Below are 57671 nucleotides of genomic sequence, written 5' to 3' on the forward strand. Positions count from 1 at the left end.
TCTCATCCTAATCGGCGGGGATAATCATAAAACAGGACAAGGAAAGGATACGTTGGCTCATTATAAAGCACTCAAAGTTTTTGGTGAAGAAGTGCTTGGAATTGAAGAAATTCGTTATAGATGGTCAGCACAAGATCTTATCACGTTAGACAAAGTACCTTATATCGGTAAATTAACGGAAAAGCATCCTTCCATTTTCGTAGGCACAGGCTTTAAAAAATGGGGAATGACGTCAGGTACTCTGGCGGGGCAAATTCTATCTGAACAAATTTTAGGAAATCATCATATTTATGCTGACATATATACTCCTTCCCGTTTTGTCGCAGATCCAAGCATTAAACATTTCTTCAAAGAGAACTTAAATGTAGCAGGGCAACTCATTAAAGGAAAACTGCAAATACCAACTAAAAAACCGCAGGAACTCCAAAAAGGGGAAGCCGATGTCGTGAACCTGAATGGACGACGCTGTGGAGGGTACCGGGATGATTCAGGAAAGCTGCACGTCGTAGACACCACCTGTACCCATCTCGGCTGTGAAACCGAATGGAACCACGGAGATCACACATGGGACTGCCCTTGTCACGGATCCCGCTTCTCCATTGAAGGAGAAGTGATTGAAGGTCCTGCAAAGAAACCTCTTACAAGGTTTGAAGTGACCGATTGAGTTGACGGATCTTTGGAAAGCAACTCCCGATTATTGTCGAATATAGCCTGGGAAATAAACCGAATCAATAAAGTATTTGACATATTTTGTCGCATCTCACAGAAGAATATTTCCTCGATTATGTCTCAAACTATAAATGCTTGAGTTACTATTTTGGGAGGGATATTGAATGGGACGCACTAAAAAAGGTAACCGTAATGCTCAAAGTAATAATAATGCTAAACAAAATCGAACAAGTTCTGAATTAGTGGAGTTTACAACCGGGCAAGCGAATACAAAGAAAAACCGACCACAAGACTAGTAAAGACTAGCTGCTTGAATGAAGAATAACCGGCAGTAACGCTGCGTCAGGTTATTCTTTTCTTATTTCTCCTGATCCGTTCATCTTTCCGTAGAGGAATCTCACTGCCAACCTCGAATACGTTATAGAGAAATTGATTAGGAGGAATATATGATGCAAGAACAAATGCTATTTCAACAAATGGAATTCATCCGACTTCGCACACTGGCTGCTCTCGATGCGACAACGGAACAACAGGCGGATGAAGTACCTCCTGGATTCAGAAATTCAATCCGATGGAATTTAGGACATATTCTACAGTCTCAGGAAAACCTGTTATTCTCCTTTGTAGGGGAAAACAACCGTAAAGCACTTCCGCCTGAATACGGGAAGCTATTTGGCTTCAATACGAGCCCTGACACCTGGAATACGCTCACACCTCCTACACTGAAAGAACTTCGTGAGAAATTGGAGGCACAACCACAAAGGATGAAAGAAGCATTTTCCGGTCGTTTGGATGAAACAGGAGAGAAGCCGTTTGTCCTTGGTGAACATACTACGTTTACCACTTTAGGTGAAGTTCTTTCCTTCGCTAACTGGCATGAGGGCTTGCACCAGGGAACCATTACATCCATTAAGCGAGTGCAGGGAATCGAGAATCTTTGGGAAAAGGTTGAAGATAAGATAGTAAGATAAAAAGACATGGTGGCTCTTGTGCTGCCATGTCTTTTAACTGCCTTTAAACAAAATTAAAAAATCCCCATACCCTTCTTCTTCTAATTTCCCTTTAGGAATAAATCGTAAAGAAGCAGAATTGATACAATAACGGAGTCCTTTTGGACCAGGTCCATCAGTGAATACATGCCCGAGATGGGAGTCGGCTTCCCTGCTTCTTATTTCTACCCGGGTCGAACGATGCGATAAGTCATATTGTTCTTTGACGCTTGCATCCATGACGGGCTTTGTAAAGCTGGGCCAGCCGCACCCACTATCATACTGATCTTTAGAAGTGAATAAAGGTTCACCCGAAACGATATCAACGTATAAACCTTCTTCAGTGTTATCCCAATACTCATTTTCGTAAGGTGGCTCTGTTCCATTTTCCTGGGTAACGAAGTATTGCATTTCTGTGAGCTGTTCCTTTAAATGGGATCGATCTTTTGCCCAATACTTTTTCAAAAAATCTTCTCGCCCGGATCCACGCTTATATAAAGCATATCGGAAGGAATGTTCCTTATAGAAATCCTGATGATAATCTTCAGCAGGATAAAACTCGCTTGCAGGGAGAATCTTCGTCACCACAGGTTTTGCAAAAATATTACTCTGCTCCAATATTAGTTTTGAATCTTCAGCAAGCTTTTTTTGATTATCGTTATGATAAAAAATAGCTGTACGATAGGAGTCACCCCGGTCTTTAAACTGTCCCCCTGAATCAGTCGGATCAATTTGCTTCCAGTATAAATCCAGCAGTTTCTCATAAGGGTACTGAATAGGATCAAACGTGATCTGGACCGCTTCAAAGTGTCCTGTTTCCCCAGAGGTCACTTCTTTATATGTTGGATTTGCGGATGTACCTCCTGTATAGCCGGATACAATTCGTTTAATTCCTTCCTGCTCATCAAAGGGCTCGACCATACACCAAAAACAACCACCAGCAAACGTTGCTAGTTCCATTTCTTCACCTCTTTCGTTTCACATGAAACACTCATCAGTTATAGATTTCTCAATTTCTCACCCAAAATTCATCCTTCAAAATAAAGGTGATAATGATTCTGACACCCGGGGTTGAAGGATGCTCGACAATGAGGACAGACCGATTGGCAATTCATATATTGTAAAATGGTTAACTCATTCTTACATTCTCCACAAAGAACCGCTTTCGTATTCCACTCGTTCTTTGACCAAATAATAGGGTCATGATCTGCGAGATCGTCATGACATTTATAACAAGGATAATAGGTGTTACAACACTTAAATTTAATTGCTATGATATCTTTTTGGGTTTGGTAATGTTTGCATTTCGTTTTAGAGTCTACTTCTACGCCATATACCTCAATCAACTTTTCAGTCATGTTCATCCCCCTTCATGCAGTAAAATTCGATAAATATAGTCGATTTCCCTACAAAAATCTTAAACTAGTTATCTATTACCTATATATTCTAGTCTATTGTCCTATCTGTACTATACAATGAATAGTAAGAGAAAGGGAGGGGAAGATTCTTGAAATCGATCGTGTTTGGAGCTGCAAGCCGAACAAGAAAAGAAGTAGTGAAGCATATTCTAATGGAGGATCATGAAGTCATTGCATTTGGACTGATACAGCCAAATATAAAGGGACTGATTTCTCCTACGATACGCTATTCGTAAGAAAAACAGTCCCTTTTCATTAATTCATATGCTCTAGAATCCCATTTAAATCCTTATATTCAAAATGAGGTCTTACCCCTAATTCATCCATCACTTTATCCTGACGATTGATCCAAGCCGTATAGAATCCAAAGTTCGTCGCCCCTGCAATGTCCCATGGGTTAGAAGACATAAACAGTACTTCTTCTCTTCTGACCCCAAGCTTTTCAAGAACAAGCTGGTAAGACATCGGGGTCGGTTTAAACTGCTTCACTTCATCAACTGTCAAAACCTCATCCAGTAAATGCCCAAAGGAAGATTGCTCAACCAGAGGAGAAAGCATATCCAGTGAACCATTGGAAAAGATGGCTTTTTGATAAGGTTTCAGTTCTTGTAATACACTCCCTACTTCTTCGTAGTGGTCTAACTCCAGGTAAGCCTCCAGCAATTCCTTCTCTTTTCCTTCGGTAAGATCAACTCCTGCTTGCTTAGCCGCATAATGGAGAGCATCCTTCGTTATTGTAAAAAAAGTCGTATACGTACCCATTAATTGACGTAAAAAACTATACTCCAGCTGCTTCTGGCGCCACACCTGGCTAATTTCCTCCCCTTTATCAGGAAAAAGTTCATTACACTTTTCAATGACGGAATGAACATCGAAAAGTGTTCCATACGCATCGAACACAAATGCCTTTATATTGAGATTTGACATACGTATCCTCCTCTTTCATTCTTCTTATATAATAGACCATTTTAGATTAATTAAACTTTTTCAATTCTAAGCGAATTCATTTCACAACTAGTCTATTTATGGTATATTACTTCGAGTATCTAAATATGTAACGGAGGTGGTCATAGATGACTGCAGATCAACACGCTCAAGCATCTCCTTCCTATACAAAGACGATTCTGTTCTTGAGCTTAACCGTCTGGCTCGTAGTCATGAATACCACCATGTTTAATGTAGCACTCCCCAATGTCTTAAAGGATTTCTCTTTAGCCCCTTCTGAAGGAGCCTGGATCGTATCGGGATATTCCATCGTACTCGCCATTTGTACCATCACGTATACACGTCTCGCAGACTATATACCGATCAGGAGGCTGCTTATCCTGGGCATCTCCATTTTCGGGCTGGCATCGTTCATAGGCTTCTTTGCCCATACCTTTACCTGGCTATTGCTCTCCCGTATATTCCAAGCGGCAGGTGCTGCAGCCATCCCCGGTCTATCCATGGTATTCGCCGGACGTTTTGTCCCGATGGTAAGACGTGGTCGGGCATTAGCTATGATTGCCTCAGCTTCTTCCCTGGGCTTTGGATTAGGGCCCGTCGTAGGTGGTGTGATTACCGATTATTTAAGTTGGAACTATTTATTTCTAATCACGTTATGTGTCCTTGGAATGATACCTGTACTATACCGCTTCCTGCCGGATGAGACGACCAGGAAAGGGTACTTTGATGTATGGGGAGGCCTTTTAACCGGAATCGGAATTACGTTCTTTCTGCTGTTTATTTCAACTTTCCACTGGTATTATTTCGCAGGTGCCGTTGTATTCTTTGGAGGATTGTGGATTCGGATCCATAAGATCGAACGACCTTTTATTCAACCCAGTTTGATACGGGACAAAGGATACCGTCAGATTTTATATATGAGTTTCCTGGGTTTCGCCACTCACTTTGCGATTCTAATCGTCATGCCTTTGATGCTTCAGCATGTATTTGGTAAAAACCCGACAGCAGTCGGATTCATTATCTTTCCGGGTGCGATACTGTCGGCAGTGGCAGCTATTTATGTCGGAAGATTGATTGATCGATATGGGAATATGAAAGTGATGTTCCTTGCACATATTCTCCTGATCATTTCAACCGGCATCTTTTATATCTTATCACCCCAAAGTGAATACATGATAATGCTGGCTTATATGTTTACAAGCTTTGGCTTCTCAAGTCTTTCGTCAAGCTCGACCAACGAAGTATCCCGTGTCATGAGTAGGGAGCTTATTGCTTCAGGAATCGGCATGAAACAACTTACCCACTTCGTAGGCAGTGCGTCTGGTTCTGTTCTCGGAGGAATCATTGTCGAGATGGGAGGGGCAGATTTCCCGGTCCGTTCCTTTCAGAATACATTCCTTGTTCTGATCGGATTAATGACACTATCCCTTATTCTATTATTCTTGTACCGCAAGAGAATCAACCATCAATAAGATCTGAGGCTGGGACAAAAGTTTTTTAGCCTAAGTCAAACCCGAACAAACCTGCTTCTTAGTGTGCAGATTTGTTCGGGTTTATTATTTATTTTCGAAATTTGATTTTAGCTGTTTCCAGCGGTTGATTGGAGTGCAAGACGAAGACTCCTGCGGGAAGAGTAGCTTATGTGAGACCCCGCAGGCTTGCCGAGGAGGCTCACGGGCTACCCGCGGAAAGCGTAGTCTTGCACGGAAATCATTAGCGGTATGAAGAACCTACACTTCTATTGTTCGTCTTTTTATCGTGGTTTTTTAGTTTTGTCCCAGCCTCTTTTCCTACGATTAGTCAAGTACTAAATCATAAGTTGTAGGATTATTCACTATTATTTGTGCATAGGAAATAAACCTCAGCTATTCATAATTTTAAACTGAGGATATTCATGGTATACTAAACTACATATTATTGGTCCATAGAGACCGCGTGCGAGTAATCGTACTTTGTATTGTTCCTGACCATGGAATATATACATTTTAGTAGCTTATTCATGCAAGCTACAGTGGCAACCTTATCCTTTTTGGAGATAGGTTGCTTTTTTAATTTGTAATAATAATCAACGATATGATTTGATCCTGCTTTTTGTTGGCGGATCATGTTCCGAACAATGAGATATAAAATTTTTCGTCCTTTAGGATTTCCTCGTTTATTAATATGATCTTGTCCTGCGTATTTTCCAGACTGATATCTTCGAATATCAATACCCACAAATGCGTTGACTTTTTTATGATTAGAAAAGCGAGAGAGGTCACCAAACTCACCGATAAAAAGTCCTGCGCTAATGTCACCCACCCCAGGGAGACTGATAAGTACTTCAAACTCAGGAAGCTTTTTTGCCTCGTTAATCAACTGGTTAGAAACGTGTTCTTTTTCCTCTAATAAACGGAGGAGTTGTTTTGCATAGTATTGAACTTTTGATGTTTGAATACTCGCTGAAGAAATAGCTGGATAGGATTCCTTGGCGTATTCTATTATTTGACTTGCCTTCTGTTTAGCACGATTTTCTGAAATTCTTTTCGTGGTACTTTTTTTCAAAAGGTTCTTGATTTTTGTTTGGCTCTTTTCTAAGACAAAGTCTGGATGAGGAAATAGGTCCATCAATGTTAAGGAGTAGGGTGTCATTTTACTCGAGAAAAAGTGTTCAAGCTCTGGAAAACTTAATTGTAGTGCATTATGCAAGTACATTCGCATACGTTTTTTTTCTTCCTCTATTTCCTGATAAAAGCGAGAAAGATCCCGGAGTCGACTATATATTTCTGGTTGTTGGATTTTTTCTACTCGGCAATTTTGTTGATGAACTTGTGCTAATTTGTGAGCATCATGCTTGTCCGTTTTCCAGCTTCTTAGAGTCCCTTGTTCTAGTTGTTTTTTTGCCTCAAGAGGGTTTAATAAAGAGTAGTGCAATTGGTTCTTTTGACAAAAGGTTTCAACTGGTTTTGAATAAATACCTGTTGATTCAAAAACAAGAATAGGTTCTTCAGAAAGGTTTCCGATCTCATCAAGCAGCGTTTGAAAACCAAACTTATTATGAAGAAATTCCCCTTCCGAAAGACAGGTTTGACCATCGTAAATCACTTTGTAGCTTTTCCCCATAGAAATATCTAAAGCAATTACTAATTCCAAATATTTTCCCTCTCTTCGTTGTCCTTTTGAAAGACCTTCACTTATTCATTTTGATTCTAATTTCCTATACACGAGCTCATGGCCCCAACATACTTAAACCTGATTCAAAAATGAAAGTGAAGAGGCTCGGTTTTTGATACGGATTCGAAATCCTTGAGGCTTTGGTCGAGCTTTCTTTCACTTCTCACTATAACTCTAAAAAGAAAAATAGTGGGTAAAGACATCCGTCGATGACTTTACCCACTAATCTTAGTATGTTTTTTGTAAAAAAAGTGCCCATCCTATCCTGCATGGATTCCTCCGCTACCATTAAGGGTATAGTAAGAAAAAATGGCAGAACAGGGGAATTCAATTGAAAGCAAAGAAAAAGTGGTATAAGAAGAAAAGCTGGTGGTTCGGGGGTGTCATCATATTGATCCTTTCAGTCGTCATGATTTACCACCGGGTAAAGCCGTTACCTCCGGGGATATCCTACGCTGGCAACACCTATACCATACCGGAGAAGGATGTTGAGTTCATATACGACCTTACATACCAGAAAGACGGGAACGAGCACTATGACCATTCGATCTTTAATGAAGTCTATCAAACGATAGAAGAAGCAGAGGATTTTCTTATTCTGGACTTATTTTTAGTGAATGGTTACACAAAGGGTGATCGTGATTATCCCAGGATCAGTGAAACATTATCAAAAACGATTCAAAAACAGATGAAAAAGAAACCTGATTTGAAAGTGGTCTTCATCAGTGATGTTGTCAACACCACGTATGGGGCCCATACCGCTAAACAATTGGAACCTTTAGAAGACTTGGGGGCTGAAGTCATATTTACAGATTTAAACCGCCTCAGGGACCCTAACATCTTATACTCAGGTGTATGGAGAGCCGCCTTAGGCTGGTTTGGTCAGGATGGATACGGATGGCTCCCTAACCCCATGGCTTCAACTGCACCTAAGGTAACCATGAGATCGTATTTGAAACTATTAAATGTAAAGGCAAATCACCGAAAAGTCGTCATTACAGAGAAAGAGGGACTAATTCTTTCCGCCAACCCCCATGACGCCAGCGGTTTCCACTCTAATATAGGATTCAAAGTCAAAGGGGACATTCTTAAGGACATGGTGAAAGCCGAAAAGGCAGTGGCTGCATTTTCAGGGGGGAACATCGAGGCATTTCCTACCAAGGAAGACTTAGATCAGTCTATTAAAAAGCTTTCTTCTACAGAAACTTCCGTCAAAGCACAAATCCTTACAGAAAAGAAGGTTCAAACAAGTGTCGTAAAAGCTATGGATATAGCAAATAAAGGGGATGAAGTCTGGATCGGGATGTTCTATCTTGCAGATCGGGACATTATCGACGCCATAGAGGATGCTGCTGACCGTGGAGTAGAAGTAAGATTAGTGCTGGACCCCAATCAGAATGCCTTCGGTCAAGAAAAGATAGGGTTACCCAACCTGCCAATCGCATCAGAGCTGCACAACTTAGACAATGACCATATTACGATTCGCTGGTACAACACCAATAAGGAACAATACCATACTAAGTTCATTTATATAAAAGGGGCAAAAGAGAGTACGGTCATCGGAGGATCCAGTAATTACACATCGAGAAATTTAGATGATTATAACTTAGAAGAAAACATAAAGATTGTGGCACCTACTGATAGCAAAACCATGTCAAATATTGATCAGTATTTTAACCGTATATGGAACAACGAAGATGGCACCTACACCGTTAATTATGAGAAATATCAGGATAAACTACCTGCCTTTAAATATGTCATGTATATCTTGCAAAAAATTTTCCAAGTGACGACCTATTAGGTTTTAATTCCACAATAAAAGGGAATTAAATCAGTAACAACACATCACAAAAAACATTACATGGAGGTTAGAAAAATGGGTATTATTTTGTACTTAATCGTAGGTGGAATAATCGGTTGGTTAGCTGGTCTTATATTAGGCAAAAACGTTCCTGGTGGAATCATCGGAAACATCGTCGCAGGTATTATCGGTGCATGGATCGGCGGAGAACTCTTAGGAAGCTTCGGACCATCACTTGCAGGAATCGCCATCATACCAGCACTACTCGGAGCGATCATCTTTGTATTCCTGTTAAGCTTACTTTTAAGAGGAATGAGAAAGTCTACTCATTAAAAACAATGAAGAGGCTGTGACAAAAGTATTTTATCCTAAGTCAAACCCGAACAAACCTGCTTCTTAGTGTGCAGATTTGTTCGGGTTTATTATTTATTTTCGAATCATTTGATTTTAGCTTTTTCCAGCGGTTGATTGAAGTGCAAGACGAAGACTCCTGCGGGAAGAGTAGCTTATGTGAGACCCCGCAGGCTTGCCGAGGAGGCTCACGGGCTACCCGCGGAAAGCGTAGTCTTGCACGGAAATCATTAGCGGTATGAAGAACCTACACTTCTATTGTTGTCTTTTTATCGTGGTTTTTTAGTTTGTCCCAGCCTCTTTTCATTTGTCCTTAAAGATATAAAAAAACAGCCAATGCTGGCTGCCCTCTTAATACGTCATAGATTTCTTATGTCTTCTTTTATTCCGATACTTCTTATAAAACGGGTAAATAATAGGTCCCCATTTGATCAGTCTTCCAATTAAACGTTTCATGCAGGTAACCTCCTTTGTATAGTAATCTATACCCGAATATGCAGAAAGAAAACATATGCTAGAATAAAGTCAAGACGAATGACGAGGTGTTTCACATGCATATAACAGAAGAATTAGCTTATCCAATCATCTCAAAATTAAAAACCATCGTTAGTACTAATATTAATATCATGAACGAGTCCGGCGTCATTGTTGCCAGCACTGATTCTTCACGTATGAACCAGGTACATGAAGGAGCTCTGTATGTCCTCAAACAAAAAAGACCATTAATCATTTCTGAGCACGATTTAGGTAAATATCATGGTTCCAAGGAAGGCATCAATCTCCCTATTGAGTTCCTGGGAGAAATGATCGGCGTCGTTGGGGTTACAGGTTCTCCACAAGAATTAGATCAGTTTGTGAAAATCGTGAAAATTACCGTTGAAGTTATGCTTCAACAGGTTCATTTCCACAATCAATTGCAGCATCAAAAAACATTAATGGATAATTGGTTATTAGATTTGGTGCATCCTCATTATTTTAATGAAAGAAAAAATGAAGCATTTGCTCATCACTACTTACATCTTGAAACCAGCCAAAACGTTCAAATTTTGTTGGTTCAGTTTGACGACTTATTGGCTCACTCTACAACCAACCTTCCTTTACCAATGGTCAAAGAAGAGCTATTAAGGAGAATGAAGCTTCAATTACCAAAGGTGCACTTTCAATCCTTCATTACCGACTCCCACTGCGTCATAGGAATCCCTTCAAGTATTTGCCCCACTGAGGAAGAGGCGATAATTCTGGCAAAGCGTTTGCAACACCATTTACAGGAAAAGCATGTCAAGGTGAAAACGGCTGTAGGCAATGTATATTCAGGAGTTAGCGGGTACAGAAAATCTTATTTGGAAGCACACAACTCCCTAGAATTACAGGAACGCTTCCCACAGTTCACCGACTATATTCATATCCAGGAATGGGGGATCATGGATTTCATCAAGCAAATCCCCATTGATGTACGTAAGGAATTTATGAACCGTTATTATGAACGAATCCTTCAATTGAGTTTTACCTTGCGACTTACACTACAACGATTGTTCGATTGCCAATTAAACATGAAAGAAACGGCGAACTCATTACATATTCACCGAAACACCCTCCTGTACAGGCTTGAAAGTGTCGAGGAACTGACAGGTTTAAACCCACGGAAATTTGATGACGCCATATTACTTCGGTTTATCCTAATTATCCAGGAGATGAATAAAGAGTTGTAAAATATGATTGTGCACATGCACAATCTTTTTTCATTTTTTGGAGAATTGTTTAGATGAATCCACATTGTAACCGCTTACCTATATTGGTTAAATGAAAGAATAGATTATATTTTCTGAAAAAAAGGAGCCGCTATGAATATTCTTATTGCCCCCGATTCATTTAAAGGAAGTTTAAGCTCACTCGAGGTTGGAACCATTATGGAAAAAGCCTTTCTTGATGAATCTTCGAGCTTTAAAACGAACGTCATCCCCATGGCCGATGGTGGCGAAGGAACGCTTGAGACCTTAATTTACGCAACGGGAGGAAAAAAAGTAAAAACGATCGCAACCGGTCCCTTAGGAGAAAAAGTTCCCACAGAGTACGGTGTGTTAGGGGATCAAAAAACTGCCGTTATTGAAATAGCTTCCATTGCGGGGTTACCAATGGTGCCGATTGAAAAACGCAATCCCTACCACACAACGTCGTATGGCATTGGGGAAGTCATTTCATCAGCCATAGAGAAAGGCCATCGAAGCTTCATTATTGCTCTTGGCGGGAGCTCAACGAATGATGGAGGATTCGGTATGCTTCAATCTCTCGGGGTTACCTTCTATGACGAAGAAGGTAATTCAGTCGGGTCCTTCGGAAAGGATCTGGAGATTATTTCTAAAGTGGATTGGAGTACCCTTCATCCCCTTGTAAAAGACTGTACCTTTCACATTGCTTCAGATGTTGAGAACCCTTTATGCGGAGAAACAGGAGCCTCTTCTGTATTTGGTCCCCAAAAAGGAGCCACTAAGAAACAGGTGAAGGCGCTTGATCACCAGCTATTTCACTTCAGTCAATTACTCCAAGAAGAAAAAGGAATAAATTTCCGGGACGCAAAAGGTGCCGGAGCAGCAGGAGGACTTGGCTTTGCCTTTCTACATTTAAACGGAACAATCGAATCCGGAGCAAAGCTGGTTGCTGAAGCGTCCAATCTTTCAACTGCCATTCGGGAGGCTGATTGGATTCTCACCGGTGAAGGACAAAGTGATCATCAAACATTGTTTGGTAAACTCCCCTCCTATATTGCAACCATTGCAAAACAGCACCATACTCCAGTATCACTAATCGCAGGGAGCTTAGGAGAAGGGTATCAAAATTTATATGGAGTGTTTGCCAGCTGTCATTCCATTTCCATTGGCCCAATGGCTCTACAAGAGAGCATCAATCGGGCTGAAGAACTGCTTTACCATGAAACAAGGAACATCGCACGAATTTTACACGTAACAAAGGGAGAAAGATAAAGGGGGAAATCTTATGTCAGGAATCTGGTTATTTACGGTCATTGTATTAGGGGTAGGATTTATCATTTTCACAACGGCAAAATTGAAGCTTCAGCCTTTTCTATCGTTATTGTTTGCCGCGTTCTTGGTTGGTATATTTGCAGGCTTACCACTGAATACCGTCGTAGAAGCAGTCAACGGTGGGTTTGGAGGGTTAATGGGGTATATTGGTATCGTCATCGTTGCCGGTACCATTATCGGGACGATTCTAGAGAAATCAGGTGCCGCTCTCAGAATGGCAGAAGTGGTTCTGCGTTTAGTGGGAGAAAAGAGACCTCAACTGGCCATGTCCCTAATCGGTGCCATTGTGAGTATCCCTGTCTTCTGCGACTCCGGATACGTCATTCTCTCAAGCTTAAAAAAAGCCTTGGCAAAGCGTGCAAAAGTAGCCTTAGCTTCCATGTCTGTTGCACTGGCAACAGGGTTATATGCCACCCATACTCTGGTACCGCCCACTCCAGGTCCTATTGCCGCAGCTGGAAACATCGGTGCCAGCGACTACTTAGGAACCATTATTTTAATCGGGTTGATTGTAGCCATTCCTACGATTCTAGCAGGTTATCTTTGGGCCATTAAGGTCGCAAGTAAAATTGAAATCGAAGGTGAAGAAGAACTGGATCTGGATTATGATGAGATTGTCAAATCCTTTGGGGAACTTCCTTCAACGTTCAAATCCTTTGCTCCGATTGTACTTCCCATCCTATTGATTGGTGCAGGATCAGTCGTCAGCTTCTTTCAATGGAAAGGCGGAGCAGCGGATGTTCTCTTATTCATCGGTTCCCCTGTTGTTGCTTTGCTTATAGGTGTCCTGTCTGCGTTTGCCCTCATGCCGAAATGGAATGAAGAAACCCTGAATGGCTGGGTAACTCAAGGTATGAAAGACGCAACCAATATTCTATTGATCACAGGCGCAGGAGGAGCATTCGGTTCCGTTATCAAGGCGACTCCCGTTGCTGAATTGATTCAAGGAATCGCCGACGGGGGATTACTTTCCGGTGCACTGGTCTTGCTCATTCCATTTATTGTTGCAGCTCTATTAAAATCGGCTCAGGGATCTTCTACCGCTGCACTTGTCATTACTTCATCCCTGATAGCTCCATTACTTCCACAAATGGGGATTGATGGAGCCGTGCCTCTTGCTTTAGTCGTTATGGCCATTGGTGCAGGGGCTATGACAGTCAGTCATGTCAATGACAGTTATTTCTGGGTTGTAACCCAATTCAGCGGAATGAAAGTCACAGATGCTTATAAGGCGCAAACTGCAGCTACGCTGGTTCAGGGTTTAACGGCTCTTGTATTCACTTTATTGCTATGGGTCATCCTTGTGTAACTAGGTCAATCACATCTACTCCATTCCAATTTATTGGAATGGAGTTTTTTGTCGAAAAAAGTCAGTTCCTCCCCGGGAAATAATTATTTCTATCATTACAAATCGAAAAAAGCAACTGAACTAGAGCTCAGTTGCTTTTTAGACTTATATTAATTACTACTCTTCGATTCTGCAATCTTCCCCAAGAAAAAACCGTCAACCTCGCTTATTTTCCCACGCCACATGATTTTCCCTTTGGAAGGGGTTGGCTTACTGTCGCCACAGTACACCTTGGTGTTCTTCAAATGAATGAAATGGGCTTCAGCGCTCTGGTTTTCATCTACTGACTCGCCGGCCTTGGCCAGCTCCTCACTCAGCTGTTGGGCCACTTCACTGCCATCCTCAAAGGTTTCACTTAATGAGTCGAAGTATTCCTTTGCAGAAACGAGAGTACCTGTTATGACGGCTCCTTTGACGTTTAACGTGATGTCTAATGAAAAGTCATGCTTGTTTGATGCTTGTACAAAAAATTCTAAGATGCTATCCTTCCCTGTACCTGAATCTAAACTCATTTTCACATCTCCTTTTTACGTTAAGCTACTGTATCGTCTTCGGTAGAGAGTGTTGTATCTTCTTCTTTATCATCATCTTTTTTAGCAGATTTTTTACTTTTAGCGCTTGTCTTGCGGGTAGAACGTTTCTTACCCTTTGAACCTGACTTACCGTTTGATTTCTTCTTGCTTGAAGCTTCTTCCTCATCGTCGCTATCATCATCTTCTTCTTCGTTTTCATCTTCATTAGTGTCTTCGTCTTCTTCATCGTCATCTTCTTCATCTGTCGCTTCTTCTTTAGACTTTTTAGAAGCTTTCTTTCCAGAAGTGGTTTCTTCTTCATCCTCGTCATCATTTCCATCTTCACGAGTCGCGGCAATTTGATTCATTTTCTCTTCTAATTGCTGCAAGCGGTTCTGAAGTTCCTCATTTTCTTGTTTAAGGGCGTCATAGTCCTGGTTCGACTCTTCTTCAGAACTGTTCGTTTCAGCTGAATTTACGGCCGTCTCCGTGTCTTCAGATGCTTCCTCATCTTTATCACGCTTAAACAGATTGGCTGTTGATGATTTTAGTGACACAGCAGCTTTTCTGGATCTTTCTTTTGCTGCTTTCCCGAAGTCCAGGCTTTTGCTTTTGATTTTCTCTTGATCGATCCGATCTAAAAGTTTTTTTCCATTTTCAGGTGTTGCCAGATATCCTACAGTTGCTCCCAACAGACTTCCAGCTACGGTTCTCTTAATAGGGCCGCTTCTTCTTGTTTTGTACTCGTTTGTTGAATTCTTTTCTTGTCCTTCATTCTCAACTGTCGTGTTTTGTGTATTTTTTTCTGCCATCGGTAAAACCTCCAATTAATTTGTTTCCGCCTGGTTCAGACGGTTCGTATCCAGTTTCTTCTCAAGCGATTCCAATCGTTCCTGTAATTTCTTATTTTCCTCTTCAAGTGCTTTCGTGTTGTTATCTGCGGCTTTGGAGCTTAAGTAAGGGTCATTTTCCCACCAGTCCATGCCTATTTCTTTTGCTTTATCTACGGAAGCAACGATTAAGCGGATTTTAATCGTAAGCAGTTCGACATCGGCAATTCCCACCGTAATATCTCCTGCTACGACCACACCTTTATCTAATATCTTTTCTAATACATCCACTATTGTGTTGGATTGTACCGGATGCTCCATTCCCATCATGTAACCTCCTAATCGGCCTTACATTAAGCTCCCTAAAGGACCAAGGTCTATATTCAAGTCTTCTGCATCAAGACCAAATACCTCTTTTAACTCTTCCATTTTTTCTTCGAGATTCATAAGGGCAATGCCCAGATTCTCCACTTGTTCATCCGTTAAAGTACCGCCTTCAACACGCCGCATTGCATGTCTTTCGACAATTTGCCTTAATAGTTCTACAACGGTCAATACAAGTTGCGCTAAGCCTTGTTCTGCTTTTTCCGGGTCGAAATTAATTCGCCCATTTGTCCCGCTGGCCTGTGGCATGAATCAATCCCTCCCTTTCTTTATCGAATTGATCGGACGTTACCGTTTTACGCGTTCCTTGCTTGTGTTGAACCAATGTCTCAACTGAGGAAATCAGCACTCTCAAATCCAGATACACGAGATCGACACCTGCAATGGATATAATCAAATCTCCCTTTATCGCCACACCTTTATCGAGAATGACATCTAATATATCTATAAGTGCAATATCTTTGTTCTCTATCGATTCTCTTACTGTCATATTTCTCATTCCTTATTTTGTAATTAAGAAAAACTAGAAAAATGATAAGGTGGCCAAGGGCCGGATGCTTCAATTTTCCAACCTGCGTGTCCCAGTTCATCTTCGTATTGCTTAATTTCCTCTACAAATTCATCAACATTGGATACTGGAAGGAGAAACACACTATTCCAAGCCATATGTTCTTGTCTGCCTGTTACATCCTTACTCCAATTTTTTTTGATATTTCCATGGAGGGAATGTTCCTTCAGTTTTTCATAAACCTCTTCACAGAGTCGATTCTTTTCGTTTTCAAGTTCCCGATCAATCAGCTGATCGATTTTTTTCTTTTCAAAGAACTGCCTGCCCTTTGGTAATTCACTGATTTCTTTTCTTTTGGCTTCGATAGACGGGTTACTTTCGCTTACCTGCTTCTTCAGCAGCTTATCGTCACAGTAGATTTTGACGTTCCACTCTTCATTGCCATCCAGCTGTGTAAAGGTCGTTTTCAGCTTGTTTCGACTGCCTTCAATCGTGGACTTAAGGCTATCCTCGTTCTGGTACAATGTACAGAACTTCAGGGGAATGATGGTATACATCTTTGAAACCATCAGTACGGTTTCGTGATGATGAAACGCCTTTTCCTGAAGCCAGTCCATGTCGTTATCGACTTTGTCCTTAATGGTTTCTTCTGAGTATTCATCCGGTGGCAGATCACAGACAATTGCTGTCACTTCGCCGATTTCAATCGTATATAGTTCACCTTCTCCATCGAATCCTTTTATGGAGGGAAGTGCTTTTTCGTTTGCTTCTTTTGTTGGGATTAAGCCGTATAAATAAAGTAAATCGCTCATCTGATCACCCTTATTTCTTTTTCGTTAGTTCTTCCCATTGCTCCATTTCCATCTGTTTCGCAATTTCATATCGTGCTAGTAACTCATCTTCTTTTTCCTGGAATGCTTCCTCAGGAATTTCACCTAATTCATACATCATTTGAAGCTGAATCAACTTTTGTTGAATGGTAGGAAGGTCGTATAATTCTTTGTCTGCTTCTTCTTTAATCTTTTCGCCGACTTTAATGACTAAATTAATTGGTGCACTCACCAATTTATGAATCATTAGCCTTCCTCAACCTTCAAGCGTATATTGACAAAATTGTAAGCCGGCCATGGGCCAGTGTAGTTAAATTCGACCTTATCCTTCCACTTTTCATGGGCTTCGTTCACCTTTTGATCGAAGACTTCTTCCTGGTCCCGATCAATTAAGAATGAAGCGTTGAGAAGCATTTTCTCACTTGAAGGGTCATTTGCCTTTGCTGATACGGCTGTTTCCTCAAGGGGGACATAGACTTCCTGCTTCACCTCATTTCGAAGGGAAGTAAATAGCTTCTGAGCCATTCCTCCAAGCTGAATGCGGTCATAATACGCGGCAGATTCAGATTTCCCTTTAACGGCTGATGCCATTTTTTCTACTTGCGGGTTTTCTTTAACCATCGCTTCCAGCCATTCCTTTTTACCGATAACCTTTAAGCCCAGCTCGATTTTCCCTTTAATTGCCGGGAAAAGGGTTTCGAACTGAGGATAGAGGTTTTCTAGAAGAGCCTGCACATCGGCTCTTGATTTAAAGACATTCCCGAAGCTGATTGGGATGACCGTAACTTTTTGATCCATCACCCGTGATACGGCACCTTGGTGCATGAGTAAATTCTGCTTCTTAGGATGATAGATTTTCATCGGTACTTCTGCTGCTACCATAGCGGCGTCCTTATATCTGATCGTGAACGTCTCGCGTTCCTCGCCTTCAACTTCAATGGAACCAAATTGATCGTCTTCATCTGTTTGAATGGCACAAAATATATAAATTCCCATTTCTTCCTGGCTCATCATGAAACTCTCCTTTATTCCTCAGATATCTTCATACGTTTGCATGCATCTATAATCAATTGTTCTGCTATTTCTTGTGGGTTTTCTCCGTCGATACATCGACTTACACTGTGTGCTACTATATCAATACATAGACGTTGAAAGTCTGAATCCTTACCGTCTATGGGGATGTCTGATTCAATAGCGAGCCGCGCGATCATTAAGGAAGCACGCAAGCTCGGTCCGTTCATTTGGTTGGTACATTGATCACGTAATGTAGAGACAAGTGTTGTAATCGCTCTTGCTTCACTCATAACCAAGTTTGCTTTTTCCGATACAATCATTGCCTCTTGTTCTGCTCCCTTGTAATCTACGCTAATGGTAATTAACCGATCCAGGAGAGCATCCTGTGTTTGATAAACCCCTGCATATTCTGCAGGATTACTAGTAAATATGATTGCAAATTCAGGGTGTACACGAATAAAAGGTTCCGTTAGCTTTGATCCATATAAAGGAATGATTCCTTCTTCTAAAATGGATAGAAAAATATTATTCGTTGTCGGCTGTGATCTTGTAAATTCATCGTATACAAGGGTATAGCCATTCTTTACTGCTTCCAGTAAACGTCCGTCTCTCCATGTCTCGGTGACACTTTCATCCTTTTTGTAAACAGATCGAACATATTGATCGACCACTTTTTTACTCGTATAACCTGTGAAATCACCGATTAAGTCTTTATTATTCAGTTCATGATTTCCGTGCATGAGCATCACCGGTCTTTTTCTCTTCTTTGCTAGTGCGAGTGCAAGAGACGTTTTTCCGGCTCCGGAAGGACCTGTAAAATGTACAGGATATCCAGCTTTAAGGTATTGCAATGAGCGCGAAAGCAATTCTTTCGTTTCATCGTCTTGTATTAATGCCCTGCTATCCTTTTTGATCCGTTTTGTTAAGACCGTCACTTACAATTCCCTCCTACTCGCTCATCCACTACATTTCCTGTCCGATGGCACTTCTGTAACGGATATCCCGTCGTTTAAATGATGTGACTTCCTTTTCTTTATTAAGAAGAACATCATATGTTCCCAGCATTTCGTCTTTAGCATATTTCTTCATATATTCTTTTTCTTCAATTACCTCAACTTGCAGCTTCCATCCTTCGTCTTCTGTCAATTCCACGGACGTAATCTTATGGACTGGAGCTACATGTTCATTGAAGAAATCCGTCACATTATTCATGATTTCTTTGATTACCATAGTCGCCTCCTACTGTAGATGAAGGGGGAGGGTGCCAATAATGGCCCCCTTCAAACACATATTCTTTTGCTATCACTCCATTTAAATGCTGAACTGGGAGCTTCTTTCATTCCGCTGTGTAGCAAGACCGTTTTCTTCGACATCATCTCGTAGTAGGCCCACTGCTTCTGCATAACGCAACCATGTATCTACGCTGGCAATGACGACCCTTGCTTCCACCGTTAAAATTTCAATTCCAACGACAGATACTCTTGCAAATGCATCTATGACAATACCTTTGTCAAGAATTCGGTCAATTACTTCTGCTAAACTTGAACTATTATTACTTTTTTGAATAGCCAATTGTTATTCTCCTTCCGGTGCTTATGAACAGATAGTCTTAATATCTTTTGATGATTTAATATTTTCTGAACTTTTTATTTCAGTAGAACTCTTTATGTTAAAGGAGCTCTTGATGTCACTTGCTCCTTTAACATTTCCTGCGCCACTAATTTTTGTTTGTTCACCATTTGATGAAGAGATTTTCTTTTGAAATTCTTCTCCTGCTTCTTTGGCATTTCCTAACTTTTCTCGAACGGAAAGCAGGACATCCTGTACTTTTTCCTTTGCTTCTTCAGCCTTGGTATGAACGTTATCCGCATTTTTCTCTTTTGCCTTCTCTAACTTCTCTGATGCTTCGCCTGCTTTTGATTGAATACCGCCTTCTACACTGTTCACAAATGTTTCTTTCGCTTTCTCTTTTATCGTATCTTTCACTTTCTCTTTTACGGGCTCTGGAGCGTGATCGTATGCTTTTTTAGCCATCTTGCCAACTGCTTTTTTCATCGGCTTACTCATGTAATGCCCCCTTTAGGGATTTGAGAGGCTGAATCATTATTTCTTGGATTCCACCAGGCTGTTAAGCATCTCTTCGATTCGTTCTAGACGTTCATTCAAATTCTTGTTTTCCTCTTTGATTTCTTCTAATTCCTCTGATTGATTGGAAGACTTCTCGCTGCTATCTGCCTTTGCATCAGTGTTTTCCGATGTTTCTTCTTTTTTCTTCTTTGGTGCCCGCAAGCCACCTTCCAGCTTGCTCATATATCCGGTAGCCGATTGTCTCAAGGTAATAATGGCTTGCTCTGTCAGGAATTCCTGTGCTGATCTTCGCAACTCTTTACTTGCAGCTTTCATCACTTCTGATTTCCCTAAACTGTCCACTACTTTCTTACCTGTACCTGGATTTGAAAGTAATCCGATACCAGCTCCGACTACTCCACCGATAATCGCATAATTCATGGATTGTCTGTTTTCAGCTTTTTTCTCTTCGGTTTCTTCAGTGCTTTTCGCTTCATCTACTTGTCGACCGCTTTTTGTTTCTGCCATATTCATCCTCTTTTCTACCAAAATAGTAAAACTATATTTAAATTACTTGTTTAAATGCTAAACGCTGTTCCTCTTTCATTTTCCTGTTTCGCTAAACCTTCTTCTTGAACTTCGTCTCTTAGGAGCCCAACTGCCTCTGCATATCGTAACCATGTATCTACACTTGCAATGACGACTCGCGCTTCTATTGTAAGAATTTCTATTCCCACTAAGGAAACTCTGGCAAAAGCATCAATGACTATTCCTTTATCCAGGATTCTATCAATTACTTCTGCGAGACTTGAGCTATCGTTACTTTTTTGAATACTCATCGAATCTCTCCTCTTAATTGATGTAGCCAATGACTAGCTGCAAGTTATATTCGGTTTAATCGGTGTTTACCTCGATTTCCACCGAGGCTAAACCAGGAGGTGGAAATTATTTGAAGTAAACTACCATTTTTTATACATGTTTCAGTGCGTTTTTTTCACCTTGTAACATTTCTCTCCTACAGTTATCTGGCTTGTAAGGTTTTCTGGAGAAAAAATAATTCAAATAAGACAAATTGATTACAGTTTCTAAAGGTGAAATTGGGTTGAAATTGAAGGAAGAATGTGATTTTTATCGAGGGAAGGGAGTAAATAATTCTCATGAAAGACCTTTTTCAAAAAAAAAGAACCAGAAGCATCACGCTTTTCAGCTTTGCTTCTGGTTCTTTTCCTATTTATTCATTTGAGAAAGAAAATCGCCTAAGAGATCTTCCATCGTTTCTTCTTTAGGTTCTTCTTCAATGGTTTCCTGGGGCTTCATGGCACTGTCCCAGTCAAAGTTGTCCAATTCTTCGTCAGTAGAGTAAGAACGCTCATCCATTACATCTTCTTCCGGTGCATCATCCATCACTTGATCAAGGGACCACTCTCTTGATGAATCGTGACTTGCTGCAGATTCTTCCTGAAGATAGAGCGCTTCATCGATATCCAACGAATTGCTGCTTAAGGAAGCTAGAAGAGAGGCTGTACGAACCGGGTTTGAAAGCAGTTGGTACACGATACTCCCCAACAGCGCTTCTGAGTGTTCATGCTTCAACCAGTCACGCTGGGATTTATCCAATCCCTTCGGAAGGGGAATCGTAATGGCTTCTCTCTGCTTGGAAATCGTATCATTTACTCCACTTAAAACTAGCTCTGCAATTTTGCTGGAGAAATTTCGTTTTTCCGTTTCCTTTAGCTTTTGTAAATGCTTTAATACATGATCAGGTGTATCAGAAGGAATTCGAAACGTAATCGGTTGTCCCCTCGACATCCCTTTTCCATTCATACCATCACCCTATTTGGTTTTCGCTAATTTTTGTTCTTCTTTCTGGGTTTGTTGTTTTTGGGTCTTTCTTGAGAAGTCAGCAATCAGCTTGTAATAAGCATTGGCCATCATCCAAATGCTTTCCTTCTCATCTTCAAAGAAGTCGATATTATACCCATCAAGATTGTTATTTAGCGTCTTGATATACTCTTTCAGGACGCTTGATCCCCCACCAATGAAGTAGCAGATTTCCGTTTGAGAATTCTTTTGCCACATATTGCGCAGGTGACGGTATTGTTTTTTAGCAAGTTCAAGCATAATACGGTCAACGATGTCGTGTACGCTTGTACGACTTCCTTTGACCATAATATGATTGCGATCATTTTTCTTCGTGATGATTTCGACCACATCACGGCGGCTGTCGAGCTCAATACCATGTCTTGAGCGGATTTCCTCACGGATCCATTCAAGAGATTCAGAAACTCCAAGGTTAAATCCTTGGGCTTTATCATCGTCTACTTTTCGATCCTTAATGACCGCGATATCCGTCGATAACCCACCGATATCTTGAATTAAGATACGCTTATCAATAAGGTCTTTATTTATGATGTTCAAATTGTTATCCATTACAAGGTTGATGAATGCTGCGAAGCCTTCAGGGTATACCTTTACTTCATCAAATTTAATATTCACTTTGATCCCTTGATAGCGGGGGGTTACCAGGAACTCAACTTGGTGTACGGAACCTAATAATCTTGAACGGTACCCGACATCTTTCCCTTCCTTCACTTCGCGAAGGGGAAGACCCGTACCCAATGTATAGTTTGCTTCTATTACCTTATTATTCTTTTTGAAATCAGAGTCGTTGCGTGCTGCATCAAGAGCAATAGAAGCAAACAGCATGATCAGTGTTTGATCTTCTTCCGATTTGCTGCTTCCCGGATCCAGTTCAGTAGAGTTATTGCTCTTCGTCGCCAGATTCCCGACACGATAAATCGCATTGTTATCTTTCAGAGTAGGGGAGTGGACACGGATATGTATGCCGTCTAGTGGGTCTTGTGTATCCAGTTCCTCGATGCCGATAATTGGACGATCTTCAATATCCCTTGCGATGACGTTCGGAATATTCACCTCACCGTCCATCTTACCAAATATACCTTTAAGAGAATCATTACCAACGTCAATGGCTGCAATTCGTGAATTCGTCATTAAAATCATCCTTTCATTCATGAGTAATTATTTGTCAAAAAATTTCAACTCTTACTCTCAGAGTATACAATTTCTCTTCTCCGGTCAATCCTACTTTTCTATCGAATGTTGATGTCAAGAAAGAGGGGAGTTGTATACATTTTTGTATCGTTGTGTACGCTTTTTGTACACATCCTTATACACCAACACGTGTACTTGTTTGTGTACATGTATACATTATTGTACACATTTGTATACGTTTTTGTTTACAAGTATACATTATTGTAAACTTTAGTATTTTTACATATTTTTACTTGAAATTGCGCTCATTCTACTACTTATGAAACTAGGAATCTACCTTTTTTCGTTGAAAATGGTGATAAATGATATGTAGCTAAAAAGAAATATCTAATTGTAAATATGAAAATAACAATGATCAGTACGAAAGAGGATAAAAATTGTCAAATGAATTGAACAACTAATATGTGTAAAAAAGGAATACACGCCTAACCACTCGTTAAAAGGAATAGATAACAAGAATCGAAAAAACCTCGACATTCAACATGCCGAAGTCTCTCATAGGTCTCATTTCGTTAGATTGCGTTATTTTGGCTTCTTCACCTGTATGACTACCTTACCCTTGGCTCTGCCCGTTTCGACGTACTGAACGGCTTCCTGAGCCTCTTCAATGGAGTACACCCTGTCTATCACTGGGCGAATACTCCCTTTTTCGACAAGATGTTTGATTTTCGTCAGCTGTTCCCCGCTGGGCTTCATGAATAAGAAGTGATAGTCTACGTTAAACTTCTTTTCGAGAGCACTTATATTTCTGCTAACTACAGAAAATAAGAGACGTTTTATGAACCCAAGATTGTTTTCTATGGCAAATCTGCGGTTTGGCACTGCAGAAACAGACACGATTTTCCCATGAGGCTTGAGTATACGGAACGAACGATTGAGGGAATCACCGCCTAACGTATCAAACACAGCATCATATTCGTTTAGAATCTCCTCAAATTGCTCTTCCTTATAGTTTATCACTCTATCTGCTCCGAGAGAGGAAACTAAATCAAACCCCTTTTCACTTGCGGTGGTGGCCACAAACACACCCATTTCCTTTGCAAGCTGAATGGCAAAAGTCCCGACTCCCCCCGCTCCGGCATGGATAAGGATTTTCTGGTCCGGTTTCAGCTGAAGTATTTCATGGAATGCCTGCCATGTGGTTAAACCCACCAGAGGGAGGGACGCCGCTTCCTCAAACGTAAGGTTTTCCGGTTTCAATGCAACATCTTCTTCATGGACAGAAAGGTACTCAGCGAACGTACCGATCCGGTTCTTGCGTGGCCTGCCGTACACTTCATCCCCGATTTGAAACTTACTCACCTTGGAACCTGTTTGAATCACCTTACCGGAAAAGTCATTCCCCAACACCAATGGCATCTTGTAGTTCAACAGCATTTTCACCTTGCCGTCCCTTATCTTGAAATCAATCGGGTTGATGCTCGCTGCGTGAATTTCCACTAAAACATCCTGTTCTCCTATGCCTGGAATCGGAAGGTCCGTAAGCTCTATAGGAATAGTTTTCCCATATTGTTTTATGGTCATTGCTTTCATATAGATCATCCTTGTCATTAAAGTTTAAACGTTTAATCATATAAACGTATTATCTATAAATGTTTCCCTTCCGTCAATGAACTTGCATAGAAAGCAGATTCCATTATTTAATAGTCAATACAATCGATTTGGAGAAAATGTATGAAACAAACCCACTCTTTTAACTATATCCTACAGGCTAAGAGTAACCAATTTCATTGGGACGGGGAAGGACCGCTCTCCATTAAGATCTTCACAAATGGAAAAGCATTTCACAAGACAAACAGAGGCTACTTCAGCGTTGAAGTAGGACGCTATCTCCTTGTCAATGATGGTCCCTATTCCATTAGATCGATGAGCCTCAATAAAGGGTCTGGAGATAGATTTTGTGGATAGACCTCATATTGTGACTAAGATGGATGATATGGAAACATGGATGGTGTTTTTTCAGGATACAGAGGGGAAGAACCATGCGTTGGTGAGTAAGGTGAGAAGGGAAAAGAGGAAGAGGAACCCGCACTAAAACGGGTTCCTCTTTATTATTTTTTCAACCTTTGCTTCCTTGAGCCGATCGACTCCAAATGACAATAACAGTGATGAGAAGTAACACACAAATCCCTACTAACACAGCAATCAATATAGGAAGGGAAGAACCATTCTGACTTCTTTCCTCAATACTCCCTAATCTTGCCGATTCGGATTGACTAAACAGTTTCAGGTTTTCTGCTTTTGCTTTTATAGTATTTGTATCTTTTTCTTCACTTTTAAATAACTTATCAGTGAGCTCATTCAATTTGTTACTGGAAATCCCTTCAAATGTTAAGCTTTTTTGTTCTTCCGGGATTTTTATCTTTTCATTTGTGAGCGTCTGGTCATGGATGAGGTCAGGATTCTTTTTGAAATCATTGTTTTGATAGTCATTAGGGATTAAATCATTAATGTTTGTATTGGCCGAAATAGGGGGAACAAACATGCTGACTATGCCCCCTATTAGAATCAATTGAATCAGTATTTTACCCCTCATACGCTTCCGTACCCTCATCAGATGTTCTATTAGAGCGTTTGTCTAAGAACACCTGCACGATGGTTAACCCGATAACGATCAAACCCAGTACAATGACAGCTTGATTAAATAAAGAGTCTGATCCATATTGTATCGACATGTAAACGGTCGACATCGGGTCTTTAAATGTAAAATTAGGTGTTGTTAATGCCAATAATGGGGTCACGAACAGTGCTACCAGTCCTACAGAGACAAACCAGCCCAATAACCGGTGCGTGACAAAGGCAACACGGATTAATCCTGATCCTGCTAATAGAAGGAGGATGGTAAAGATCGTCCATTCAACTGAACGGGATTCAACTAGCGGATAAATGTCCAATCCATAAAGGCTAATAACAAATCCTACAATGAGATTTAATAGTAGGAATATCACCCCTTGTATCCAAAGGGGAGCATTTTGGAAGTAATAGCTTGTGTATCCGATAAGTAAACTGGACAACAAGATAATAAACAAAATCACAACAGGTGGCAGGGCACTTGCTTTCTTTTCTTCCGGGACATCTCCATTTACATTAAGAGGATTCGTCAAGAAATCATACACATACCCATTGGATTGTCCATCAACGAACGCGTTCCCTAAAACACTAAATACATCATCGCGAATTAATTGAGTGGAGGCTACATTTGTCGCCCACTTATTATTCAGTGTATCCGCATCGCTTTGAACATTGGATACATTCGATTGAAGCTCATTTGTATAGGACACAATTGTATTTTGGCTTTCACTCACTGTATCCAGGAAGGAATGGATAGACTTAATTTCATTTCCAATTTGCTTCTGGTTCCCTACTAAATCTGGCCCTGTTGCCCCTGATACCGGAGTTGGAGCCGCTTGATCCGGCTGTAGTATACGATTTAATACGTTAGTAGCTTCTTGATTGATCGCATTCAGGCTCTCTGTAAGCTGAGATTGCTGGTCATCAAGAGTTTGGTTGTATTCTGCTGCAAACACGGTAAATGAGTCTTGAAGCGTGTTAAGAGCATCCTCTGTATTCGGCAGCCCTGTATTTAACTGCTCCCACTCCGCTTGTTCAGACTGACTTACTTTCAGAATCTCATTAATCTCATTTTTCAGTTCTTCATCCTGAAGAACGGTCGCTTTTACTCCATTTTCCGTTAACATACCGTTAAGAGTCGCTTCATAACGATCCAGGTAAGAGTAATATTGTAGAAGATCCATAAGCTTATAGTTATTAATCCCGCGAGAAAAATAACCATAAAGAGTGTTTCTTCTATTTTCAGATAAAGCGGCTGAGTTCAGGATGGAGGTTTCTTTATCCTCGATTTCGGCAACGATATTCGAAATATTGTCAGAGAACATCTCCAATTGGTTAATCAGAGCTTCATTCGTTTCAGTCAATGTCGTAACCTGATCTTTAAGTTCTTGATTTTCAGTTGTAAGAGTTTCAACTTGCTTCGTCAGTTCATCGATTTTATCGATTAAGGTCTGATTATCTTCAAGAAGTCTTGAAACTTCTCCCAACAGTCTATCCACTTCTGCCTGCAGAGGGTTTTCTGAACTATTATTTTTTCCTTGCAGCTGCGTTCGAACCTGCAGGATGCGATCATTGATTGTTTGAATATTATTCACTGCCTCGGTTATAGCTTCAGGTGTTGGTTCCGTTAAATTGGTCAGTGTATCTTTCAACGCATCGATTTCTGTTGAAATGGCTGTCAGTTCACTTATTTCCGGATCTAAATTCGGTGGTGCAGGAGGAGGATCGCTTGGTTCCCCTGGCCCGGGCTCACCTTCTTGGGAGGAAATGATGACCTGTTGAGGGTCAGGTTCCTCTCCGTCTTTTAGTTGCTCAGGAATTTCAGGAGGAGCGGGTGGATTAAAAATCTCTCCGTCACCTTCAGCCAGCTTATTGTTAAGTTCAAAAATATTTCCTTGCAGGTTATTTAAAGTCGTGGTGTCCTGCAATTGCTGATAGAAGTTCAACACCCGTTCCTGGTATGAGTAAAAATCTTCTACCTGCCTCCCTACTTCTTCAAACCTGCGTTCTTGTAAATCTGTAAACACCGTCTGGTTCGTTTCCATATTACTATTTAATTGGTTCATTCCTGCAGCAAGGGATTCACTTTGTTCAGAGAATAGCGATTTTGCTTTCAAATATCTTGGCTGCTGGTTTTCAGTTGACGCGTTGATCATTTCAACCGATTCGGATTGAATATCCGCGAGTAATTGCTTTTGATTATCCTGATATTCTCTATACTGATTGACATATTCAACAAAGCTGGAAAGGCTTTGTTCAAACGATGACAGCGTGTTTTGCTGCTGTGGTGAACGGCTGTCTGCCTGCTGAATCGAGTTTTGCAGGTTAGACAGCATCGAGGTCTGTTGTTGGATTTGGCCGGCCAAATCTTTCGAGCTTGGTTTATAGAATGACAGCATCGTTTCTTGGAAAGCCCGCTCTTTTTGTAGGATTTCATCGAATTCGGCACGGATATTCTCCATGTCTGCCGATACATAATTCCAATAGAGTGAGGACATCTTGTTATTCACTCTTCTAGTAGCCTTTTCAATCTCTAAAAGGACTTTTTCTTTGTTTACAGCATTCAGTTGCGTTTGAACTTTATAGTTCAGATTTGTTTTTACTGGTCTTTCCTCATCATATGTCATCACTTTGTCAGAGAAGTCCGAAGGTATATACACAACGGCATCATATTTAGAGCTTTGAAGACCGTTTTCTCCTGCACTTCTACCTACAACTGTCCATTCAAAGGATGATTGATCCTCTAGAATGGACGTAACATCCCCTCCAAATGCCAACGTCTCTCCATCCAATTCTGTTCCGGCATCTTCGTTCACAATGGCGATGGACTGAGTAGCGTTTTCTTTCACTTTCAGAGGATTTTCCCCAACTGACCGGAAGAAAAGAAGTGGAGTGGCAAGAATCATCATGACCGCTAATAAGAGTTTAAATAGGCTTACTTTCTCTGTCATGCGTGTACTTTCCTTTCCGTTACCATAAGTGGTATTTGAATTTTAGTTTCTTTACCGTTTTCTACAAAATAACCAAATCCTGGTTGGATTTCTGGTTCTCTTCGATCATAGCTGAGCGTGAACAAGGTTTGTTCAGATTTCTTCATCAAGACAAGAGCCTGACGAACCTGCTTCATTTCGACTGTCAAAGTGTCGTAGCCTTTTGTTAATTCACTGTTGTTTCCTGAAACAATCATGCAGAACCCTAAGTGACTATAATTTTTCATACATTTAACAATTCTGTCTTGAAGCAGTGCATCCAGATTCTGCAGAAACCTTGCATATCCATCTACAATGAGGATGACAGGTGAGAAGGATGGAAGTGCACTCCCCTTTTGTATAGACAGATTATATTGCTCTTCTCTTAAACTAAATAATTCTTCAACTCTATTAAGCCACATAGTGATATGTTCTTTGTTCTCCATATAGACTACTTTTTCTTCTTTCATTAAATTTGAAAGTCCCCTGTCAATGGAGTCGAATATCGCTATATGCTCACTATCCTGCAATAACGCCGTATTGGCTAAAACCTTCAGGACGTTTGTTTTTCCTTTTTGTGCCTGTCCCAATACGAGACAATGCTTCGTCTTTTTAAAGTTTACGTATACCGGCTTAACTAATTCTTCGTCTAAGCCGACCGGAAGCAGCCCTTCTTTCCTGCCTGAATCTGTATATTGAGTAAAGTTGACCATCGTCAACTCTGTCGGGAGCATAGGCACCGGATCAGGAGACATTAATCCCTTATACTTTTCTTTCAATAACTGAATTTCATCCTTTAGGAGATTCATCTGCTCATAATCGTCCTTCCCTTCTGTTGGAAGGAATACTTGAGAAAAGAAAGCTGTATCTTTCTTAACAATCGCTCTACCTGGAATGGCTTCAGGGGTGAATGGTAATCGCCCAAGCATCGTATAAGCCTCTGAGCTGTCCATCAGATAGTGAACGATTTTTGTCTTTAAATTATTCATTAGCGACTGACGGACTGAATTTACCCGGGTAGCTGTAAAATACATATACACTCCCAGTGACTGACCATCCCTTGCAAATTGATTAATTTGCGTTTCAAGCTCTTGCATCTCTTCTTTAACCAAATCAAAATTGTCAATTGTTACAAATAGAAGAGGCAGTTTTTCTTCACTTATGGTGTTATACATTTTAATCGAGCTCACTTCCTGCTTTTGGAAGAGCTGCTTTCTGCGGGCTAATTCATCATCCAATATGCCGATGAATTTCTCGATCTTTCTTTCTTCATCGATGAGGAAATAGTCTGCAGTGTGCGGCAGCTGCTTTAAAGGCAGTAAGCCACCGTTCCCAAAATCAAGAAGATAATAATGAACTTCCTCAGGTGTAAACTGAGTGGCCATCCCCATCAATAAGGTGATTAGCGTTTGAGTCTTTCCATATCCTGAAGAACCAAAGACTCCGACATTCCCATCCTGAATCACTTCATAATGGTACGGGGTCTGACTCTGTTTCTCTGGTTCATCAATCATGGAAAGTAAAATCTTATTCTCTTCTCTCTGTGCAAATGATGTACGGTAGATACGATTTGAAAGAGGAGGAAGCCATGGGCTGGAAAGCTTTTCTAACTTCATTTGTTCCTGTAAAGCTTCAATTCGATCGACGACAGCATCAATTTCACTGACCATTTCCTTTTGATTGCTTGGATTAGTCGATACTTCAGACAAAGGAATCAGTCCCAGGTCCGTGATAATCGCCACTTCATCCTCTGATTCGAAGGATTCCTCCTGATAAGGGGCTCCACTCCATGCGGATTGAAACAGGTCATACACCTCATTATTTCCGACCTGTAAATACCCTCTTCCTGTTACTGTCAGCGAGGCTGCGTCCCCATTTTTTAGGATTTCACGGCTGTCTTCCGTATTCTGCACTTTAAGAGCGACGCGGAAGCGGGCATTACTCCATATCTGGTTATCGATGACTCCTCCAGGCTTCTGAGTAGCAAGGATAAGATGAACCCCCAGGCTACGACCGATACGGGCTGCACTTACAAGTTCTTTAATGAATTCCGGCTCTTCACTCTTAAGTTCAGCAAACTCATCTGATATTAAGAATAAATGAGGAAGGGGTTCTTCCGTTTTGCCTTGCTTGAAAAGGCGTGTATAGTCATTGATATGATTCACTTCGTAACGATCAAATAAGCGCTGCCTGCGTTTCAATTCACTCTTGATCGAAGCGAGTGCCCTAGTACTGAAGTTCTTACTTCCTTCAATATTGGTTATTGTCCCTAATAAATGCGGGATATTCTTGAAGGGCTGGGCCATTCCTCCACCCTTGTAATCGATTAATAGAAATGCTACTTCGTGAGGATGGAAATGAACCGCTAAAGAAAGAATATACGTTTGTAAAAATTCACTCTTTCCTGAACCGGTTGTTCCTGCAAGTAATCCATGGGGTCCATGTGCCTTCTCATGCAAATTCAGCTCGACAAGATCTTCTTTTCCTTTCAGACCAACGGGAACAGCTAAGGATTTAGCTGATTCTCTGGATAGCCAGTTCTCTTGAATAGGAAGCTGATCAACATCCCTCACCCTAAGCATGTCCAGAAAAGAAACACTTGAAGGGATGGAGTTTGTCATTCCGATTTGATGATTAAGAGTCCTCAATGTCCTTGCATACTGCTCATTGCCCTCATGCTTGTATTCATCCATTTCGAATGGAATCTTAACTGCTTTTTTATTTTGAATCAGAATGTCCCCTTGCTTGTCATTGATATAACGAACGAGAGTGTGAATATTGTCAGACAAGCTCTCTTTAGCCTCTGCAGCGAAAATGACGGACATTCCTAAATGAGCGTATTCCCCTTCTAAATACTGCAGAATCACATGGTCTGAAATAAGCTGATGGTTGGTTATGATAAAAACGTAATGTGGTGAAAAACGGACTTTATCTGAGTCTTCTTCGATATCTCTTTCTCGAATGACCTCATAAATGGAAGAAAGAATTTGATCCCTGGTTTTCTCGTTATAAATGAACCCTTTAGCAAAGGACTGTGGTAATTGAAAGTGTGGTAACCACTTCATCCACTCCCAATCCGGATACTCTTCCTCATGAAAAATGTAGACAAACCGGACATCATGGTAACTATGAAAGAACGCCAATTGCCCGATCAGCTGGTGAATCTCATTTTTAAAGACGGATTCTTTACCGATCAAACCCATTGCCCCTTTATGAAGATCCGCTGTTACGGGTAATTGATCAATCTCACGATAAACCCTTTCTAACTTCTGGGACTCTTCCAATAACTCATCCATTTCACGGTTTGACATATCGGAAGAATTCACTGAAATACTGTAGCTTGCAGGTACCTTTCCACTTCCTAACCGAAACTGGAGGAAGTCCGAACTTTCAAGGGTCCTTTCCCAAAGGCGATCGGAAAGCTGCTCTGTCAGATACTTCATTCTTTCAAAAGCAGGAAAGTGAAATTGCAGAACATCTGCCTGTTTCTCGGCAAGCTCCTGAAGTTCTTTTCTCTTACTCTCTAAATAATGAGTATAGATCCGTTTCCTTCGTTCCTTGGATTTCTTTCTATTGCTCTTATCTTTAAAAAATTGTACGGTTGACGTTACTAAAGTGGTTGTAAACATCACCATTGAGATAATAATGAAAATTCCACGTGGAATCACGAGTGCTACAATGGCCATGACGATTAACATCATCAATGGGGGAAGAATGATCAACCATAAACTGCGATTTGTATCGCTCGACTCCTGACTCGGAAAGGACAATTGAACCTTTTCATCAGGAAGATCATAAATCATGCGTGGCGTTCGGCGATAATTAGGGTATTTCTTCTGCATTTCTGATGTAGGACGTATAGATGCCATTAATTCAGTTTGATAGTCATCGATACTATGTATCTCGATTAAATCATCTTCTAATAGGGTAATAGTTAAAAAAGGAGAAAATAAAATGTCTCCAACCTTAAGCTTTTGTTTCCCCTTGACCAGATGTCCGTTTAGATAAAGCGAAGACGCCTCATCAGTACCCATTACCCATTCATCATCGCCATTTTTATACCAATGGCAAGTTTGAATGAGATCCTTTTTCTCATAATAAATGGTTGCGTCCGGTTGTTCAGTAGAAATACTGATTTCTTCTTTATGACCGACATAATAGATTTGAGACTTTATTGGTAAACGGGTGACCATTATGTGCAGTTCTTTATCACCTGCAAGCAAAGATTCTTTGCGGCCAGGTTTAAGAATCCTTTCTTCTTTCCCGTCTTGATATAGCTTGAAAGTATCGCCGGAGTGCTCTACTAAAATGGACTCGGCAGACGATGGCAACGATAAAATCGTGATTGAATCTTCCAATCGTGGACCTAATGTAATTTTTTTATTTTCATCCTCAATCATGATTGACTGATAGTAATGATCGTGAAAAACCCAAAGGGCATACATATGCTCACCTCCCCAGTTAGTTTATTTGTCAGGATTCCTTCTTATCAGGTTGAGTTGGAGGGGTGGAACTCTCTCCATCAGTCTCTGCCGGTTTTTGTTCAGGTGTCTTTTTCTCGTCATTCTCTTGCGGTTCTTCCGTTGTTTGTGCCGGTTGTGATGTCTGTTCGTCTTCCAGCGCTTTCATTTCTTCCTCGTATTCAGCTATTTCACTTTCAATCTCATCTAGTTCCTGCTGTCTTTCCTCGCTATCAAGATCTCCGTCTGCCTTGACTTGCTCTCGGTACTTAAGAAGTCCAAACAGAATTAAATCCCGGTCTTCTAAGAACCTGGCTGCTTCTAATGCTTCCTCAGCCTTTCCTCTTCCGATATTGATCCAATACTCATAATAAAGTGGATCTGATTGAAGGGAGACAGTATTTCGTACATTCTCTTTTTGGTCTTCTGTTAAGGATTCGTTAATAATATAAGAGAGTGCAAGTTGATATTGAGTGACCTTCGGAATTTCTTCAACGTCATAAGACTGTAGTTCAGTTACCACATCGCTATATTTATTCAGGAGAAAACTCTCTTGAGCTGCTACTACCCTCTCCTGCTTGGGGAACAAAAAGAATAAAGAAAATATAGAGTAATTAATTGCCGGTACTAAGAGCAATGATATTCCGATCAGTACATAACGATTGAGTTTCCACTTTTTCTTACTCACAGTCATGAGGAGGGAATCAGACTTTTTTGCCTCTTTTATTAAATGATTTAACACTTCTCCGACACGTTCGATGCTTTCGGCTTCCAAGATATCCTTGGTCATTGACGACAATTTTAGAGTTTCGCTGAACTTAAAGTAATCATCAAATGTATGCTGACGATCTACAATAGCTGCAACAGTAGCTTTTGTCTGCTTTAACAAAAAATCTGCGTCTTTTTCGTAAGGGGGAAGACTCTCCTTAACGCCATAATGGATAAAGTGGGGAGTCAGGCCTTGATCAAATACAATATTTTCCGGACAAATAATGAGATGGAGACGTGATAAGGTATGGTTTCGTACGTTCTGTACCAGTTGATAGGCAGACATCAACCTTTCTTTCTCATTCGCTTTTAATTGGGGATAAAAAGAGAAGGAGTCAGGTATGGTATTCACGATGCATAATTCATCATTTTCAATCGTGATTTCTCTTTGTATGGATGGGTTAATGTTCTTCAGGAAGTGAATTTCCTCAATTTGATCCAACTTTATCTTTTCTTTTTGAAAGATAATTGTCATTTTGTTTTCTTTTTTATGTACAATGGCTTCGAGCTTTTCTTCTAAGTATGATCCACTTTTTTGTGACATTCTATTGGTCTCCTTTATAATATTTCAATTCGATCTCCTGAATGAATTCCAGCATCGATCAACCTTGCATGACCGGGAACCACTTTTTGTTTATTTACAACACGAATCCAACAACCCTCTCTGGGATCGGTTGTAAGTTTCTGAGATTGCCACACAAGATCGATCAGTTTTTTAACAGTATGGTAGTTTGATAATCTAAGATCGAAGCTCTTCTCCTCATAATGTCCTAAATCGATGGTAATTTCTATATACATGTCGGGTTTCACCTCATAAGGAAGGAGCGCCACATAATGATAAGCGCTCCTTCATGTTTAAAATGGTTGGGGATAAACTTATCCGCGAATTTGATTGGCAATTTGAGCATCTGCATCTTCAAGAGACTTAGCAGTGCTAGTCAATTGCATTGAGATGTCTTCAAGCAGTTGCTGCATTTGCAGGAATGAAGGACGCAAAGTTTGATATTGCTCTCCAAACGCGCGGCTTGATTCACCTTCCCACATGCCTTCAAGCTCAGAAATCATATTATCCAGGCGTGAAATCTGCTCTCCTACTTGGCTGCTTTCACTTGTGTATCGGTTCGACATACTAATCAATTCTGCTGGGGTAACACGAATAATTCCTGACATGTAATTCCTCTCCCTTAATTGAAATTGTTGGTGGTAATCATCTATATCAAATCAGAATACCCAAATATGAAACATGAACCTTGTAAACTATGTAACCCGTTTTATTTCATTAAAATCCTTTTTATTACAATTGTTTCCACACTTCCAATATCATACTATTATAAACATACATATAAACACAATTTTTACAGTGAAAAGGAAACTTTATAACTACAGGGATAAATACTTTCAGGTCATTTGGTACAATAATCGCTTGATGAAATTAGGAAAATAGTTCCAAAATAAAGACTTAAGACTCTCCATTAATAGCATGGAAAGGTGGTTATACATTGAAGGATCAGACGCATTAGTTACAAGTACTTACTATATATCCTTATTTTTACTTTTATAAACCGTTTATTTTTTTAAAATTGCATGTGATTTTTTATTTGGCGAATTAATTAAAAAAACTTATTCCCCCCTTCTTTTATAACTGTCAAAATTCATTCCATAAGAAAAATACCCATTTTTTTCTTTTTTTCTAAAATAATATATATTTCTATATTGAAAATTCCTTTTATTCGCGATATGGAAAATACCTTCGATTTCCTATACAATTTATGTAAATAGCAATGTCGCGGGGTGACTTATTTGTTCAAATTATTACTAATCGAGGATGACACTACCCTATTTAACGAAATCAAGGATCGACTTTCCCAGTGGTCCTATGATGTATATGGAATCACGGACTTCAATCAAGTGATGCAGGAGTTCGCCGAAGTGAAACCGGATCTTGTGATCATTGATATTCAATTGCCCAAATTTGACGGTTTTCACTGGTGCCGGATGATCCGCACTCATTCAAACGTACCTATCCTGTTCCTTTCCTCCCGTGATCATCCTACTGATATGGTCATGTCTATGCAGCTTGGGGCAGATGACTTCATCCAAAAACCCTTTCATTTTGATGTCCTGATCGCAAAGGTACAGGCTACGCTCCGGAGGGTGTATAACTATAACACCGAACAGGTGAGCATCAAGACCTGGTGCGGGGCAACTGTTGATTATGAACGTAACACCGTAGCCAATGAACGGGGGTCCATCGAATTGACGAAGAATGAAATGTACATCTTAAAGCTCCTAATTGAGCAGAAAAATAAGATTGTTAGCAGGGATGCGTTGATTAATAGCCTCTGGGATGATAAACGGTTCATCAGCGATAACACGTTGACCGTCAATGTGAACCGCCTTCGGAAACGGCTTGAAGAGATTGAATTGGGCCGCTTCATTGAAACCAAAGTGGGGCAAGGGTATCTGGCCATTGAAGAGGATTCACCATGATCCGTACATACTTATGGGAACGAAAAAGCTGGATATTGTTCTTTATCGCTCTTCACCTGTTATGGATCTTTGTTGCCTATATCGATACGGCCATCCCCCTACAACCGATCCTTTATATGGTGTTCATATCACTGCTCTTTTTCATCGTCTTCGTTTTCATTCGTTATCAGAAGGAAACCCGTTTCTTTAAACGACTGAAAGAATGGGATCATAATCTCAATATTACAGGAGTGGATGCCCCCGATACTCCATTTGAAGAAATCGTTTCGGATAGTTTATCGGAGCAGGCCAACCTTCTGAGGAAGGCAGCATCTGAAAATCGGATGCTGCTCGAGCAGGAAAAGGATGACCTCCTGTCCTGGATCCATGAAGTGAAAACCCCACTGACTGCCATGCATTTGATGATTGAGCGTTTAGAGAACCAATCTTTAAAGGCTCCATTAAAATACGAATGGCTGCGGATCCACCTTCTGCTGGATCAACAGCTCCATCAGAAACGGATGTCGTTTATGGAGAATGATTTATATATCGAGAAAACCGATCTTGAGACCGTTATATTTCAGGAAATAAAAACGCTGCAATCCTGGTGTATTCAAAAGGGAATTGGATTTGACATTCAACTGGATATCACGGAAGTGCTGAGCGATGCGAAATGGCTTGCTTTTATGATCAGGCAGTTATTAACCAATGCTGTTAAATACAGCACAACATCGGATATTATGATTAGAAGTGATCATCAAGATGATAAGGTGACCCTCACTATTCAAGATTTTGGCAGGGGAATAGACCCCAAGGACCTCCCGAGGGTCTTTGACAAAGGTTTCACCTCAACCATCGACCACAATGATCACGCTTCTACCGGAATGGGACTATATTTAACCAAAAGAGTTTCAGAACCTTTACTGATTTCTATAGATGTTACGTCTAAACGAGGCGAAGGGACCCTGGTCACCCTCACCTTTCCCCAGAAGAATGATTTCGTCCAACTTACAGGCGTGTGACAAAAATGTCACATGCTTTTCTGTTTTGTTCGAACAATAAAAGGAAAAGAAACTTCCTGCTTTTTATAATAAGGGTATCAAATCAAAGGAGTTTTTCACGATGACGATATTAGAAGCAACAAAACTTCATAAAAGCTACGGCAATAAATTCAATAAGCAGGAAGTCTTGAAGGGAATCGACCTGTCGATCCAAAAAGGAGAATTCGTGAGTATCATGGGGGCATCGGGTTCTGGAAAAACCACTCTCTTAAATGTTCTTTCCTCCATCGACAAAGTGAGTGAAGGTTCGATAAAGATCGAGAACAATGAAATGACGATGATGAAAGAAAAGCAGCTCGCTGAGTTCCGGAAGAATCACCTGGGTTTTATCTTTCAGGATTACAATCTGCTCGATACATTGACGGTGAAAGAGAACATTCTTCTGCCTTTATCCATTACCAAGACACCCAAAAAGGAAGCCGATCAGAAATTCAACGACCTTGCTTCAGAGCTTGGGATTCTTGAACTGAAAGATAAGTATCCGAACGAAATCTCAGGCGGCCAGAAACAGCGGACATCAGCAGGCCGGGCATTCATCCATGAACCAAGCATCATTTTCGCCGACGAGCCAACAGGTGCTCTCGACTCAAAGTCGGCATCTGATCTCTTAAATAAGCTTAGTGAGTTAAATCAAAAGCTGAAAGCGACGATCGTCATGGTGACTCATGATCCCGTGGCAGCAAGCTACTGTAGTCGGGTGATTTTCATCAAGGATGGGCAAATTTATACTCAATTAAATAAAGGCGAACAGGAAAGACAGCACTTCTTCAAGGACATCATGAAAACCCAAGGGGTGCTCGGCGGGGTGCAGAATGAACATTAATACCCTTATTTTCAGAAATCTCAAGAAAAACCTCAAGAATTATTACCTTTATGTATTTGCTCTGGTCTTTAGTGTCGCGCTTTATTTCGCCTTTGTGACCCTGCAGTATGATCCATCCATGGATGCAGCAAAGGGATCCATCAAAGGCGGCGCAGCGGTTCGTGCGGCTTCCGTTTTACTTGTCGTAATCGTCTCTATTTTTCTTTTATATGCGAATACACTTTTTATTAAAAGAAGAAGTAAAGAAATCGGGTTATTTCAGTTAATTGGCATGACAAAGAATAAAATCTTTCGTATTTTGAGCGTGGAGAACTTCATCCTTTATTTCGCGTCTATGATACTCGGTATCTTGATCGGATTTTCATTCTCGAAATTGATCATCATGATTCTATTCAAAATAACCGGAGTCGAGGCGATTGCCACACTCCACTTCTCAACACAGGCACTTATCCAGACCATCATTGTTTTCTGCGCGATTTACCTGCTGATCATGCTGATGAACTTTGTATTTATTAAAAGACAAAGCATTTTATCACTGTTCAGAGTCCGTTCATCGACGGAATCAAAAGTGAAAAAAATGTCCAAGTTTGAGATCATTATCGGGATCTTCGGGATGATCTTGATTGCCTCTGGGTACTACGTATCTTCTAAATTGTTTGGTGGTGACCTTACGACCATGCCCCAGCTGTTTGGGGCCATGATTTTTATCCTTGGCTCGGTCATTATCGGGACCTACCTGTTTTATAAAGGATCCGTGAGCTTTATTTTTAATGTTATTCGCAAGAAGAAAGATGGCTATCTGAATATCAACGAAGTCCTATCCCTTTCATCCATCATGTTCCGGATGAAATCGAACGCCTTATTGCTTACAATTATCACGACGGTATCGGCACTGGCTATAGCATTATTGTCTCTGAGCTATATAGGCTATTATTCTGCTGAAAAAACAGCTCAAAATAATGTTCCGACCGATTTTTCATTTACAAATACACAAGACTTCCAACACTTTAAAGATGCCCTACTGGACAACGGCATCGAATTCAAGAAGGAAGAAATCGAAGTCATTGAAGTATTGGTCAACCTGAAAGACATTACAGACTCTGAATTTGGGGAACTGAACGGTTCATTGGATGCCATGCCGAACTCGGTCATCAGCGAGAAAGACGTTGAAGGCGTCGATGTAAAAGAAGACGAAACGGTCTTTACAGGATATAGCGACTTACTTCAAAAGGTCATTCCGTTACATGATTCAGGGGTGACGGAACTGAAAGGAAAGACGGAGGTCACCAAGCTTAAGTACTTGGGAATGAGGGAAGAATACCCGATTTCATGGTATTTTACAGCAGGGGGATCACCTGTTGTGATCGTTGATGACAATGTATTCAAACGCCTGAAGAATGATTTAGATCCTGCTATACAGAAGGAATCTTCTCTCTACATCGGGGTGACGATTGAACAAGAAAAAGATATCTTGAAAGCAAACGACCTCTTTCATGAGTTAAGCCTCGACGAAGGATGGGCAAACGATTCCCAGTATGATATGAAAGCAGAACAGAAACAAAGTATCGGACTCATCATGTTTATCGTTGGGTTCCTTGGTCTCACCTTCCTGATCACATCCGGATGCATTCTGTACTTTAAGCAAATGGACGAAAGTGAAGATGAGAAACCGAACTATACGATTTTAAGAAAACTGGGCTTCACTCAAGGTGACTTGTTGAGAGGCATTCAAGCCAAGCAGCTTTTCAGCTTCGGAATCCCTCTCCTCATCGGTCTGCTGCACAGTTACTTCGCGGTTCAATCCGGATGGTTCCTGTTCGGTGCCGAGGTTTGGACGCCGATGATTATTGTAATGGGGTTATATACAATTCTGTATTCAATCTTTGGTGTATTATCGGTTCTGTATTATAAAAAAGTGATCAAAGCATCGCTCTAATAGAAAGAGCCATCCCGTTAAAAGCCGGGATGGCTCTTTTATGTAGTCCGAGGTTACTTCCTTTTTTGGCTTTTCATCTTGTTCGTTTCAAGCTCGGCAGCGTATTCTTCCTGAGTCTTCCCTTGTTTGAAGCTCTCAGATTGGATTTTTTTGAATTTGTTATCATTTTGATTTGGCATGTCCACACCTCCTGTCTTCACGGTTATTATGAACATGCTCGTGAAATTTATTCTTTACTTCCTTTTTGATATTCAAGGCAATGAAAGCCCCATACCGCTAAAAGAGAGAGATTTTATTTCACTAGATGATTTTCCTTTACTCTCTCCAACACCCCAACAATCTCCCTTACTAATTTATCGCCCGTTGCTTGTTTAGCTTCCAACCACTCGATACCGTTTTTACTCACCATTCTTAACGTCCAATTATAAGAGGGGGATGATAGAACATGAACACCTTCAATATTCCATTCATTTTTATCTCTGTAGAACATCATTAATCGATTAGTATGAATCTTTCTTTGTAGTGATCTATTAAACTGCTTTATTAGTAAACTATCCGAGTCTACATTGTTATTAATCGCTACCTGGTTCAGGTTGATTAAGGTTCGACGTTCACAGTAGCGAAGATAATCACTTGGAATTATATATAGGGGTTCTTTTAATCGAACAGATCGATTTTCGATACCCATCAACATTCGGGGAACGATGATTTGTTTGATTGTATGGTCAGGTGCTGGGTGCTTAATGACCTTATAGCTCATCTCATTCTCTTTCAGACATTCAATGACCTGATCATCACTAAAGTAAAAAACACTTTGTTCCTGCTGATCTGTTACGATTTCTGCAACCAAATTGCTTCTTGCAAGAACCCACATGGCTTCGATAAATTGATCCTCGAATTTTAAATCACCTTCGATATAATCCACCAGCTCCATCTTATTCAGCTTTTTGAACATCGTTTCCCATTCCTTTTCCAGTTCATCTTCTTGATAATGAGGGAATGGGTTTGTTACACCTATCAGTACTTTTCCACCTAACATCTTTACCAGTAAATATAAGTCCTTGCTGGTCACTATCCAATTAGACAATTGTAATCCCCCTTTATAACCCTATGTCTTAACCAAACTTCCTCGACGTTTTCGGTTTTCCGAAATCTGGATAACTCTTTATAACTTTTTCATAGTTATTTTTAATGTATATAAAGCGATGGATATAAGTCGATAAATAAGCTGGTAAAATGGAGACGACGGAATAAGCTATGATCATAGCAATCATATAGGCAGAATCAGTAACCAGATACGACATCAGAAACTGCGCAATAATATATCCAAAACTTGAAGCGGCAACTATTGGAGTTACATTAAACTTTGATTCACCATTTTGAAGTTTAGTATATGTACCTGAATATAGCATTTTTACGTTAAGAATTTGAAACGTAGCCAGTAACAAGAGCATTAATAGTATACCTATTACAAAGTAACTGCTACCTTCAACGTAAATATGTATATATAAGAATTTCTGAATAACAAGGAAATACACATACGTATTAATAATCCCAAAAACACCAAGATACAAGTAATAAGATTTTTCGAATTTATATGGGGCTATAATATAAAAAAGAGCCCACAAATGGATACATATAATCGGAATTAGTGCAGCCCAGAATAACGGGGCAAAAAAGGGAATACTCAGGAGCGGCAACAAACCTAAGAAATCCATGCATATTACTAAAAAACCAATTACGTTTCTTCTGTTTTCTCTAGGGAATTGCAAATTCTGCAGGTAAAAGGTTGCGATTTCACTATGTTTTTTCATTTGTGTTCCTATTAACCCGTTTTTTTATTGTCATGAATATATGATATGACCCTGTTAATATCTGTCGTATAATATAGGACCTGATTGATATCGTACATCACTTTATGTTCAACGATAAGGTACTCATCAGGATGGATGTTGTTAAAAAACTTCTTCCACTTGTTCCTCTTCTCCATCTTTTTTGTTTCTTCATCTAATTTTTCAGAGTCAAACTTGTAGACGGCGTAACTTGGCACTTCTATCTTAGTGTTAGGAAACGCATTCTTTAACTCCTCGATCATTTCATTTTGAGGTTCAATCTCTGTCACAACCACAACATTTTCTTCTGTTGCATCCAAGATTTTGTTTGATTGGTAGTCATATTCTTCATCACTCATTTCTTTTTCTGTGAAAATGGCGATACAAAAACGGTTTTCTTCTTTTTTCTTTTTTAGGAACACATTCTTCATCCCCTCTATGTGTTTTTTCTTAGCTTTTTAGGTAATCCAAATTCAGGATAAACTTGCTTTACCTTTTCCATGTTTCTTTTAATAAAGAAATATTTGTGAATACTCGTTGAAAAGAAAGCTGTAGCTATAGAGAGTAACGAAAAAACCCCTATAATAATAAGTATTTTCACCGAATCTACAAAAAAGGAAGATAGTATAAATTGGGCTAATACGTAGCCTATACCTGAGGCAGCAGCTATTGGCGAAAGATTTAATGTCTTTTCTCCTTTTTGAAGTCGTGAGTACGTACCGGAATACAGTGAACGTATGTTAATCCAATTCAAGACTACAAGTAGTGAAACACAGATTACCAACCCTATGAACGCAGGTACTATTCCTTCAACTTGAAAAGTATTATAAATAAGTTTTTGAATGACTAAAAAGTATACAAAAGTATTAATAACACCATACACTCCGAAAAAAAGATAGTATGACCGTTCAAATTTATATGGAGCAATAATAATTGGAATAGCCCATAAGTGTATTAGGATGACTGGAATGATTCCTGACCAAAAGATCAAGGGAATCATTGGTTCGCCTAATAAAAAAATGACACCAATGATATCCAAAAATATAAGAAAGAAAACGATTATATTCCCCCTATTTTCTTTTGGATTCTGAAATCTTAAATAAGATAATGTAATCTCATCAATTTTAGCTTTCTTCAAATAAACACACCTCTTTTTAACATAAGACCAATCATATTGAATTAATTGAGTTTAAAACCAAGATCCAACTTTATCAATGATACTTGTGGTCCCTTTTTTTATTGCATCTCCAATTGAATCACTCTCGCCATCACCATCAACATCCATAAATTTAACATCTGAAAGAGCTGTCGTTACTAGAATTCCTATTCCAGCACCCACTACTGCTCCGACGGCAACCCCAACCGGACCACCAAATGCTACACCTGCCATAGCTCCAAATTTGGCACCTGCCATGGCAGATGCTGCAATAGAAGCACCTGCTATTGCTACATCTCCCGTTACATTTCCTGCAATTTCACTCCCAGACTGTTTATGCTGAACACCGTGGACGATATCACCAACAACAGTTGTTCCCACGCCTATGTAACCAATTTTGTTTCCAGCCCACTTAAATGACTCTTTGACACTGGTCATGGGATCCACTAATTTATAGAGCTTTGTATAGTTTGTCGCATTCGTACCTGAATAGTTTCTTTTATTAATTTTGTATAGTTCCGGCTTATCTACTTTTAACCTCACTCTATCCTTACCCTGTGCGGTAGTATAACCGCTCTTCGTCACACCAAAACCTTTTCGGGCAAGATTCACACCCTTCGCAGCCCCATACCCGGCAGCAGTCGCAATACCCAAATTCGTCGCCGCATTAATCGGCTGCTCTCGCCACTGATCAAAATTGACTCCCAACGTCGGTGTCGGGTCCCATTCCGGCTGCAATCCATTCACCGTATCAGCCGCTTCAACCCCATTCTCGATAAATCGGGGATTGTTGGTCAGCTTGAAATAAGGGTTTGTCGATCCGCTCTCAGACTCATATTGAGGGTTGTAACAGCTGTTGGGCTGATACGTATCGATTGAGATTTTCCCGTTGGAGAAGAGACCTTGAATTTGGTGAATGTATTGGTTCATCGTGTGGACATCCTGTTGGATTGGCTCCAGGTTGGCGGATTGACTTTGATCAAACTGGTGAAGTTTCTCGACGGTTTGATCTTTTTGCTGCCTCGCAACGTGAACCTGCTGAAGGAAAGAATCATCCTGTAATCTTGGTAATGAGACGATATCTTGAACACTTTGAATCGTTTCATTGGACTCACTTGTTAAGTCCATGACCACATCTCTTCCCCGATTTAATCCGTTTTCCATATCATTCTGTAAAAAGCTTTCCTGTATATATCCATTTTGGGCTGGCTCCAACCCTTGTATTTCATTTTTAATGGCTTTCAGGGTAGATTCATATGTTGTCACCATTTGCTGATAGAACTCCAGAAAGGATTGATGCGAATCCTGATAAAAAGACCGTATCGATTGACCCCCTTTTCCTTTGAAAGAGGCATCTTGAGAAATAAAGTCATTTATGGATGATTCGATTTCGATCATCTGTTCTTTTTGCTGGGTTAACTTTCGAAGCAATTGTTCTATTCCTGAATCCAGAGACATGACATCCAGTGTTTTCATCCCAACTTCTCTCCTTACCTGGCTTTGATATGTGAAGACAGTTCCTGATCGGCATCCGCCATATCCTGGACAGCCTGTCGTGTCAATTCTTCATTTCGCATAAGCAATTCTTTATAACTCTGTACCATCTGTTCCATGCTTTGGTTCAACTCGTTCAATTTTGTTACCACTTCCAGGCGATTTTCATGGCCAATGTTACTAGGTACATCCGGTTGAAGAGATTCTGCAGTGGATTTAATTTTTGAAAGGTGGTGGTCTATCTCACCTTGCACTACTCTGATTTCATTACCCATACAAGCTACCTCCCGCTATATTAAATACATTTCTTTCTATTCAACTGTTGCTTCAGCTTCAGATTCCAACCTATGAATGGTCTGTTCAATCGCCTGGATTTCACTTCTTATAGTTTGCATCTTACTGCTCAGCATAGAGAACACTTCACTAAACTGGTTATTTTCAATCTCTGTAAAGTAATGAAGCATTCCTTCAAGCCTTATTTCATCAAATTTATTTGCAAGCGTCCCTTGCCAGGTGAATGCAGATAATTCAGGATTTGTAATGGATTCCCGATAACTTGAAAATTCCTGTTTGTTGCCTTGAAGTTTGTTCTGACATTCCTGAAGCCTTTGAAGTTGCTCACGTTTTTCCCTTAACAACCCGTGGTAAAAATATAAAGACAAGAACCTTCACCTCAATTGATTACTCTAATTCATAAAATTTTCCAATCTTTTTAACTATAACATGGATGAAATTTTGTCAGAATGATAGAATCTGTTTATTTTTAGTATATGCAAGTAATCCTTTTTACCTATTCGATATATTATTTATCAATGAATAATACGAACTATTAATTAAGTATCACATTTTTTGTAAAATGAAACCTATTTCACAACTATTATTTTCCAGGTTCTGAAACTTTTCTTATATTAAACACGTATTTTAAGTCAGAGGTGAAAAAATGTACATAAACATACCTGAACCAACACAAACCATATCAATAAAAGCCACTAAAGTGTGGAGAATATCCAACACGATAGGACATACAACAGCACTGCTCATCATAGGAGCCCTAATGATATGCAGTGACCGATTCGATTGGTACGACTGGATCGGGATCGTTCTTTACATTCTTGGAGGGCTGTTCATTGTTTCTTCCATTTTCTCTATCTTTATTGAACCTATTTACCTGCAAAGAACCTGGCGCTATCAGGTCGATCAGGAATTCGTACAGTTGAAATTCGGGAAGTTTCAGCAACAGCACATCCTGATACCCATGGAGAAAGTGGAATACGTCCACACAGAGCAGGGACCCATCATGCGTCGCTATGACCTTTATGACCTTGAAATCGGGACTACGACCTCCAGTCACAAAATACCTGCCATACCGGCAAATGTAGCGAAGACATTAAAAGCGGAAATTGCCACCTTCGCAAAGATTCGGGATAAAGATTCAAATGAAGGAGAAATAGGAGCATGACCCATTTTGCCAAAAGATATCACCCAGCCTATATCATCGTCGAATTAGTATCAACCGCGAAGGGCCTATTCGGGTTCTATATCCTCCTGTTCCTACTTAAGGCGAATTCAACTGCCGGATGGGTAATATGGGGCCGCTACGCTCTGTTGGCTGCAACAGCGGTGTCTGTCCTGTCGATCTTTGCCAAGTGGATTTTCAACCGCTATGAATTAAGTAATAAAACCATCCTTTTCAGAGAAGGGATGTTCGTTAAAAAACAAAAAACGGTCTCCTGGGATCGGATCCACAGCCATAGATCCAATACGACCTTCGTTCATCGCTGGTTTGGATTAACTTCTTTAACCATGGAAACAGGGACGAGTGGAGAAAATGCCCAATTTGAATTCCCAGTCATCACACAACGAGAGAAAGTTCGCATTTTATCTTATCTCGAACAGAAGCAAAACAGAGATGAATCAAAAGATGGTATAAAGCCGGAACGCACGGTACACTTTCAAGCAACCAGGAAAGACCTGATTAAAGCATCCTTCACTTCACTCAGTTTCCTGGCGATCTTCCCATTACTGAGTGCCATCTATTTCAATCTGGCAGATTTCTTTTCCATCGAAGAATCAGCAGAAAGTGCCTGGCACTACTTGCTCGATCATGTGTGGATCCTGATCGTCCTTTTTCTCGCTGCCATGATCCTGTCCATCTTCATCGGCTTTGTAAAAACGTATATGAAATATGGAAACTATGTCATTAGTGATGACCAGGAACGGATTTATATTAAAAAAGGGATTGGGAATGAGGTCAGCTACTCAATTCCAAAGAATAGAGTACAAGCTGTCAGAGTGGAACAATCCATTGTGAAAAGGATACTCGGGCTTGTTTCGATCAAGTTAATCAGTGCCGGCTCCTTTGAAGGTGAAAAAGAGGAAATAAGTTATTTATACCCCTTTATGCCCAAACGTGAAGCTTATGATATGCTGCAGACCATCCTTCCCCACTACCCGATCAAAGAGGAGATGGAACGCTTCCCACTAAAGGTCCTTTGGCTGAAGCTTTTCCAACCTTATTATTTGACGATTGCTGCTGTAGTGGGCCTATGGATCTTTAAGATGGAATGGATTTGGATCGCAGGCATTGTCTTTGGAGTATCCATCCTCCTCAGAATCCTTGATTACTGGTTTACAAGCTACACCCGCCACTATCAAACCGTCCAAATTCGAAAGGGAGGCTGGTTGAACGAAACCTTCGTCACCCATCGGGACCGTATCCAGCAGGTGACCGTAAAGTACTCATGGCTCGATCGGAAGTTCGGAGTGGCTACCATCATGTTCTCAAATCGGGCAAATCCGACTCATGAGAGTTTGTTGTTTGGGGTGTCGAAAGAGGAAGCGGGTACGTTTTATGAGTGGTATCATAAGAAATCCGTCTCGAATTGAGACGAAATTTACTAATCTGGGTACAGGGGTGTCACATACGCTATCGAGAATTAAAAAATCCACCCCGGAATGAGGTGGAGGTTTACACATAGTTTATATGCATTCGTTCGATAAAGGATTCATCACTCACCAATAAAAAATCAGTATGAATATAATCCGTTCCGAACAAATTTTTCAGGTCCATGTGGTTGTAATGGGCTACCTTTACCAGAATATGGTCTTCCTTATATACGTAGATCGTAAAGTACGTTTGTAGAAATAGGAGAAACTCATCCACATTGACATCCAGGTTTTCAAGGTATTCACTATTAAACTCAATGAAGCCAAGGATTGACTTACTTGTTTTAAGAAGATTAGTCATCCCTTTTAAGACAAACGCTTCATATCCCTCAACGTCGACCTTGAAAAGGACTGTTTCATAGGTTTGAGCATGACAAATGGTATCAATGGTGACGGACTTGACAGGTACCCTATCTATTAACTTATGAGAAGATTGATAAGTGGCTGAAGAGGTACCTGACCAGTGCCTATCAACAAAGAAAGCCGTTTCTTCATTGTCTTTATCCGAGGCGATCGCATTGTAGATTGCTATTTGTGACCGGTTAGGGTGAGCTTCTTTGGATTGTTCAATAAATGGTAATAAACGGCTGTTCGCCTCCACTCCTATTATCCTGGTCTCTGGTGAATACTGAGTAGAGAAGATACACTCCCCATAATTCACTCCTACATCTATGACCAGGTCGGGATTCATTTTCTTAACAGCCATGGACCAGAATCGATCGAGCCTTTTTTGAGTCACCCCATTGCTGATCAGTAGTGCCCTTCCCCGATTTTCCTCAGAATCTATATAGAGAACTGTGGAACTGGGCAGTGTTAACGTGTTAGGCAGCTTTTTTATATTCAATGTTTTGTACTTTACTAAAATGCCTACATCGATCATAAATTTCCAAGTCTTCGGATAGTTCTCCCATACTCTCATAAGAAAAGGCTTTCGAATAGCAGCATTCCAATTCATGTTTGACACCCCTTTGAAGAAACCTGTTTAGAGGTATACATTCTTAGATGCCACCCGACAATCCTCTATAATAGGGCTTTCTTCATGAAATCTTTACAAAAGATGAAAGAAATTATTTTTTACTATGTGTGATAATCTCCTTATCATAAAACTATATTGTGTTGAGGGTTATGTGTTTTTCTTCGGCTTGTTCGTAGTTTTTTAGGGTAATGCATATCATCAATAACGGACCATTCAATTCAAATATGAATGGAGGATTCGTATGGTAAATTTTATGTCTTTTTATGCTACCATCACTATGATTAGTGATTTTATGACAGGACAAAATGGAGAAGGGGAAGGCTGTTATAAATTAATATCTGTAGAAGATAGATCTGGTGGCACAGTGAATTTTGTCGTGTCACCAACCACATATTTTGTGGACCATAGAATGGTGGCTGTAGGGGATAGAATAACCGGATATTATGATGGAAACGCACCTGTTCCTCTTATCTATCCACCACAATATCGTGCACTTGTCATGGTAAAAGAAAGTTCAACTCAAAATGTAAAAGTAGATTACTTCAACTCACAGTTGGAGAGCAGCGATGGCATGCTAAGATTAAATCTATCCCCCTATACTCAAATGGTATTAACCAACGGACAATCCTTTTCAAAGTACCCTGGCAACCGGAATCTGATCGTGATCTATGGGCCCGCCACGATGAGTATACCTGCTCAAACCACGCCTTATAGAATCATTGTTTGGTGTTAGACATTTCGTGTTTTGTTCATTTACTGGCTTTTCTATGTACAGATGGAATTCTGATAGATTACACGAAATAAACCCAAGCCATAAGCTTGGGTTTATTTCGAATATATTTAAGTTTGCATGGCATTAACTATAAGCTAACTCTTTCCCATTTAGACCAAGCGTCTCTGCTGTTGAAGTATGAATTTCATTAAACAGCCATGGGTTTTCCACTAGTGACATCCCATATGAAGGAATCATTTCTTTTAGCTTCGGCTCCCACTCACTCATATGCTGTGGGAAGCATTTTTCAAATAACTCAAGCATAACGTGAACGGCAGTAGAAGCCCCAGGGGAAGCACCAAGTAATGCGGCTACAGAGCCATCAGCGGCACTGACCACTTCCGTACCGAACTGAAGTGTTCCTTTCCCGCCCGCCTCAGTATCTTTGATCACCTGCACACGTTGGCCGGCCACTACGATATCCCAATCTTCGAGTTTAGCATTAGGGATAAACTCCCGCAGTTCTTCCATGCGCTTTTCATTCGACAACAATACTTGCTGGATCAGGTATTTGGTCAATGACATCTCTTTGGCACCTGCCGCGAGCATCGTGAGAACGTTATTCGGTTTGACAGAACCAATCAAATCTAAATTTGAACCCGTTTTTAAGAATTTGGGTGAAAAACCGGCAAACGGTCCAAACAGTAACGATTTCTTGTTATCGATATATCGTGTATCAAGATGCGGAACGGACATTGGAGGAGCCCCCACCTTGGCTTTACCATATACTTTGGCATGATGCTTCGCTACTACTTCCGGATTGTTACACACCATAAACAGTCCGCTTACCGGGAATCCTCCAATATGTTTTGACTCAGGAATACCGGTTTTTTGAAGTAAAGGAAGACTTCCGCCTCCACCACCGATAAAGACAAATTTCGCCGCGTGATTTTCGATTTTACCACTGTCGATATTATGCACCTTGACTTCCCAAGATCCGTCACTGGTACGTTTAATATCCTTCACACTATGCTTGTAGTTTATCTCGACATTTTGCCTCGTTAAATGGTCAAACAACATTCGTGTTAAAGCCCCGAAGTTGACGTCCGTCCCGGAGTCGATTTTGGTTGCCGCTATCGGTTCATTCGATGTACGGCCTTCCATGATGAGCGGTATCCACTCTTTTAGTTTTTCAGGGTCATCGGAAAATTCCATTCCTTGAAACAAGGGATTACTTGACAGCGCTTCCAATCGTTTTTTCAAAAACGCTACATTTTTTTCCCCTTGCACCATACTCATATGAGGTATAGGCATGATAAAGCCATCAGGATTACCTATCAAATCACGGTTTACAAGATACGACCAAAACTGTCTTGAAAGCTGGAATTGTTCATTGATTTTAATTGCTTTACTAATATCTACCGATCCGTCAGATTTCTCGGACGTATAGTTAAGCTCGCACAATGCAGCATGCCCCGTACCCGCATTATTCCATTCGTTCGAGCTTTCTTCACCTGCACTTGAGAGCTTCTCAAACACTTTGATTTCCCATTCAGGTGCTAACTCTTTCAGCAAAGATCCCAAAGTCGCGCTCATGACTCCGGCACCAATTAAAATAACGTCTGTTTTTTTCTGTATGCTGCTCATGATAACCTTCCTTACTCTTTATATTTTCAGAAAAGAGTAACCGCTCCTGCTCGGGTCTCACTTAAAGCAAGGCGCCACCCTGGAACTCACCTGTTCTGTTATAACCATACCACAATCTATTATAATAATTTAGGGGTTAAAATATCTACCATTATCTGATAATTATATACTATTTTGAGCTTTTAAAAAAGTGCAAAGTCCGTTTTCAAAGACTTGGTAACCTTGTAAACAAAAATATAGACATAGGAATCTATTCCCACGCCCATCCTCTAATGCCCCTGGGAAAACCTGCACATTTTTGTTCACTCGGTTTTTGGGGATAGCGCAGCATTTCTATGAGGATTGAAAACTTGAGTTAACTTGTCGTTAAAAAAGGATCAAAGAACGTTGGGTTGTTCTTTGATCCTTCTTTTTTGCTAACTTATCCAGAACGACAAAGGGCAGTACTGCAAGCAGTACCGCCCCCCATTATTAATTTCTTTCTCTAGCCAGCTGCGTATCCCGGATATTTTTCTGAATGGTAATAGCCGCAAATAGACTAAGAACGAATGACATACCATAAAATCCTTTTTCACTTAAGACAATACTACCGGCATTATAAAGTCCGATCGCCATCAAGGAAATGGCTACAATCACTGCAAACCAACTGAGTCCGTAATAGATACCCGAAACAGGGATATCCTCTTCCTTGTCCCTTACCGCTTTTTGCAGGGATACGGCTGCATACAATCCGAATATCAATACAGCAAAGTAATACCCCTTCTCATTCAGTTCCATTCCTGCATTGAACAGGCCAATCAGATAAGCGGAGACACCTACCACCAAAGCTGCCCAACTTGCCCCTTTAAACGCGGCAGTTGGTTCCCCTTCTTTTCTTTCCACCTTGATCTTTGGTTTCTTTTCATCATTTTTCATTAACGGGTTTACATTCAACTCAGACATTACCGCACCCCTTTACTGTCATTCAATATCCAGGATTTACCCCTGCTACCTTAAGGATTATTATAGCAATTTTTTACAGATTTTGTTTACTATTATGAATGAAATTTTCACTTATATGGTATGAATTTTTTTAGTGAAAATGGCCAGTCCGCAGTATGCGTAGCGATAGCTTACTGGCGGACTGACCCTTTTTTTGCTATCTCTTACCTTTTTTCTTTTAGTCATGAAGAAACACGACGAATCATCCCCTTGCACTTTTCGCTTTTTACTATTAAAGTATATACTGGTTGAAATCCAGCCTAACTGGGAATGGATAAAACTGAAGTACTTTACTTTTTAATTATGGGAACATGTTTTCCTTAAGGAAAGGGTTTAAATATATTATGAAAGATAATTTTTGGCATGAGTTGCCTCGGCCGTTTTTTGTTCTCGCACCGATGGAAGCCGTGACCGATGTCGTTTTCCGTCATGTCGTGAGTGAAGCGGCGAGACCTGACGTGTTTTTTACAGAGTTTACGAATACGGAAAGCTACTGCCATCCGAAAGGAAAAGACAGCGTACGCGGGCGTCTGACGTTCACTACAGATGAACAGCCGATCGTCGCCCACATCTGGGGGGATAAGCCCGAATACTTCCGTGAAACGAGTATCGGTGTGGCTAAAATGGGCTTTCGCGGAATTGATATCAATATGGGCTGCCCTGTGCACAATGTCGCAGCAAACGGGAAAGGTTCCGGCCTGATCCGCCGCCCGGATGTCGCAGCGGAAATCATCCAGGCAGCCAAAGCGGGAGGACTCCCAGTCAGTGTAAAAACCCGTCTCGGCTATACCAAAGTGGAGGAATGGCGCGACTGGCTGAAGCACCTATTGGAACAGGATATTGTCAACCTTTCCATCCATCTCCGTACGAAAAAGGAAATGAGTGATGTCGATGCTCACTGGGAGCTGATTCCTGAGATCAAGAAACTCCGTGACGAAATCGCTCCTAATACACTTTTGACCATCAATGGCGACATTCCTGACCGCCAGAAGGGACTTGAACTTGCGGAGAAATACGGCGTTGATGGCATTATGATCGGACGGGGGATCTTCCATAACCCGTTTGCCTTCGAAAAAGAGAAGAAAGAGCACACCAGTCAAGAACTGCTCGATCTCCTGAGACTGCAGCTTGACCTTCATGATAAATACTCCGAAGAACTCGAGCCAAGGCTATTCAAACCACTCCGCCGCTTCTTTAAGATTTACGTCCGCGGTTTCCGGGGGGCGAGTGAGCTGAGAAATCGTCTAATGGAATCAGAATCCACCGATGAAGTTCGGGCTCTGCTTGATGAGTATGCTGATGCAGTGAAAGATGAGGAAGGCTTTTCTGTGACTAAGTAAAGCCCATTTCTTTTGAAAAAAGGGGTCAGACCGCCAGTAAGTTAATGCTCACTGGAGGTCTGACCCCTTTTTCCTTATTTAAACTTTTATTGCCTTATTACAATTTAACTGATTCCTAAACCACTCTATGTTCCTTTTTGCTATCAGAACTTTTGGAGCCCATATTACTATTGCGATACCTAGCATTAAGAGGAAAATTCCTAACCAAGAAGTCAAGCTTAAGTATTCACCTTATATGAAGTTCACCTTCATCTATCCCCATCAGAGTCTTCTCTATGATTACAACCAACATCTTCCTATTTCATAATCATAACAATAGTGGACATTCTATTCCAATTAGAAAATTTGTCCAAACCAATGTTAACCTTGACCATAACATAATAATAAGAGTGAACTTACTATCTTTCAGAAAAAAATCTATGAACGGATGGTAATCATCATCTTAATATTACGTCTCTCATTACTTCATTCTGCCTGTGATTAGCACTCCCCGCATATTTACTAGCTAGATCGTGATGAGTAACTTCTTACATCATCTACAACTATTATCTTTTTTCATTAGATTTGTTTTGTTTTGAATGATAGACCTCTTAACGAGTTTTTAATCAATTTTATAAAAGGAGAGGAATAACCATGTCCAATGGATGTAATCAAAATCCTATAGGAACTTGTTCGGAAGCAGAGGGAATTGGCACTGTCGCCAATGGGTCAGCCTCACATGCGGAAGGAATCAATACAAGAGCTGTGGGAAATGCTTCCCATACAGAAGGTTATATTACCGAAGCGACAGCTGATATAGCACACGCCGAGGGTACCTCTACCACAGCCAATGGAGTGGCTTCCCATGCAGAAGGATACGCCACAACGGCCGGTGGAGCACATTCTCACGCTGAGGGAAACCATACAATCGCTAGTGCTCAGGACTCTCACAGCGAGGGGCGGTTCACAACAGCTATAAATTTAGCTGCCCATGCAGAAGGAAACTTGACTATAGCCTCAGGCATTGCGTCTCATGCCGAGGGAGAAAATACAGTTGCTAGCGGGCTCGTTTCTCATGCAGAAGGACAAGGTACGATGGCTCAAGGAGAATCTTCCCATGCAGAAGGCGACCAGACGGAAGCAAATGGAAGAGCTTCTCACGCTGAAGGGAACTTGACAGTGGCTAGCGGCATTTTTGCCCATGCGGAGGGGCAGCGCACCGTGGCTTCTGGCGATCTTTCCCATGCTGAAGGAAATCAGACGCAGGCAATCGGCCAAAGCTCTCATGCAGAAGGCGCTCTTACCATTGCGAGCGGTTTCACTTCGCACGCGGAGGGAGTGAACACAATTGCCTCCGGATTATTCTCCCATACGGAGGGGCAATCGACGGATGCAGATTTTTTGGAGGGCGTTCATATCATGGGACAATTCGGCGCGGCAAACGAGCTTCCTTATTCGTGGTACTTGGCTAATGGGACAGATGCTTCGAATCCAGGCTTGGCGGCTAAAATATTAAGCGACGGTAACGTCAAAATTGATGGCGCCGTCACCACCCCGGCAGCAGACTATGCGGAAATGTTTGAAACGATGGATGGAAATCCGATTGATTTCGGCTACTTCGTTACATTGGAAGAGGATAAAGTGCGTATAGCGAATAGTCAAGACGATTATATGCTGGGAATCACAAGCGCAAAGCCGGCTTTCTTGGCCAATAGCGGAGAACTGCGATGGAAGCATAAGTTTGTGACTACTGAATGGGGTGAAATTTTGTACGAAGATGTCTCACTTCCAGCAGTATTTGACTCTGGCGGTAATGTCATATTGCCGCAACGGAGAGAACGGAGGCCGATATTGAACCCTAATTGGGACTCGACTAAGGAATATATTCCACGCTCCAAAAGACCGGAATGGGTGGCGGTTGGTCTAATGGGGCAACTTCTAGTTCGGGATGATGGCACATGCAAACCGAATAGTTATTGCAAACCAAACAATGAAGGGATTGCAACAGCCTCAGACCAAGGTTATAGAGTCACGAAACGTATTAGTCAAAATCAAGTCTTGGTAGTTGTTCCTCAGCATTATAGAAATCCTAATAAACAGACTGTTGATCAATTAGTAAAACTAGCAAAATTAAAAGAACAGGGCTACCTTACTGAAAAAGAATTTCAGATTGAAAAGAACAAGCTATTAAACTCATAAGGATTTTGTTTCTTCGTACAAGTATAACTATCTAGAATGGAGAGAAGGGGCTGGTTTATTTAGCACAACTTATTAAAAATTCTTCTATGAATTGAATTTTCATTGAGGATACCGTACTAATGAAATACGGTATCCTTATTTTTATAAAAGTCTATATAATAACTCCTTATCTAGGACAAGTTCAACCTTTTGTTTTACCACAGGGATTCCCCAATGAATCAAATGATACTTCTTGCTTATGCCTCTATTTATGATAAGGTTCGCCCCGATTAATCCGAAACGCCCGATAAATCTGCTCCACCAGAATCAGTCTCATCAACTGATGTGGGAAGGTCATCTTCGAAAAAGATAGCGTCTCATTTGACCGTTTGATCACATCATCACTCAATCCAAGTGATCCACCGATAACAAACGCCACTTTGCTTTTCCCGTACGTAGCAAGCTTGTCCAAATTATCGGCAAGATCTTCCGATGAGCGCATCTTGCCTTGGATTGCAAGGGCAATGACATGGTGATCAGGGGAGATCTTTGCCAGGATCCGATCGCCTTCTTTATTCTTCACTTGCTCCATTTCAGATTCACTCAACACTTCCGGAGCTTTTTCGTCGGCAAGCTCGACTATTTCTATCTTTGCATAAGCTCCTAAGCGCTTTACATATTCACCTATTCCTTGCTTTAAATATTTCTCTTTTAATTTACCAACCGTTACAATGGTGATATTCACTATCCACACTCACTTTACAAACAATTTACAAACACGTTATCCACAGACTTTATCCACATATCCACAAAACCAATCCACATATCGTATGGGAATATTAGTTCGCCACTATATATATTGCGTTATTCCCACAATATTCACAAGTTGTGGATAACTTCTTTTCTTCAGAAAGCTCAGTCAGTTGAGGCGCTACCTCATGCTCATCGACGACAATATCCATGGCTAATTCTACATGCTCTAAGCAGCAGTAAATCATGGCGTTTCCTCCTAATCTTCGGTTTAATTTTAGAGTATATACTTATCCACAGTTATCATATCATGTAAAGAAAAAGCAGGAAAGGGCACCTGGCCTTCCTGCTTTTCGCTTATCCACATTCTATAATCGGGATTCGTCAGTCAGTTTCATGGTTACTTCTTTCTTTTCCCCGTTTCGATAGAGCGTGACTTTCATTTGATCGTTTACGTCTTTTTTGTTATATAGATGCTTTCTTAATTCAATGACATTTTCAACTTTCTCCCCGTCAAGCTCAGTAATCACATCCAGCTCTTGTAAGCCGGCCTGGGCAGCTGGAGAATTGGGAACGGTTTGTCTGATCATGACACCATAATTGATCTCTTTCGGAAGCTTCAATGTTTCCTGCTGATGATAGGCAGAAATTTTATTCACATCCTCCAGAGTCACACCCATTGCAGGACGCTTGACCTCACCGTACTGCTCAAGGTCTTCAATAATCGGCTGAGCATAGTTGATCGGGATTGCAAGTCCGATCCCTTCAACTGCACTCTGTGCGATTTTCATGGAGTTGATTCCAATTAACTGACCGGAAATATTAATGAGGGCTCCACCACTGTTCCCTGGGTTGATGGCTGCATCAGTTTGGAGAACTTCTGCATTCCAATCTTCCATTCCATCCTGATTTATATCGACAGGAATCGTTCTCTCTACACCTGAAACAACCCCCTGTGTGACTGAACCGGAAAATTGCAGTCCAAGTGGGTTACCAATCGCAATAACAGGTTCTCCCGCTTTTAGCTTGTCTGAATTTCCAAACTCGGCAATATCATCTTTCTTGATTTTGCTTCCATCGATTTCGATTACAGCGAGGTCTGTCCAAATATCCGCACCACGCATTTCAGCAGGTACCTTGGTCCCATCCGCAAGCGTCACTTCCAGCTGATCTGCTCCTTCTACCACGTGATTATTGGTCACAATATAGACTTTATTGCCTTCTTTTTTATACATAACCCCGGATCCTGTACCCGCCTGTTGATCCTGTGTTTGTCCTTCACCCTGTCCCCAGAAGCTTTGAGATTGAATGTTCGTGATTCCTACAACAGAATCGCCGGATTTCTCAACGGCTTTCGTCACATCCGTGGTCACATCGACAGAAACACTTTGAGTAGCACCATTATGATACGCATCATCCGTTTCTTTCAGGTCCTCGTCGGGTTGAATTGAATATGGTAAGATGTCTAAGTTGGTTAACTGAGGAATCGCCACAATGACCAATATGGCTCCCAGTACCACTCCCATTAGCCCTGCAAGGAACATTCCCCCCCGATTGCCCTTTTGCTTGCTTCTGCTTCCAGAATCATGATCTGAATCATAGTATCCCATCTAACTTCATCCTTTCTGCCAACTATTCCTTTTGTTATTTTATCTTTACAAGCATGATTATAGTCAGATTAAATTAAAAAATGA

The 57671-nt window shown here is 40.7% G+C and carries 60 protein-coding genes (1 of these 60 only partly in view); 19 read left to right on the forward strand and 41 right to left on the reverse strand.

Annotated elements, in window-relative coordinates:
• From ACYH0O_RS24295 to ACYH0O_RS24305, 3 genes are all read left to right on the forward strand, one after another.
• Positions 1 to 664, forward strand: the 3' portion of a protein-coding gene (locus ACYH0O_RS24295; protein ID WP_482630660.1) for an FAD-dependent oxidoreductase. The gene continues 878 nt to the left of window position 1, outside the view; 664 of the gene's 1542 nt are visible here — the last part of the coding sequence; its start codon lies beyond the left edge, outside the window; the stop codon is at positions 662 to 664.
• A gap of 169 nt (positions 665 to 833) precedes the next feature.
• Positions 834 to 965, forward strand: coding sequence for a hypothetical protein (locus tag ACYH0O_RS24300; protein ID WP_262481647.1), 132 nt, complete (start codon positions 834 to 836; stop codon positions 963 to 965).
• Between the two features lie 150 nt (positions 966 to 1115).
• Positions 1116 to 1640 carry a DinB family protein gene (locus ACYH0O_RS24305; RefSeq protein WP_482630661.1) on the forward strand — a complete coding sequence of 175 codons (525 nt, stop codon included), beginning with the start codon at positions 1116 to 1118 and terminating at the stop codon, positions 1638 to 1640.
• Positions 1641 to 1673: 33 nt separating this feature from the next.
• Here ACYH0O_RS24305 and msrB read toward each other — a convergent pair whose 3' ends face one another.
• Together msrB and ACYH0O_RS24315 are read right to left on the reverse strand one after the other, a co-directional pair.
• Positions 1674 to 2618, reverse strand: a complete 945-nt coding sequence (gene msrB / locus ACYH0O_RS24310; RefSeq protein WP_482630662.1) for a peptide-methionine (R)-S-oxide reductase MsrB — start codon at positions 2616 to 2618, stop codon at positions 1674 to 1676.
• A gap of 68 nt (positions 2619 to 2686) precedes the next feature.
• Complete coding sequence (locus ACYH0O_RS24315) at positions 2687 to 3016, reverse strand: CHY zinc finger protein (protein ID WP_482630663.1); 330 nt, start codon at positions 3014 to 3016, stop codon at positions 2687 to 2689.
• A 149-nt stretch (positions 3017 to 3165) separates the two neighbouring features.
• Between ACYH0O_RS24315 and ACYH0O_RS24320 the strand changes: the two genes are divergently transcribed.
• Entirely contained in the window at positions 3166 to 3312 is a 147-nt protein-coding gene (locus tag ACYH0O_RS24320) for a hypothetical protein (protein WP_482630664.1), read from the forward strand.
• A gap of 19 nt (positions 3313 to 3331) precedes the next feature.
• Here ACYH0O_RS24320 and ACYH0O_RS24325 read toward each other — a convergent pair whose 3' ends face one another.
• Entirely contained in the window at positions 3332 to 4003 is a 672-nt protein-coding gene (locus ACYH0O_RS24325; protein ID WP_482630665.1) for a haloacid dehalogenase type II, read from the reverse strand.
• Between the two features lie 146 nt (positions 4004 to 4149).
• On the opposite strand from ACYH0O_RS24325, the gene ACYH0O_RS24330 reads away from it, so the two are divergent.
• Positions 4150 to 5493 carry an MFS transporter gene (locus ACYH0O_RS24330; RefSeq protein WP_482630666.1) on the forward strand — a complete coding sequence of 448 codons (1344 nt, stop codon included), beginning with the start codon at positions 4150 to 4152 and terminating at the stop codon, positions 5491 to 5493.
• Positions 5494 to 5935: 442 nt separating this feature from the next.
• Here the strand turns inward: ACYH0O_RS24330 and ACYH0O_RS24335 are convergent, their stop codons facing one another.
• On the reverse strand, positions 5936 to 7153 hold the full coding sequence (locus ACYH0O_RS24335) for an IS110 family RNA-guided transposase (protein WP_482629122.1): 1218 nt from the start codon (positions 7151 to 7153) through the stop codon (positions 5936 to 5938).
• A gap of 352 nt (positions 7154 to 7505) precedes the next feature.
• Between ACYH0O_RS24335 and ACYH0O_RS24340 the strand changes: the two genes are divergently transcribed.
• The 5 genes from ACYH0O_RS24340 to ACYH0O_RS24360 all read left to right on the forward strand — a co-directional run bounded on the left by ACYH0O_RS24340 (position 7506) and on the right by ACYH0O_RS24360 (position 13673).
• Entirely contained in the window at positions 7506 to 8975 is a 1470-nt protein-coding gene (locus ACYH0O_RS24340; protein ID WP_482630667.1) for a phospholipase D family protein, read from the forward strand.
• A 75-nt stretch (positions 8976 to 9050) separates the two neighbouring features.
• On the forward strand, positions 9051 to 9308 hold the full coding sequence (locus ACYH0O_RS24345; RefSeq protein WP_482630668.1) for a GlsB/YeaQ/YmgE family stress response membrane protein: 258 nt from the start codon (positions 9051 to 9053) through the stop codon (positions 9306 to 9308).
• Positions 9309 to 9877: 569 nt separating this feature from the next.
• Complete coding sequence (locus ACYH0O_RS24350) at positions 9878 to 11035, forward strand: CdaR family transcriptional regulator (protein WP_482630669.1); 1158 nt, start codon at positions 9878 to 9880, stop codon at positions 11033 to 11035.
• 132 nt (positions 11036 to 11167) lie between these two features.
• Complete coding sequence (locus ACYH0O_RS24355) at positions 11168 to 12304, forward strand: glycerate kinase (RefSeq protein ID WP_482630670.1); 1137 nt, start codon at positions 11168 to 11170, stop codon at positions 12302 to 12304.
• 13 nt (positions 12305 to 12317) lie between these two features.
• On the forward strand, positions 12318 to 13673 hold the full coding sequence (locus ACYH0O_RS24360; RefSeq protein WP_149154886.1) for a GntP family permease: 1356 nt from the start codon (positions 12318 to 12320) through the stop codon (positions 13671 to 13673).
• A gap of 149 nt (positions 13674 to 13822) precedes the next feature.
• Here ACYH0O_RS24360 and gvpU read toward each other — a convergent pair whose 3' ends face one another.
• From gvpU to ACYH0O_RS24475, 23 genes are all read right to left on the reverse strand, one after another.
• Entirely contained in the window at positions 13823 to 14224 is a 402-nt protein-coding gene (gene gvpU, locus ACYH0O_RS24365; RefSeq protein WP_482630671.1) for a gas vesicle accessory protein GvpU, read from the reverse strand.
• A gap of 20 nt (positions 14225 to 14244) precedes the next feature.
• Complete coding sequence (gene gvpT / locus ACYH0O_RS24370; protein ID WP_482630672.1) at positions 14245 to 15036, reverse strand: GvpT/GvpP family gas vesicle accessory protein; 792 nt, start codon at positions 15034 to 15036, stop codon at positions 14245 to 14247.
• Between the two features lie 15 nt (positions 15037 to 15051).
• The gene (locus ACYH0O_RS24375; RefSeq protein WP_148996483.1) at positions 15052 to 15381 is read right to left on the reverse strand and encodes a gas vesicle protein; all 330 of its coding nucleotides are present in this window, start codon (positions 15379 to 15381) and stop codon (positions 15052 to 15054) included.
• Positions 15382 to 15402: 21 nt separating this feature from the next.
• Positions 15403 to 15687, reverse strand: a complete 285-nt coding sequence (locus ACYH0O_RS24380) for a gas vesicle protein K (protein ID WP_148970611.1) — start codon at positions 15685 to 15687, stop codon at positions 15403 to 15405.
• Complete coding sequence (locus ACYH0O_RS24385; protein ID WP_044340208.1) at positions 15653 to 15928, reverse strand: gas vesicle protein; 276 nt, start codon at positions 15926 to 15928, stop codon at positions 15653 to 15655. Before ACYH0O_RS24385 ends, ACYH0O_RS24380 begins: the two co-directional genes overlap by 35 nt.
• A 23-nt stretch (positions 15929 to 15951) precedes the next feature.
• On the reverse strand, positions 15952 to 16758 hold the full coding sequence (locus tag ACYH0O_RS24390; RefSeq protein WP_482630673.1) for a GvpL/GvpF family gas vesicle protein: 807 nt from the start codon (positions 16756 to 16758) through the stop codon (positions 15952 to 15954).
• Positions 16759 to 16768: 10 nt separating this feature from the next.
• Positions 16769 to 17023, reverse strand: coding sequence for a gas vesicle protein GvpG (locus ACYH0O_RS24395; protein ID WP_148970609.1), 255 nt, complete (start codon positions 17021 to 17023; stop codon positions 16769 to 16771).
• Complete coding sequence (locus ACYH0O_RS24400) at positions 17023 to 17787, reverse strand: GvpL/GvpF family gas vesicle protein (protein ID WP_482632658.1); 765 nt, start codon at positions 17785 to 17787, stop codon at positions 17023 to 17025. The genes ACYH0O_RS24395 and ACYH0O_RS24400 overlap by 1 nt, the downstream gene beginning before the upstream one ends.
• A 14-nt stretch (positions 17788 to 17801) precedes the next feature.
• Positions 17802 to 18725, reverse strand: a complete 924-nt coding sequence (gene gvpN / locus ACYH0O_RS24405; protein ID WP_426892821.1) for a gas vesicle protein GvpN — start codon at positions 18723 to 18725, stop codon at positions 17802 to 17804.
• A 28-nt stretch (positions 18726 to 18753) separates the two neighbouring features.
• Positions 18754 to 19020, reverse strand: a complete 267-nt coding sequence (gvpO, locus tag ACYH0O_RS24410) for a gas vesicle protein GvpO (RefSeq protein WP_149154892.1) — start codon at positions 19018 to 19020, stop codon at positions 18754 to 18756.
• An 81-nt stretch (positions 19021 to 19101) separates the two neighbouring features.
• A complete protein-coding gene (gvpJ, locus tag ACYH0O_RS24415; RefSeq protein WP_482630674.1) occupies positions 19102 to 19362 on the reverse strand; it encodes a gas vesicle protein GvpJ in 261 nt (86 codons plus the stop codon).
• A 21-nt stretch (positions 19363 to 19383) separates the two neighbouring features.
• Positions 19384 to 19857: a gas vesicle protein GvpQ gene (gvpQ, locus tag ACYH0O_RS24420; RefSeq protein ID WP_482630675.1), complete on the reverse strand. Its 474-nt coding sequence runs from the start codon at positions 19855 to 19857 to the stop codon at positions 19384 to 19386.
• Between the two features lie 36 nt (positions 19858 to 19893).
• Entirely contained in the window at positions 19894 to 20385 is a 492-nt protein-coding gene (gene gvpT / locus ACYH0O_RS24425; protein ID WP_482630676.1) for a GvpT/GvpP family gas vesicle accessory protein, read from the reverse strand.
• Between the two features lie 50 nt (positions 20386 to 20435).
• Complete coding sequence (gene gvpA, locus ACYH0O_RS24430) at positions 20436 to 20696, reverse strand: gas vesicle structural protein GvpA (RefSeq protein ID WP_060674023.1); 261 nt, start codon at positions 20694 to 20696, stop codon at positions 20436 to 20438.
• A 388-nt stretch (positions 20697 to 21084) separates the two neighbouring features.
• Positions 21085 to 21681 (reverse strand): hypothetical protein, encoded by a 597-nt coding sequence (locus ACYH0O_RS24435; RefSeq protein ID WP_482630677.1) that lies wholly within the window; start codon positions 21679 to 21681, stop codon positions 21085 to 21087.
• 9 nt (positions 21682 to 21690) lie between these two features.
• Positions 21691 to 22869: a ParM/StbA family protein gene (locus ACYH0O_RS24440; RefSeq protein WP_149154896.1), complete on the reverse strand. Its 1179-nt coding sequence runs from the start codon at positions 22867 to 22869 to the stop codon at positions 21691 to 21693.
• A 582-nt stretch (positions 22870 to 23451) separates the two neighbouring features.
• Entirely contained in the window at positions 23452 to 24462 is a 1011-nt protein-coding gene (locus tag ACYH0O_RS24445) for an NADP-dependent oxidoreductase (protein WP_482630678.1), read from the reverse strand.
• 526 nt (positions 24463 to 24988) lie between these two features.
• Positions 24989 to 25414, reverse strand: a complete 426-nt coding sequence (gene essA, locus ACYH0O_RS24450; protein WP_188048409.1) for a type VII secretion protein EssA — start codon at positions 25412 to 25414, stop codon at positions 24989 to 24991.
• A gap of 40 nt (positions 25415 to 25454) precedes the next feature.
• Complete coding sequence (gene esaA / locus ACYH0O_RS24455; RefSeq protein ID WP_482630679.1) at positions 25455 to 28451, reverse strand: type VII secretion protein EsaA; 2997 nt, start codon at positions 28449 to 28451, stop codon at positions 25455 to 25457.
• Positions 28448 to 32914 (reverse strand): type VII secretion protein EssC, encoded by a 4467-nt coding sequence (gene essC, locus ACYH0O_RS24460; RefSeq protein WP_482630680.1) that lies wholly within the window; start codon positions 32912 to 32914, stop codon positions 28448 to 28450. Before essC ends, esaA begins: the two co-directional genes overlap by 4 nt.
• 28 nt (positions 32915 to 32942) lie before the next feature.
• Positions 32943 to 34241 (reverse strand): type VII secretion protein EssB, encoded by a 1299-nt coding sequence (gene essB, locus ACYH0O_RS24465; protein ID WP_482630681.1) that lies wholly within the window; start codon positions 34239 to 34241, stop codon positions 32943 to 32945.
• Between the two features lie 14 nt (positions 34242 to 34255).
• Positions 34256 to 34495 (reverse strand): ESX secretion system protein YukD, encoded by a 240-nt coding sequence (gene yukD / locus ACYH0O_RS24470; RefSeq protein WP_148970598.1) that lies wholly within the window; start codon positions 34493 to 34495, stop codon positions 34256 to 34258.
• A 78-nt stretch (positions 34496 to 34573) separates the two neighbouring features.
• The gene (locus tag ACYH0O_RS24475) at positions 34574 to 34867 is read right to left on the reverse strand and encodes a WXG100 family type VII secretion target (RefSeq protein ID WP_034764875.1); all 294 of its coding nucleotides are present in this window, start codon (positions 34865 to 34867) and stop codon (positions 34574 to 34576) included.
• A gap of 630 nt (positions 34868 to 35497) precedes the next feature.
• Here ACYH0O_RS24475 and ACYH0O_RS24480 point away from each other — a divergent pair.
• From ACYH0O_RS24480 to ACYH0O_RS24495, 4 genes are all read left to right on the forward strand, one after another.
• A complete protein-coding gene (locus ACYH0O_RS24480) occupies positions 35498 to 36187 on the forward strand; it encodes a response regulator (protein ID WP_482630682.1) in 690 nt (229 codons plus the stop codon).
• On the forward strand, positions 36184 to 37188 hold the full coding sequence (locus ACYH0O_RS24485) for a sensor histidine kinase (protein ID WP_482630683.1): 1005 nt from the start codon (positions 36184 to 36186) through the stop codon (positions 37186 to 37188). The genes ACYH0O_RS24480 and ACYH0O_RS24485 overlap by 4 nt, the downstream gene beginning before the upstream one ends.
• 100 nt (positions 37189 to 37288) lie before the next feature.
• Positions 37289 to 38050, forward strand: a complete 762-nt coding sequence (locus ACYH0O_RS24490) for an ABC transporter ATP-binding protein (protein WP_149154905.1) — start codon at positions 37289 to 37291, stop codon at positions 38048 to 38050.
• Complete coding sequence (locus tag ACYH0O_RS24495) at positions 38040 to 39986, forward strand: FtsX-like permease family protein (RefSeq protein ID WP_482630684.1); 1947 nt, start codon at positions 38040 to 38042, stop codon at positions 39984 to 39986. Before ACYH0O_RS24490 ends, ACYH0O_RS24495 begins: the two co-directional genes overlap by 11 nt.
• A 53-nt stretch (positions 39987 to 40039) precedes the next feature.
• On the opposite strand, the gene ACYH0O_RS24500 is transcribed toward ACYH0O_RS24495, so the two are convergent.
• From ACYH0O_RS24500 to ACYH0O_RS24535, 8 genes are all read right to left on the reverse strand, one after another.
• Positions 40040 to 40165, reverse strand: a complete 126-nt coding sequence (locus ACYH0O_RS24500) for a hypothetical protein (protein ID WP_482630685.1) — start codon at positions 40163 to 40165, stop codon at positions 40040 to 40042.
• A 113-nt stretch (positions 40166 to 40278) separates the two neighbouring features.
• A complete protein-coding gene (locus ACYH0O_RS24505) occupies positions 40279 to 41073 on the reverse strand; it encodes a hypothetical protein (protein ID WP_482630686.1) in 795 nt (264 codons plus the stop codon).
• A 28-nt stretch (positions 41074 to 41101) separates the two neighbouring features.
• The gene (locus ACYH0O_RS24510) at positions 41102 to 41440 is read right to left on the reverse strand and encodes a hypothetical protein (RefSeq protein WP_482630687.1); all 339 of its coding nucleotides are present in this window, start codon (positions 41438 to 41440) and stop codon (positions 41102 to 41104) included.
• Positions 41441 to 41811: 371 nt separating this feature from the next.
• Positions 41812 to 42240, reverse strand: coding sequence for a hypothetical protein (locus ACYH0O_RS24515; RefSeq protein ID WP_482630688.1), 429 nt, complete (start codon positions 42238 to 42240; stop codon positions 41812 to 41814).
• Positions 42241 to 42254: 14 nt separating this feature from the next.
• Complete coding sequence (locus ACYH0O_RS24520; protein WP_482630689.1) at positions 42255 to 42956, reverse strand: hypothetical protein; 702 nt, start codon at positions 42954 to 42956, stop codon at positions 42255 to 42257.
• Positions 42957 to 43007: 51 nt separating this feature from the next.
• A complete protein-coding gene (locus ACYH0O_RS24525) occupies positions 43008 to 44450 on the reverse strand; it encodes a ribonuclease YeeF family protein (protein WP_482630690.1) in 1443 nt (480 codons plus the stop codon).
• A gap of 14 nt (positions 44451 to 44464) precedes the next feature.
• Entirely contained in the window at positions 44465 to 44743 is a 279-nt protein-coding gene (locus tag ACYH0O_RS24530; RefSeq protein ID WP_482630691.1) for a YwqI/YxiC family protein, read from the reverse strand.
• 36 nt (positions 44744 to 44779) lie between these two features.
• Positions 44780 to 45130 carry a YwqH-like family protein gene (locus ACYH0O_RS24535; RefSeq protein ID WP_482630692.1) on the reverse strand — a complete coding sequence of 117 codons (351 nt, stop codon included), beginning with the start codon at positions 45128 to 45130 and terminating at the stop codon, positions 44780 to 44782.
• 278 nt (positions 45131 to 45408) lie between these two features.
• On the opposite strand from ACYH0O_RS24535, the gene ACYH0O_RS24540 reads away from it, so the two are divergent.
• Positions 45409 to 45927 carry a PH domain-containing protein gene (locus ACYH0O_RS24540; protein WP_482630693.1) on the forward strand — a complete coding sequence of 173 codons (519 nt, stop codon included), beginning with the start codon at positions 45409 to 45411 and terminating at the stop codon, positions 45925 to 45927.
• Positions 45924 to 47354, forward strand: coding sequence for a PH domain-containing protein (locus ACYH0O_RS24545; RefSeq protein ID WP_482630694.1), 1431 nt, complete (start codon positions 45924 to 45926; stop codon positions 47352 to 47354). The genes ACYH0O_RS24540 and ACYH0O_RS24545 overlap by 4 nt, the downstream gene beginning before the upstream one ends.
• A gap of 82 nt (positions 47355 to 47436) precedes the next feature.
• Here ACYH0O_RS24545 and ACYH0O_RS24550 read toward each other — a convergent pair whose 3' ends face one another.
• A complete protein-coding gene (locus tag ACYH0O_RS24550; protein WP_482630695.1) occupies positions 47437 to 48369 on the reverse strand; it encodes an FkbM family methyltransferase in 933 nt (310 codons plus the stop codon).
• Between the two features lie 262 nt (positions 48370 to 48631).
• Here ACYH0O_RS24550 and ACYH0O_RS24555 point away from each other — a divergent pair, with 262 nt between their 5' ends.
• Positions 48632 to 49123, forward strand: a complete 492-nt coding sequence (locus ACYH0O_RS24555) for a hypothetical protein (protein WP_482630696.1) — start codon at positions 48632 to 48634, stop codon at positions 49121 to 49123.
• A 123-nt stretch (positions 49124 to 49246) separates the two neighbouring features.
• Here the strand turns inward: ACYH0O_RS24555 and ACYH0O_RS24560 are convergent, their stop codons facing one another.
• Positions 49247 to 50749, reverse strand: coding sequence for a malate:quinone oxidoreductase (locus ACYH0O_RS24560; protein WP_482630697.1), 1503 nt, complete (start codon positions 50747 to 50749; stop codon positions 49247 to 49249).
• A 471-nt stretch (positions 50750 to 51220) separates the two neighbouring features.
• Complete coding sequence (gene yiaA, locus ACYH0O_RS24565; RefSeq protein ID WP_482630698.1) at positions 51221 to 51691, reverse strand: inner membrane protein YiaA; 471 nt, start codon at positions 51689 to 51691, stop codon at positions 51221 to 51223.
• Between the two features lie 383 nt (positions 51692 to 52074).
• Between yiaA and ACYH0O_RS24570 the strand changes: the two genes are divergently transcribed.
• Positions 52075 to 53070 (forward strand): tRNA dihydrouridine synthase, encoded by a 996-nt coding sequence (locus ACYH0O_RS24570; RefSeq protein WP_482630699.1) that lies wholly within the window; start codon positions 52075 to 52077, stop codon positions 53068 to 53070.
• A gap of 633 nt (positions 53071 to 53703) precedes the next feature.
• The gene (locus tag ACYH0O_RS24575) at positions 53704 to 55248 is read left to right on the forward strand and encodes a peptidase G2 autoproteolytic cleavage domain-containing protein (protein WP_482630700.1); all 1545 of its coding nucleotides are present in this window, start codon (positions 53704 to 53706) and stop codon (positions 55246 to 55248) included.
• Between the two features lie 244 nt (positions 55249 to 55492).
• Here ACYH0O_RS24575 and rlmH read toward each other — a convergent pair whose 3' ends face one another.
• The 3 genes from rlmH to ACYH0O_RS24590 all read right to left on the reverse strand — a co-directional run bounded on the left by rlmH (position 55493) and on the right by ACYH0O_RS24590 (position 57587).
• A complete protein-coding gene (rlmH, locus tag ACYH0O_RS24580; protein WP_482630701.1) occupies positions 55493 to 55972 on the reverse strand; it encodes a 23S rRNA (pseudouridine(1915)-N(3))-methyltransferase RlmH in 480 nt (159 codons plus the stop codon).
• A gap of 94 nt (positions 55973 to 56066) precedes the next feature.
• A complete protein-coding gene (locus ACYH0O_RS24585; protein WP_113969385.1) occupies positions 56067 to 56225 on the reverse strand; it encodes a CxxH/CxxC protein in 159 nt (52 codons plus the stop codon).
• A 120-nt stretch (positions 56226 to 56345) separates the two neighbouring features.
• Positions 56346 to 57587 (reverse strand): S1C family serine protease, encoded by a 1242-nt coding sequence (locus ACYH0O_RS24590; RefSeq protein WP_482630702.1) that lies wholly within the window; start codon positions 57585 to 57587, stop codon positions 56346 to 56348.
• Positions 57588 to 57671 lie beyond the last annotated feature (84 nt).

Source organism: Rossellomorea sp. H136, from assembly GCF_056838065.1.

Excerpts from the sequence above, each read along its gene's own strand:
- yukD (WP_148970598.1), bottom strand. The coding sequence starts at position 34,495 with ATGTATATAGAAATTACCATCGATTTAGGACATTATGAGGAGAAGAGC.
- ACYH0O_RS24435 (WP_482630677.1), bottom strand. The coding sequence starts at position 21,681 with ATGAATGGAAAAGGGATGTCGAGGGGACAACCGATTACGTTTCGAATT.
- ACYH0O_RS24360 (WP_149154886.1), top strand. The coding sequence starts at position 12,318 with ATGTCAGGAATCTGGTTATTTACGGTCATTGTATTAGGGGTAGGATTT.
- ACYH0O_RS24530 (WP_482630691.1), bottom strand. The coding sequence starts at position 44,743 with ATGGGTAATGAAATCAGAGTAGTGCAAGGTGAGATAGACCACCACCTT.
- ACYH0O_RS24485 (WP_482630683.1), top strand. The coding sequence starts at position 36,184 with ATGATCCGTACATACTTATGGGAACGAAAAAGCTGGATATTGTTCTTT.
- ACYH0O_RS24490 (WP_149154905.1), top strand. The coding sequence starts at position 37,289 with ATGACGATATTAGAAGCAACAAAACTTCATAAAAGCTACGGCAATAAA.
- ACYH0O_RS24560 (WP_482630697.1), bottom strand. The coding sequence starts at position 50,749 with ATGAGCAGCATACAGAAAAAAACAGACGTTATTTTAATTGGTGCCGGA.
- gvpO (WP_149154892.1), bottom strand. The coding sequence starts at position 19,020 with ATGGTAATCAAAGAAATCATGAATAATGTGACGGATTTCTTCAATGAA.
- ACYH0O_RS24395 (WP_148970609.1), bottom strand. The coding sequence starts at position 17,023 with ATGATTCATAAATTGGTGAGTGCACCAATTAATTTAGTCATTAAAGTC.
- ACYH0O_RS24585 (WP_113969385.1), bottom strand. The coding sequence starts at position 56,225 with ATGATTTACTGCTGCTTAGAGCATGTAGAATTAGCCATGGATATTGTC.
- ACYH0O_RS24590 (WP_482630702.1), bottom strand. The coding sequence starts at position 57,587 with ATGGGATACTATGATTCAGATCATGATTCTGGAAGCAGAAGCAAGCAA.
- gvpT (WP_482630672.1), bottom strand. The coding sequence starts at position 15,036 with ATGGCAGAAAAAAATACACAAAACACGACAGTTGAGAATGAAGGACAA.
- ACYH0O_RS24575 (WP_482630700.1), top strand. The coding sequence starts at position 53,704 with ATGTCCAATGGATGTAATCAAAATCCTATAGGAACTTGTTCGGAAGCA.
- ACYH0O_RS24475 (WP_034764875.1), bottom strand. The coding sequence starts at position 34,867 with ATGTCAGGAATTATTCGTGTTACCCCAGCAGAATTGATTAGTATGTCG.
- ACYH0O_RS24545 (WP_482630694.1), top strand. The coding sequence starts at position 45,924 with ATGACCCATTTTGCCAAAAGATATCACCCAGCCTATATCATCGTCGAA.
- essC (WP_482630680.1), bottom strand. The coding sequence starts at position 32,914 with ATGTATGCCCTTTGGGTTTTTCACGATCATTACTATCAGTCAATCATG.
- ACYH0O_RS24555 (WP_482630696.1), top strand. The coding sequence starts at position 48,632 with ATGGTAAATTTTATGTCTTTTTATGCTACCATCACTATGATTAGTGAT.
- ACYH0O_RS24325 (WP_482630665.1), bottom strand. The coding sequence starts at position 4,003 with ATGTCAAATCTCAATATAAAGGCATTTGTGTTCGATGCGTATGGAACA.
- gvpQ (WP_482630675.1), bottom strand. The coding sequence starts at position 19,857 with ATGAGTAAGCCGATGAAAAAAGCAGTTGGCAAGATGGCTAAAAAAGCA.
- ACYH0O_RS24355 (WP_482630670.1), top strand. The coding sequence starts at position 11,168 with ATGAATATTCTTATTGCCCCCGATTCATTTAAAGGAAGTTTAAGCTCA.
- ACYH0O_RS24390 (WP_482630673.1), bottom strand. The coding sequence starts at position 16,758 with ATGAGCGATTTACTTTATTTATACGGCTTAATCCCAACAAAAGAAGCA.
- ACYH0O_RS24305 (WP_482630661.1), top strand. The coding sequence starts at position 1,116 with ATGATGCAAGAACAAATGCTATTTCAACAAATGGAATTCATCCGACTT.
- msrB (WP_482630662.1), bottom strand. The coding sequence starts at position 2,618 with ATGGAACTAGCAACGTTTGCTGGTGGTTGTTTTTGGTGTATGGTCGAG.
- ACYH0O_RS24525 (WP_482630690.1), bottom strand. The coding sequence starts at position 44,450 with ATGAAAACACTGGATGTCATGTCTCTGGATTCAGGAATAGAACAATTG.
- gvpU (WP_482630671.1), bottom strand. The coding sequence starts at position 14,224 with ATGAGTTTAGATTCAGGTACAGGGAAGGATAGCATCTTAGAATTTTTT.
- ACYH0O_RS24570 (WP_482630699.1), top strand. The coding sequence starts at position 52,075 with ATGAAAGATAATTTTTGGCATGAGTTGCCTCGGCCGTTTTTTGTTCTC.
- ACYH0O_RS24345 (WP_482630668.1), top strand. The coding sequence starts at position 9,051 with ATGGGTATTATTTTGTACTTAATCGTAGGTGGAATAATCGGTTGGTTA.
- esaA (WP_482630679.1), bottom strand. The coding sequence starts at position 28,451 with ATGACAGAGAAAGTAAGCCTATTTAAACTCTTATTAGCGGTCATGATG.
- ACYH0O_RS24385 (WP_044340208.1), bottom strand. The coding sequence starts at position 15,928 with ATGACAGTAAGAGAATCGATAGAGAACAAAGATATTGCACTTATAGAT.
- ACYH0O_RS24380 (WP_148970611.1), bottom strand. The coding sequence starts at position 15,687 with ATGCCACAGGCCAGCGGGACAAATGGGCGAATTAATTTCGACCCGGAA.
- ACYH0O_RS24495 (WP_482630684.1), top strand. The coding sequence starts at position 38,040 with ATGAACATTAATACCCTTATTTTCAGAAATCTCAAGAAAAACCTCAAG.
- ACYH0O_RS24500 (WP_482630685.1), bottom strand. The coding sequence starts at position 40,165 with ATGCCAAATCAAAATGATAACAAATTCAAAAAAATCCAATCTGAGAGC.
- ACYH0O_RS24330 (WP_482630666.1), top strand. The coding sequence starts at position 4,150 with ATGACTGCAGATCAACACGCTCAAGCATCTCCTTCCTATACAAAGACG.
- ACYH0O_RS24540 (WP_482630693.1), top strand. The coding sequence starts at position 45,409 with ATGTACATAAACATACCTGAACCAACACAAACCATATCAATAAAAGCC.
- gvpT (WP_482630676.1), bottom strand. The coding sequence starts at position 20,385 with ATGGCAGAAACAAAAAGCGGTCGACAAGTAGATGAAGCGAAAAGCACT.
- ACYH0O_RS24445 (WP_482630678.1), bottom strand. The coding sequence starts at position 24,462 with ATGAAAGCAATGACCATAAAACAATATGGGAAAACTATTCCTATAGAG.
- ACYH0O_RS24510 (WP_482630687.1), bottom strand. The coding sequence starts at position 41,440 with ATGCTCTTGTTACTGGCTACGTTTCAAATTCTTAACGTAAAAATGCTA.
- essB (WP_482630681.1), bottom strand. The coding sequence starts at position 34,241 with ATGTCACAAAAAAGTGGATCATACTTAGAAGAAAAGCTCGAAGCCATT.
- ACYH0O_RS24375 (WP_148996483.1), bottom strand. The coding sequence starts at position 15,381 with ATGGGAATGGAGCATCCGGTACAATCCAACACAATAGTGGATGTATTA.
- yiaA (WP_482630698.1), bottom strand. The coding sequence starts at position 51,691 with ATGTCTGAGTTGAATGTAAACCCGTTAATGAAAAATGATGAAAAGAAA.
- essA (WP_188048409.1), bottom strand. The coding sequence starts at position 25,414 with ATGTTTGTTCCCCCTATTTCGGCCAATACAAACATTAATGATTTAATC.
- ACYH0O_RS24350 (WP_482630669.1), top strand. The coding sequence starts at position 9,878 with ATGCATATAACAGAAGAATTAGCTTATCCAATCATCTCAAAATTAAAA.
- gvpA (WP_060674023.1), bottom strand. The coding sequence starts at position 20,696 with ATGAGTATTCAAAAAAGTAACGATAGCTCAAGTCTCGCAGAAGTAATT.
- ACYH0O_RS24300 (WP_262481647.1), top strand. The coding sequence starts at position 834 with ATGGGACGCACTAAAAAAGGTAACCGTAATGCTCAAAGTAATAATAAT.
- ACYH0O_RS24440 (WP_149154896.1), bottom strand. The coding sequence starts at position 22,869 with ATGACGAATTCACGAATTGCAGCCATTGACGTTGGTAATGATTCTCTT.
- ACYH0O_RS24400 (WP_482632658.1), bottom strand. The coding sequence starts at position 17,787 with ATGAGCCAGGAAGAAATGGGAATTTATATATTTTGTGCCATTCAAACA.
- ACYH0O_RS24315 (WP_482630663.1), bottom strand. The coding sequence starts at position 3,016 with ATGACTGAAAAGTTGATTGAGGTATATGGCGTAGAAGTAGACTCTAAA.
- ACYH0O_RS24550 (WP_482630695.1), bottom strand. The coding sequence starts at position 48,369 with ATGAATTGGAATGCTGCTATTCGAAAGCCTTTTCTTATGAGAGTATGG.